This is a genomic window from Halalkalibacter sp. AB-rgal2, from assembly GCF_041821005.1.
In the GTDB taxonomy this organism is placed as follows: Bacteria; Bacillota; Bacilli; order Bacillales; family Bacillaceae_D; genus Halalkalibacter.
Window position 1 is genome coordinate 1 of the sequence record NZ_JBGUAV010000015.1, and the last position, 57,671, is coordinate 57,671.

The following is a 57,671-nucleotide window of genomic DNA, read 5'->3' on the forward strand; positions in this document are numbered from 1 at the left end:
CACCCCTATAAGAAAACGTACGTTCTATTAAATTGAATAACAAATGATGGTAATGGGCTAGGCGAACATAGAGAATTTCTTTCAGTCAAATAGAATCTTTGATTAATGGCTCGTCAGGCAATTATCAATCTCCTCCCCCTATCAATTAAGACCTTTCGTGATAAAATAGATTCATATTAAAAACTCATGAGAAAAGGAGTGATTTAGATGGACTTACGTTATCCTATTGGAACGTTTCAATTTGAAGGTGATCCTACAGCTGATGTATTAGAAAAATGGATACAGGAGATTGAAGACCTTCCATTTGAATTAAACGCAACCGTGAAAGATTTAGATGACAAGCAATTAAATACAATATACAGGCCTGGTGGATGGACTGTTCGCCAAGTCGTCCACCATATTGCTGACAGCCACCTTAATAGCTACATGCGGTTTAAGTTAGCCCTCACTGAGAACCATCCAACAATTGCATTATACGATGAAGGAAAATGGGCAGAGCTTCCTGATTCAGACTTAACAATCGACGTTTCCTTAAATCTGATCGAATCACTGCACCATCGATGGGGGTATTTGTTGCGATCACTGACACCGGAGGAGCTAGATAGAACTTTTCATCACCCTGAGACAGGCGCTGTGAAGCTGAGCAAAAATATCGGAATCTATGCTTGGCACGGACGTCATCATGTGGCACATATAACATCACTTCGTCAGCGCTTAGGTTGGTAGACTTAATCTAGGTAAGTCTACTGTGAGGAGAGAATCCAATCACTCTGAAACGAGTCAGTTCAAATAAAACTCCATTAATAGCAGAAAATTCTGATAATAAAATTCAAAAAGCTGAGGGGTGCTCTATTCCCTCAGCTTAAGAACAAAATCAATCCCGCGCATACAAATCTCTCGTATACACCTTTTCCTCGACTTCCTTCAACTCATCGGACAGACGATTCGCCACGATCACATCACAAACATCCTTAAATGCGTCAAAGTCACTGTACACCTTCGAATTATAAAATTCATCCTCAGGGAACGACGGCTCATACACGACAACGTCGACACCCTTCGCCTTAATGCGCTTCATGACGCCTTGAATGGCTGATTGTCTGAAGTTATCGGAATCCATCTTCATCGTCAGACGGTAAATGCCGACGACCTTTGGCTTACGATTTAGAATCATCTCAGCGACGTGATCCTTACGTGTCCGGTTCGCATCAACAATGGCTGCCATAATGTTATTCGGAACGTCCTCATAGTTCGCAAGCAGCTGCTTCGTATCCTTTGGTAAGCAGTAGCCGCCATAGCCGAACGAAGGATTGTTATAGTGCGTCCCAATTCTCGGATCAAGACCGACACCATCAATGATTTGCTGAGTATTCAGACCTCTTACTTCCGCATACGAATCGAGTTCATTAAAGAACGCGACACGCATCGCTAAGTATGTATTGGCAAAGAGCTTAATCGCCTCTGCTTCGGTTGAATCGGTAAAAAGAACATCAATATCCTCTTTAATCGCACCCTCAACTAATAGATTCGCGAACGTCTCAGCACGCTCAGAACGTTCACCAACGACAATACGAGAAGGATATAAGTTGTCATAAAGCGCCTTACCCTCACGTAGAAATTCAGGTGAGAAGATAATATTCTCTGTCTGAAACTTCTCTCTGACAGACTCTGTATAGCCAACAGGAACCGTTGATTTAATGACCATCACCGCATCCTGATTAACCGCCAACACGTTTTGAATAACCGTCTCGACCGTACTCGTATCGAAATAATTTTGATCCGGATCATAGTTCGTTGGCGTTGAGATCAAGACAAAGTCCGCACCTTGAATCGCTTCTTCATTGTTCGTCGTCGCCGTTAAGTTTAACTCCTTCGTCGCAAGAAAATCCTCAATCTCCTGATCAACAATCGGCGAATGACGGTTGTTAATCATATCAACCTTTTCTTGGACAATATCAAGTGCCACAACCTCATTATGCTGAGCAAGTAACACGGCATTTGAGAGACCCACGTATCCAGTACCAGCAATCGTAATTTTCATCTTCGTTTCCACTTCCTTCATCTATTTACTTGTTCACCGCTTCATTCTCTAACGTCTCAGCTAAATAACGTCTCACATCATCACGTAAATCCTCACGCTGTAAGGCAAAGTCCAACGTCGCCTTCAAGAAGCCAAACTTATCACCAACATCATAACGCACGCCAGCAAAGTGATAAGCAAGAACCGCTTGCTCTTCTGTTAACGTATTAATCGCATCCGTTAATTGAATCTCTCCACCTGCACCAGGTGGTAACGTTTCAAGAATATCAAAGATTTCAGGTCGTAGTACATAACGACCCATAATCGCATATTGAGAAGGCGCCTCCTCTGGCTTCGGCTTCTCAACTAACGATTGCGTATGAATGACACCTGACTCAACCTCCTGTCCCTTCGGAGCAATAATCCCGTATTTCGATACATCCTGCTTAGCAACAGGCTGAACCCCAACGACAGACGATTGATAACGATCAAACACCTCCATCAGCTGCTGCAGGCACGGCTTCTCCGATTGAACGATATCATCCCCTAGCAGCACAGCAAACGGCTCATCCCCGATAAATGACTTCGCACATGCAATCGCATGACCAAGGCCTAACGCTTCCTTTTGACGAATGTAATGGATATTCGCCATGTTTGAAATCGACGTCACTTCATCCAGTAAAGCCATCTTCCCTTTCTTCAACAACGTCTCTTCTAGCTCATACGATTTATCAAAATGATCCTCAATCGCCCGCTTGCTTCGGCCACTGACGATAATAATGTCCTCAATACCTGATGCGATCGCTTCTTCTACAATATACTGGATTGTCGGCTTATCGACAATCGGGAGCATTTCCTTCGGCTGTGCCTTCGTCGCTGGTAAAAAACGAGTACCTAATCCCGCAGCTGGAATAATCGCTTTACGAACTTTCATACCACACACTCCTATCTGTAATAATGCCCCTCTTCATAATAGGAGGGCACCAAAAAAGTTCATAAATCAAACTTCTTCAGTGCCCTTCATAATAGAAAAGGGGCTATTAGTTACTTCACATTATAATAGTCTTTGTACCATTCAACAAACTTCTTTAGACCTTCGTCAATAGTCGTAGATGGCTTGAAGCCTGTATCATTCTGAAGCTCATCAATATCTGCATACGTCGCCTTCACATCACCAGGCTGCATCGGCAGAAATTCCTTCTTCGCCTCAATTCCAAGATGCTTCTCTAACGTCTCAATGAAGTCCATGAGCTTCACAGGCTGATTGTTTCCAATGTTGTACACCTTATACGGCGCATAGCTAGAGCTCGCATTCGGCTCCTCACGATTCCAATTCGGATCAGCCTTTGGTGGCTTATCAAGCAAGCGCACAATCCCATCAACGATATCATCAATATACGTGAAATCACGCATCATCTCACCATTGTTAAATACCTTAATCGTCTTACCTTCGACAATGTCCTTCGTAAATGAGAAATACGCCATATCCGGACGCCCCCATGGACCATATACCGTGAAGAAGCGAAGTCCAGTCGTCGGGATGTTATACAAATGACTATACGTATGAGCCATCAGCTCATTCGACTTCTTCGTCGCCGCATACAAGCTAACAGGATGATTCACCTCATCAGAAGTCGAAAACGGCATCTTCACATTCGCCCCGTAGACAGAGCTAGAAGATGCATAGATTAAATGTTTCACCTTATGATGACGGCACGCTTCTAGTATATTCACAAAGCCTACGACATTCGAATCAACGTAAGCATGTGGGTTTTCAAGGCTGTAGCGTACACCGGCTTGAGCGGCGAGGTTGATGACGATGTCGATGTTTTCTTTTTCGAAACAATGATTTAGAGCTTCACGATCAGCTAAGTCTTCTTCGTAAAATGTGAAATTCTCATATTGATTTAGTTCTTTTAAACGGTCTTTTTTTAGTTGGACATCGTAGTAGTCGTTTAGGTTGTCATAGCCAATGACAGAAATACCGTTTTCTAACAAGCGTTTGGATAAGTGAGTGCCGACGAAACCGCCTGCACCTGTTACTAGTATTCTCATCTCTAATCTCCTATCCTTTTCATTAATCATCCACTCTAATTTTTAGTCGTTGTCTAAGTTTTCCTTCTTAAATTATTAATATTTAACAGTTTCGGTGACTATATATCAATTAAATTATTACTTGCCTTTTCAACATTTTAAGTAGTTTCAATGTTTACTAGTTCCAGATTTTATAACTTTCGCAGGTACTCCAGCAACAATTGAATTAGGTGGGACATCCTTTATCACAACACTATTCGCACCAATTATTGAGTTTTCTCCGATCTGTACAGACCCTAAAACCTTAGCTCCTGAAAATATAGTGACATTATCACAAATAATAGGATAATTCCCCTTTTTACTGTCACCTAAATTTTGTCCTCCTAACGTTACCTGTTGATATATAATTACACCTTCTCCTATTTTAACTCCATCTCCAATTACAACCCCACTCATATGTCTAAACTCTAAGTTTTTACCAATTTCCGCTTGTAAACTAATGTATGAACTAAAAGTAGTTGTAATTTTATTTCTTAAAATTTTAGCAAATCTTTTTTTCCCTTTATCATAATACATCTTTGATAACCTGTACAAAAAAATCGCTCTTAGAGATGGGTCTGAGTATAATGATATTAAGGCTTTGAAAATGTTTAATTTCTTCCCTTTAATCACTTCTTCATTTAAAACCTTTTTTAAACTCAAATTAAATTCCCCTTCGCTTATTTATAAATCTATTCATAATTGATTTTATTAAGTTTATATCGCTCTTATTTAGTATAAACATTTCCGAAAATCTAATTTGACTTTTATTTTTGTATGATAAACTAAACAATAATGCTCCCACACTATAGCTAATAGTAGAAGCTATTGCTGCACCATTAATATCATAGCGAGGAATTAGAAGTATATTCAATACAATATTAAGTACAAGCGCAATAACATAAACCCTTAAAGCAAATAATGGATAGCCTCTACCCGCTAAATCAGCGTTTAAAATTTTGAACAACACCATTGCTACTATTCCAGGTAATAAAATTCTTATAACAGATATTGATTCTATAAACTCAACACCATACAAAAATCTTATAAAATATGGTGAGAGAAACCAGAACAAGGCTGAACCTAATATTATTGGAATCCATGAAATTCTTAGTAGTTTAGTTGACCTATTAATTGCATCCAAATCCTTTTTGCTGTTAGCGCTTTTTGAAAATAAAACCATCCCCATTGCTGCAGGAATTTGCCATATTAATTCAGATAACGAAACACCTATTGAATAAATACCAACGTCTGCCGGTGTAGTCATTTTTTCTAGTAACAAGATATCTATCTTATAATTTAAGTTTAGAATGAATAATGCTACTGCATATACTAGTCCTTTACTAATCAATGATTGGGCTATTCCCTTTTGATACTGTATTTTAGGGACAAACTTTCTAATTATAAATATTGAATACATCAAAGTAACCAATGCTACTATTAGATGTATTGTTGCAGCACCATAAATTCCGTAATTTAACAAGACCACAAGAATTAATAGGAATATAAAATTTATAATAAAGTTTAATATGTTTTTTATATTAATCGCATTAATTTGCTGCAATCCTAAAAGCAACCCATTCATATATTTATTCAAAAGCATAAAAGGTATTGATAACAACGGAATACTAATTAGTATCCAACCATATTGCTGTATTGAACCTGTTAAATAATATGCTAAAGCAGCAACCATTGAAAGGCAGGAGGTAATTACCCAAACTACAAGAATTGATCCATAAACATTTGATGGAGTATATATTTTTTTTCCTACATAATATGCAGTGGCTTGCCTAATTCCTAAATCTGCTATACTAACTAATAAATTAGGTATAACAAAAATAGCCGTGACAATACCTTTTCCTTCTGGCCCTAAAAATCTTGCTAAGACTACTGAAATAATAAAGCTGCCAAGTAAAACAATAACTTTTGTACCAATTGAAGAAAAAATATGAAATATTGTACTATTTTTTTTCACTATTACACCTCTAATGGGCTGAATAATTTAGCCTTGCAAAGTAATATCTGCACCTAACAAATTCAATTTCAAATCAATATTTTCATATCCTCTATTTATCTGGGAAATATTACTTACTAAAGTCTCACCCTCAGCTACTAAACCTGCTAATACACAAGCTGCTCCACCACGAAGGTCCGTAGCTCTTACTTCAGCACCCTTTAAAGCTTTACCACCATTAATAATTGCTGTATTACCAAATGAATTAATATCAGCATTAAACTTCTTCAACTCTTCTACATACTGGAATCGATCAGTAAACCTAAGATCAGCTATTGTACTTGTTCCTTTCGCTGCTAATGCGAGAGTTGCAAATAATGGTTGCATATCTGAATTTATTCCAGGATACGGAGCAGTAAATAAATCAAATGTTTTCTTTTCTCCTTTACCAGATACATATAATGAAGTTCCCCACTCAAAAACTTGAACACCAGCTAAATTTAAATAGCGAACATCTTCTTTAATAAAGGAAGTATTAAAATTCGGAATGCAAATTTCCCCACCTGTAACACCAGCTGCGACTGCATACGTAACAGCTTCATCCCATCCTGGCATAACAGATACTTCGACGCCACCAGGGATTGTATCTTGTCCCTCAACAGTTACAACACGATTATTACAAGTTACTTTAACTCCCATTTCATTTAACAAATCCGCCAATTGAATAACTTCTGGTCGTGTATTCGCATTTAGAAGAGTTGTCTTCCCTTTAGAGATTGCTGCTGCAATCATTACATTTTCTGTCCCTGAAGTAGTAGGTAGATAAAACTCAATATCATTACCTATTAACCCTTGAGATGATAAAAATAGTCCTCGCTCATTTTCTTCTATTTTCGCCCCTAACTTTTCCATTCCTAAAATGTGAAGGTCATACTTACGATCCCCAATTTTACATCCACCTGGTAAAGGTAGCTCAATTTCTTCACTAAAAGAAGCTGTTAGACCTAACAAGAGCAATGAATACCTAATTTCACTTGCCCGTTGAGGAGCCACTTTCTTATTTGGAAAATCCCCCCTTTTACAAGAAATCTTCGTTCCTTCTACGGTAACTACTGCTCCTAAATCACTTAAGATTTCTATAAGGATATTGACATCTCTCAAACTAGTAGGTACATTCTTCAAAGTAGTAAACTCATTTCCTAAGCATGCTGCTACAATCATTGGAAGAGCTGCATTTTTAGCACCTGATAGCTGTACCTCACCAAACAATTTTTTATTTCCTTTTATAACAAATTTCTCACTTTGTTTTTGTTTATTATCAACCTTCAACATTTTATCTCCCTCTCATGCTTAGTATTTATAGTTTAATGTTTTCATTATATTTTTTATTGATTAAAAAACTAATTTTACATTGAGTGTCCTTTATAATCTTATACAATATATATACAGAACCTTTAACAGTCCATTTTGAAAATATCCTTTTATACGAACGTCTATTCACCAACACTGACAACCAGATATAGCCAAATCTATATTCAATAATACTCGAACATTTTATTGAATTATACAAATGGTTTTTATATAAATTAAATGTTTGATCAAGCATCCCCATAGAAATTTCACTTTTGTTTGGTGAATGAATAGCATACAGATAATTCTTCAGCTCTTTTTTAGATATAGAAATATTATTTTTCTTATTAAATTTATCCATAATAATGCTATGTCGTTCAATTTTGTTATTTTTACTACTGTTTGTAACACTACCTTCTGTAACTCTGTAGAATAAAAGAGGTCTTTTGATAATTGAAAAATTACAAGAATGTAATAAATCTAACCATTTCATATAATCCTGAGAAACATTAACAGTCTCATCATAAATAGCCTTTTCATTATTTTTAAACATAACAGTCGGGTGCATTAAAGGATTATAAGCTAACATAACTCCTTTAATCTTTTTATCAGTTAATTCTTTATGTTTCATATTAAATTTAACTTCGCCTGATTCTGAACATTCATGTAAATAAACGACTTGAGACGCCAAAATATCGATATTGTTGTTTTCTTGAAAATACTCATATTGTATTTTCAATCGATCTTTAAATGCGATATCATCCGCATCCATCCTGGCAATATATTCTCCTGACGCTAAATTAATTCCTCTATTTAACGCTTTTGTAACTCCTTGATTTTCTTCATTTCTTAATACAATTAACCTATTATCATTAAAGTATTTTACAATTTCCAAACTATTATCAGTAGAACAATCGTCAATTACTATAACCTCAATTTCCTTTAAACTTTGAGATAAAATACTATTAAGACAGGCTCCCACGTACCTTTCTGCATTATATAGTGGAATAACAACACTTACTTTTATACTGTCAGACATACTGTCCCCCTGTATTAGTTAATTTAGAGTTATAATTAACAAATATCATACTAAATAATATAAAAAAGAACATAAAATGTTCAAAACGCAAACTGAACAAATGCGTGGTAAACATACCAGATAATATTATAATGGTTAAAGTTGCATATATTAATGAGGAAAGACTGTTACCTAGCTTTTTATCTAAAATTGCCACTTTGTATACAGTAATTAAAGTCAGAAGTAGAAGTATTAATAAAACTACTAGTCCATAATCAACTAATAATTCGACATAAGTATTGTGGGCTGAGGCACCTACATTCCTCATATAATAATTTCTACCATGACCGAATAATATTTCTAGTAGGTTTGCTTGGTTAAAGATGTATAAGCCATCCCCCCATAGTTGGAAACGACTACTTTCATCTTCTCCTAATTTTATTACTCTTTCTACATAGACCTCTAAATTTAACCCTATAATATTATCCATTAGATTAAAACCTATAATTAAGAAAATTGAAATTGAAATTGAAAGCATTACAAATTTCCTGCTATTTTTGATGAATTTAATTATATTGAATTTATTTAAAGTCAAAAAATAAATTATTATTCCACATGAAGTCGATATTATAGCTCCCTTACTTCCAGTCATGATTAAAGAAACCGTTAATAATATTACTATTAGATAATATATTTTCCTTTTTGTTGACCTGTTCATATTAAAGATACAACTTACAATAGCTATGCCCAGCATATTCCCTAGAACATTAGGGTTACCTAACCACCCGTATAACCTATAATAATTAAATGGCTGATTTTGTTGAAAATCCCAATAGTCAAAATTCAACAAAACTAACCATGCAATTATTGAAGCTATTACCCCCGTGTACATAACAACAATTGATTGAAACTTTACCAGATCTAAAAATGTAAAATTACTATGATAATTAATAAAATATGACATAGCTAATATTAAAGTCATCGCAGTAAAAAATAATATAGGCATTCCCGTACCAAAGTTATCTGGAGACCTTAAAATACTAAAAAGAACAGATGAAAATAAAACTAGTACAAGAAATAGTGATATTAGATCAATCGTAAATTTATAGTTAAATTTATTGATTTCTTTAAAACCTTTCAACCATAATATTATTATACATAATGACATACAAATATATAGAAGACCTACTACAGATGTAGTTGTACTTAGATTATACCCAGGTCTATATGTCAAAAATAACAGAAATAAGAAACATAATAAAAAAATTAACTTATTCATTATTTACACCTTTCTTAAACTTATAAACTGTATAAATAATATTCAAGTAGCCTTTAGTAAGCTTCAGAAAAGCTAGTGGGAACCACATACTGCTTTTTCCATTTGTCTTTTTGGCTTTCGTATACAAGTTATCGATTGCCTGATCTAAGAACTTCGAATTATAATTATTATCAATATACTTTCTCATGTATTCTAAATCTGAAAAACTTTGAGTTTCTATACTAGCTTTAAGTTCATCAATTTTGTCTGATTCCTCAAAATTCCTTCCAGAAAAATTAAACTCTTTTAGCTTATTTATGTTATCTTTAGCTACTATTTTAAATTGGTTATTTTCATTTATTACTATACATACTCTTTTATAATAAATTGCTTCGATTATACCTCTTCCCTTACCCATGACTATATCTGACTGAGCTATATACTTTTTAGGGTTTGAGACATGTCCATGAACAAGCACTAGCTCTGTTCTATATTTCTCATTCAAATCTTTAGCCTTGCTTTTTATATCTACAAAATGTTCTCCATCACCTAAGATATTTAACTTTATATTTACCCCTTCTAAATATAACCTTTCAACTATATCTATACTTAAATTAACACTTTTAATTTTATCATTATCTAGTCTAGAAATAAGGGTTGCTATTTTAATAGAACTTGGTTTTATAATATTATCACTTTGCAACTCTTCAAATTTCATTCTATTTGTGATTACTTTAATATCAGTATCTAAAAAACCCTGCTCTATTAAATCTCTTTTATTTTCATCCGAAAATACTAATATTTCTTCACCTTTCATTAAATCACAAAAATATTCTGGTACTGTTTGTCCAGGAACAGTATATATAGTTTTAATATTTAGAACATCCGCAATAACTTTAGTAAAATATAAATTTTGTAAAGTTATAGCATGAATGATATCTGGTGAATATTTTAATATTTCTTTATAATATTTTAAGAAAATAAAATAATTCTTTATAAAGCTATTCATACTAAACATCGGAAAATCTATAATGTTTTTGATACCTGCTTCTCTATACTTATCTTCGTTTTGATAAAATTCACCTAAAACTAAATAATTGTGCCCTTTTTGTTCAGCTTTGGTGATATATTCTAATAAAGACAAGGGTGCCCCACCACTGAACCTTCTGTTTTTATATAATATTTTCACTTTGAGCCCACCTTATTATTCTTTTTTACATTTTAGGAACTCATTAAAGAATTGTGATCTTCTTATATCCAATATATCTTTTGTATATAATTTTGCATTCTTATAATTTTCCTCTGAGAGAGATTGTTCGTATTCCTGATTTATTATTATATTCTTAACCTTCTCATATAATAAGGTATAGTCACCAGGTGGATGAACACAACTCTTATCTATTAATTCAGGGATCCCACCAGCTGTAGATCCTACCACAGGGCATGCCCTACTCATCGCTTCAATGATAGCCCTTGGTAAACCCTCTTGATAACTTGGCTGTATATATATATCTACCTCGTCTAACCATTGAAAAACAGGCTCTCCTCCTGGAAGTACTCCACAAAACTCCACCGATTCTTCAACTTCAAGTTCTGTTGCAACCTTTAGCCATTCTGTGTTATCTCCATCACCAAGAATTCGGAATGTGAAATTATAGTTATTATTTTTTAATACCTGCATAGCTTTGAGTGCCGTGTCTAACCCTTTTATTTTATTCTTTAAGCTCCCTATCATTCCTATAACGAAATGTTGATTATTGTCTCTAGTTTTATTTAGTCTTTTCTCAAGAACTGACTTCTCTACTTCTTTAATTTCTACATTCGAAATATTAATAGATTTCCCATTTGTTGGATACCTAGTTTGAAGGAATGAGTTCGTTACGTAAATTGAGTATAATGACCTTTTTATATTATTCTGCATTTTCCAAAAGGCAATAGGTGCGTATAACTTGGCTTGAATACTTCCATAGTTCCATAGTGCATCCCAAACACAAGCTACTACTTCAATTACATAAGGTACGTTTAAACTTTTAGCTACTTGAATAGCAAGGTTTCCTATTTCACTTGGTAATCTTGCTATTAATGCGTCTGCTGTGCTTAATTCACTCTTTAATTTCTCAATTGCACTAGCTTTATTTTTAAATTGAGCTAGTGGACCACTTAAATTGGGGATGTTAACAAAACTAGTTTGTTCCAAATCAAAGTTATTGTAACTCTTCCCTTTATCTATTGTTTTAGAATCTAACCTTGCTGTGACTACGACTTCTTCAAAGTATTCTAAGTAGCGTAACCATACTTTATTATTAAAACTACCAGTAGTATATAAATTCCCTTCACTATCTTTTTTAAATATATGGTCATGCGCAAATACTACTTTCATATTCCGCTCGCTCCAAACTTCATTTTATTCTAAATTACTCAGCTAAATTTGAGTAAAGTGTATTATGTTTATTAACGTTATTATTTAAAGAATATTTTTCATTTACATACTTTAAATTGCTAATCTTTTGATCTTTCATTAAATTTTGATCTAAAAAGATCGTATAAATTCTTTCAACAAAATCATTTACACCCTTACAAACATAATCATCATCACCCACAACCTCTACTGAACCACCCGAATCAGTAGTCAAAACAACCGTTCCTCTACTCATCGCTTCAACTAATGTTCGTCCGAACGACTCTGTGTTATAGTTCGAGGTTAAAACAAAGAAATCAATATCGTAGTAGAACTTGTCCATTTCTTTTAGGTCAATATTGATCTTCCCTTCAAACCTTTCTCCAATCATTTCTTTCATCGCTCCAAACATTTTTTCAGTATCTAACCTTGATGCCTCATCTAAGCAACCTACAGCCATCTTAACTTGTAGCTTTTCTCCTAATTTTCCATTTAATCCTTTCGAAATTTCTACTGCTAATGGCCAATTCTTCCAATCGCAATAACGTCCAGCAAATCCAATTACTATCGTGTCATTACTTTCTTTTACTAATTTAGGATCATATATTTCAAATAATTCTCCGGCTGTATTCTCTATCACTTTAAATTCAACCTGTATACCTTTATTTTGAATGGCTTCTTTCCAATGCTTCATATTAAATGTCGTAGTTGTTACTAAAACATCAAGTTCTTTTATAAAAGAATAAAATATTCGCTTAAAAAAATTATTATATTTTGTAAATAACCCTCGTTCCGTATGCACAATTCGAATCCTTTTAGGAATTAACTTTAGCTTTTTTAAGAGAGCTACAATGAAAAAACTAACCTGTGCTTGTGTATGAATGACAGCAGGTCTTTTTTTATTAATATAATTTCTTACTTTTGCTATATAGAGCAAAAACGCTATTGGGTTTTTGATCAAATGTTTAATTCTCGTTTTTTTCGTAATAATATGATAGTCTACTCCATAAACTGGCTTACTTATTTGCCCTGGTTGTATCACACTTATATGGAATGAATCTTTTACTCCGTTAATAATGATTTTTGTGGATTCCTGTTCGCCACCAACAGTCTCAAGAGAATTATCACTCATAATCAATACGTCTATGTTCATCTCGGATGCTCCATTTACTTCTGTTTCTTCTATTGATTTTCTTAAATGATTTATTTGATAGTCACCTTTATCATAAAGACTCAATTCTTCACTATACACCAAATTCCCAAACACCTTATTCAATATCCCTACTCTATTAATAAAAGGCTTCAGTATAAAGTTAAATATAGAAACTAATCGCACTTTCTTCCCATGCACGTCCCCAATCAACCGAACCATTTCACTCGTTTTCACATATTCCTCATTTTGTGGAAAAAACAACCCTTCCTCTTCATTCTCAATCATTAAGCGAATGAACTCAGAAAGATTGTCCACATGAAGCATGCTGCGCTGGTTGTCAATATTCGGGAAGATCGGTAACAAGCGTGCTGCTTTTGCTAGCTTCGGATAGTTGCCTTTCGATCCTTTTCCATAGATCATCGGCGGGCGAATAATACCCACTTTGAAATCCTCACTCGAAAGTGGTTTAATCCCCTGTTCAGCTTGGAGCTTGCTGTTTCCGTAGAAATTACTTGGTGTTGGAATCGTATGTTCATCAATGACTCTCGCTTCACGGCTACTGTCACCATAAACGATAATACTGCTCATGAATATAAATTGCTTAACCCCATCGTTTTTCGCTTTATTCGCTACTTCAATCGTTAAGTCTCGATTAACTCGGTAGTATAGCTCCTCTTGCTTTGGATCAGAAGAAACATGAGCGATTCCTGCTAAATGCAAAACCGTATCGTAACGTGAGAAGTCCGTCTCTTTCCATGAGTCGTCTCTTACACTAATAGTGTCTATGGAATAATCATAGTCACCCTTTTCAATCCATTCCTGAAAGCTCTTGCCTACATAACTAGTGGAGCCTGTGATTAGCACCTTTTTCATTCTGAAGCTCTCTCCTTTTGCCTATGAGCTTCATTGTTTGGTCGTGCGCCTGTTCCACCTTCGACGACTCCATCGCTTTTGAAGACACTCACAATTGTACCGAAGAAGCATTTCACATCCATTTTCATCCCAATTTTCCCTACATACTCCCCATCAAGCTGGGCTTTCACATCAATCGGAAGCTCATCTCGACCGTTAATTTGTGCCCAGCCTGTTAATCCTGGAGGTACATCATTAGCACCGTACTTGTCTCGTTCTGCAATTAAATCATATTGGTTCCAAAGAGCAGGACGTGGACCGATAATGCTCATTTGGCCGACAAAGATGTTCCAAATTTGCGGAAGCTCATCTAAGGATGTTTTTCGTAGGAATTTCCCAACCTTTGTAATGTATTGATCTGGATTATCAAGCAGGTGGGTGGGCGTATCCTCTGGTGTATCAATTCTCATCGTACGGAATTTCAAAATGTGAAAGTACGCTTTGTGTATGCCTACACGCTTTTGTTTAAAGAGAACAGGCCCTTTTGTTTCGGCTTTGATCGCGATAATGAGAATAAGAAAGATCGGTGAAAGGAGAATCATTCCGATCAGTGACATGACGATATCTACTAGCCTCTTACATTTCATATACATGTGAAAACAACACGCTCCTACTTCTTAGTTAATTAGTACTTATTTCATCCGTTTATCAAATAACTACTGATCAACCAATCTCTGATTTCAATAAAATAAGTCAGCTACGTATTGTATTGTAACAACACGTTAAACTGACTTAAATCCTCATAATGTCCTATACTAATTCCTTTAACTCTCTTACCTTGAAATTCGCAATATCCAACAGCTCTTTCCGTAAGCAATCGCGCTCTTCGTCTTGGAATCGCTCCACCAAATCAAACGTCACATTAATATTCACAGGTGGCGTCTTTCCGCGATAAATCTTCGGATACACCTGCTCACTATGAACCTCATCGTCGCTTAATAGCTCCTCAAACATCTTCTCCCCAGGTCTCATACCTGTGAAGACGATTGGAATTTCATCCTCTGTGTAGCCTGATAGCTTAATTAAGTTGCGGGCGAGGTCGACGATTTTGACTGGCTCACCCATATCAAGGACAAACACCTCTCCACCCTCTGCTAATGCGCCTGCCTGTAAGACGAGACGAGACGCTTCTGGGATCGTCATGAAATAACGCACCATTTTCGGATCAGTAACGGTGACAGGCCCACCTGCTTGGATTTGCTCCTTGAAGAGTGGGATGACACTTCCACGGCTTCCTAATACATTTCCGAATCGGACCGCAACAAAGCGTGTGTTACTGACCATATCCATATGCTGAATGATCATTTCTGCAATTCGTTTTGTTGCGCCCATCACGCTCGTTGGATTGACCGCTTTGTCTGTAGAAATCATCACGAATGTGTTAACCTTCGCTGCACTTGCGGCTTCGGCAACATTGCGAGTCCCGATGACGTTGTTCTTCACCGCTTCCTCTGGGTTTCGTTCCATTAATGGAACATGCTTATGAGCAGCGGCATGGAAGACAACTCTGGGCTTTCTCGTCTTCATGATCGAGAAGATTTTCTCACGGTCTTGAATGTCGGCGATTTCTGTTGAAACATTCAGATGAGGAACATTTCTCTTCAGTTCCATTTCAATGGCATAGATGCTATTTTCACCGTGTCCGAGTAGCACTAGCTCTTCTGGTGAGAATTTGGCAATTTGGCGACAAACCTCTGAACCAATCGAACCACCCGCACCAGTCACGAGAATGGTATTGCCCTTAATATATTTCTCAATTCCGTCGATATCTAAATCGACAGGCTCACGACCGAGTAAATCCTCAACCTCGACGTCTCTGAACTGACTAACAGATACCTTACCGGACATAATATCCTCAATGCGCGGAAGAATTTGCGTCTTCGCCTTTGTCTTCGAGCACTCATTGAAGATATTGTTAATCTTTTCTCGTGAAAGAGAGGGAATGGCGATAATAATTTGTTCAATTCGCTCACGATTGACAACACGCTCGATTTCAGAAATTCCGCCGACGACAGGCAAGTCGAGAATTTCCAGATTTTGTTTCGCTAAATCATCATCAATGAACGCTACCGGACGTAGATCTGACTCCTGGCTTTGCTGGAGCTGCCTTGCGACCATCGTTCCACCTGCACCCGCACCAATGATAAGCGTCTTCTTCTTATCAATGTTCGGCTTAATATATTGATCTCGAAATAAGCGCCACGAGAAGCGCGAGCCACCGATAAGGAGGATATGCATCATCCATGTAATGGCGAGTGTACGTAAGGAGATCGCTTGAAAGAAGACGAGCTGCACGACACCTGTTAGAGCAATTGTAATCGTCACAGCCTTCGCAATACCTAGCAGCTCTGAAACACTAGCGTATTGCCAAACCTTCTTATATAGCTTGAAGTAATAGGCAAATAGATGATGACCGACTAACAACGTGATCGAGCTCACAAACAAGAACGACGTAAATGGATTTCCCGTCGGTGCCAAAATAAAGTTACTAATAAAAATCGCCGTTATGACGATGATCGAGTCGACGAACATGAGAAATGCCACCCGTTTTCGATATGTCATTCCTTTCACCTTTCTTTCCAAAATTAGATTGTATCCCACTAAAGCCATTATCATTAAAAGAGTTGTCTTATACATCATAAAGCCTTAAGTCAATATTCTTTTCCAAAGCAAAGAGGACTCACTTAAGGCTTTCTTAGTTATGGTCGTGTAGAGCCGTTACAGGTGCTTAAGCTTCCTTTGAAAGGTTGCTCTTTCAGACATGCATGTAACGATAGCAGCAGCCACCAACCGTGATTGCTGTGAATGTTATGCATTCTAACATATTAAATAAAAATGGGCATCTAACCCACCCTCACATCAAACCACTGACAACGTTTGTGTCTAAGGCTCTCACCCACAGCATGATCGAGTATCCCCATCGATATCGGCAAGGAGACATTGCCAAAGTATCATTATGCTTATCGCACACTAGAATATCCCTAACCATTTCTTACGTGTACGAATTCTCTCTGGTGGCTCCGCATAAACAAACTGACCTTCAATAAGTAGCTCAGCGTTCTCTTTTAATTGCATCACATATTCATAGCCAAATAGCTTCTCAGCCTCATTCAGTGCTTCGGTCATTCTAAACGTTCTCTCTGTAAGGTTATGTGCATCAGATGCAATAAAATGCGTTAAATTGAACTCCATTAGCTGTTCAGAGAATTTCTTAATATTCTTGCCAAAGTGCCCCGTCAAACTAGATGTCGTCACTTGTGTTAATGCTCCATCCTTCACAAATTCATAGAGCATGTCAGGCTTTTCGATAAACACTTTGTTACGCTCGGGATGAGCAATAATTGGAATATATTCTTGCATTCGCAATTCATAGAATAATTGTTTTGTATAACGTGGTACTTGACTCGACGGAAATTCAACTAGAAGATACTGCTGATGTCCACCATAGGTTAATAGATCACCTGTCTCAAAATGACCGATCATCTCTCCATGGATACGGATTTCTTGTGCTGGAAGGATATTGACTGGAATATCATGTTCCTTCAGAGCCTCATTCAACTCTTCAACCGCTTCTATTACCGAATGCCCAGCATTTGAGAAGGAAGGGTGATGATGATGCGGAGTTGCCACAATGGTCGTGATTCCTTCTTGTTGAGCCTGCTTCGCTAGTTCGATGCTTTCAGCGATCGTCTTTGCGCCGTCATCAACCCCAGGCAATATATGACAGTGAATATCAATCATCTTAACACCTTCTTTCTCTCAATTTTTTTAATTTCTCTTAAACATTTTGTAAAAAACAAATTAATCGTAACATAGAATGCGCCACTATCAAATTATTGGTTGGCGTAATAGTAATATTGTCCTTCGTTCACTTCTTTGTTGTTCAGAACAACGCCTAAAAGCCTTGCCTTCGCCTTCATTAACAGGTCTTTCGTCCTTGTTAATTGTTCCTTATCTGTCTTTCCGCTAGATGTGACAATAATCGTTCCGTTCACTTTACTTGCAATAATTTGCGGATCAGCAACAGCCATAACAGGTGGTGTATCTAAGAGCACGACATCAAACATTTCAGTTGCTTGGCGTAGCGTAATTTCCATCATTTTCGAATTTAACAATTCTGATGGGTTCGGCGGAATCGGCCCTGACGTGAGAATCGTTAAATTCTCAATCTTCGTCTGCTGACAGGCTTCGTCTAGCTCGTCCTGCTTCGTCAACACATTCGTCAGACCTCGACTATTAATCGTCTTGAACGTATAGTGCATCGTCGGCTTACGTAAGTCAGCGTCGATTAGTAACACTCTACTACCATTTTGAGCCATGACGATGGCTAAGTTAGCTGTTGTTGTTGACTTTCCTTCTCCAGGCCCTGATGATGTGACTGCAATCGTTCTCAGCTCTTCATCCACCGCAGAGAATTCAATGTTCGTGCGAATCGTTCGGTATTGCTCAGCAACTGGTGAGCGCTTATCCGTATCTGCGATTAAATTCCGTTCATTGTTCACTTTGTTCGGTCTATTCGTACGTGCCACTTGATCGTTCTCCTTTATCGACTAATTGATCTTACTTTTTTTCGACATCATGTTATCCATATTTGAAACAATTCCGAGAATCGGAAGCTCGGTCAAGTCTTCAACGTCTTTTTCCGTTTTGACAGTCGTATCTAAATATTCTAGTAAGAAGGCTACACCGACCGCTGCCATTAAGCCTACGACAAAGGCAATCGCCATATTTAACGTTGGATTCGGTGCGACAGGTGATGGTGAATCACCGACTTCAGCATGGGAAAGAATATGAACATTATCGACATTCATAATTTCAATAATTTCACGCTGAAACACTTCCGCTACCGTATTGGCAATAAGGGCGGCTTGTACTGGTTGTTCATGCTCAACTGAAATCCGCACGATTTGAGAATTGTTTTGCGGGTTTACACTAATCATACCTCTTAATTGACTGACCGATTCTGTTAAGCTTGCTTCTTCAATCACTTTATCTAAAATAATCGGCTCCCGAATAATTTCTGTATATGTGTTAATAATTTCAATATTTGTCCGGATTTCATTTTGACTTATTTGTTGATCACCGTTCGTTTGGTTCACGAGAATTTGTGTAGAGCTTTGAAAGATAGGGGTTAATAGTAAGTAGCTTGCTAAAGCGCTAACGACGACAGCGACGATCGGAATCAGGATGATCAGACGCAAATGCTTTTTGATCGTTAGCATAATATCCTTTAAACTAATTGTTTCTTCCATTTCGAATTTGAAACCTCCTACGATTAGTCACAATTGCTATGAGGATTATATCATAGATTGTCAATTTCTGTTCATGAAAATTTTGTTGAATCTTATTATTACTATAATTTATAATGAATGAGTAATCTAGCTACTTTTTTTGGAAAATGAGTCTAATACACTAGAGAAGGGCGTTTAAACGAATGACAAAGAAGAAAATATTGATTTCTATTGGGATCATATTTGGCGTATTATTTTTAGCAGTTGTGGCTTATGGCTTCTATTTGTACAAATCAGTGAGTGACACAGCGAGTGAAATTCATCAACCGATTGAACGGACGACAGAACGAAGAGAGAATGCTGTCGATATTGAGAATCAGGAGCCTTTGTCGTTTTTAATCACTGGTGTCGATTCGCGCGGTGAGACACATGCCGGGCGTTCTGATACGATTATCGTCATGACCGTCAATCCGAATCAGCGATCAATTAAGATGGTAAGCATCCCGCGTGATACACGTACCGAAATTATCGGACGTGGCACGATTGAGAAGATTAACCATGCCTATTCCTACGGTGGTGTCGAAATGTCGATGGACACAGTGGAGAACTTCTTGGACATTCCAGTTGATCATTATGTGAGCATTAATATGGAAGGATTCAAAGGTTTAGTCGATGCTGTTGGTGGGGTAACGGTCGATAATGATTTCTCTTTCACGCAAAGTGGACATACGTTCAATGAAGGTGAAATCTACCTCGATGGTGAACAAGCATTGGCGTACTCACGAATGAGATATGAAGATCCCCGTGGCGATTTCGGCCGAAATGATCGCCAGCGTCAAATTGTCGAGTCTATGATTCAAGAAGCAGCACATATTGGCTCGATTACAAGAGTTGGCGAAATCCTGAATGTGGTCGGTGGTTCAGTGCGCACCGATTTGTCGTTAGATGAAATGTGGAAGGTTCAATCGAACTATCGTGATGCTAGGCACACAGTCGAGCAGATGCAAATTTCAGGTAGTGGTACGACGATTGATGGCATTTATTATTTCCAAGTCCCTGATGAAGAAGTAGCACGTGTTAGTGGTGAACTACGAGAGCATTTGGAACTGGATTAAGGGTTGTGAAGAGAGCACTGGCTTATTGTGAAGCTGGTGTTCTTTTTTCGTCATTAATGTCGAAAGCTGGATGCTATTTGCTTAGCGCTTACATCATAGTTGTTATGAATGAGACTTCATACATTTGAACGGTTTTCGTTCGATTTAGACCTAGTTTCTTCCTATAATTAAGTTTCATAATGGGAATGACGTTTTTAGTATTGTTTAAGATAAGGGAGATTGTGTGTGGAGAGCGCTCGATTTGTCGAAAGAGGGAGGAACAGCATAGTGCAGGGATCTGCATCAGTTATGTGAGGAGAAAGCTTGCGGACAAAGTGTCCAGTGGGAATGGCTCCTCGTCCTTTTCATGTATTCGTTAGAGATCGTGCTGCAATCATGCTCGGGGTTGCTCGTGTTCTGGAGATACGCTTCGGCCTAGATGACTGATAGCTCCTCCAATCTGAGTCGGTAGCATCACGTTGTACTCACCCTGAAGTGAAGCATAGGATTTCATCTTATTTGATGGAACGTCATTCCGCTATTCCCTTCAATAGGACTTGTTTTCCGGCTCTTCCGGAACCTCATTCCGCTATTTGACCATGTGCGCTTCATTTTGCGCTTCTTTTGTCGTATTAGCGGAATGACGTTCCACTTCGTACGTATAATCGGCCTATTTCACCCACTTAACGGATTAAGGTTCCGCTTCTCCTGTGACCTTTCCTATTTACGTTGCACGGAGCTGCTGCAACAGGTCCAATCCTTTCTAAAAGGGGATTTCTTTCAAAAAAAGACATTGAAAACAGGTTCTTTTCAATGTCTTCCAACGTATCTTAGTGGAGGCGTTTCGCTCCAAGGTAACGCTGACTCCAATAGCTATTGTTTAAATTCGCAATCGTGACACCTGTCGATGATCCACTATGTACGAACTGATTGTTTCCAATATAGATTCCGTTATGAGATGGGCCACCTGTTGTATCGAAGAATACGATATCACCAACAGCTGGTTCTGAAACAGACTTACCGGCATTCCATTGCAAAGCTACCGTTCTTGGAATCGATACACCTTGCTTGTTGAATACATATTGAACGAATCCACTGCAATCAAAGCCATTCGTTGTTGTTCCGCCCCAAACGTATGGAACCCCAATTAAAGTCGCTGCATCTGCGACAACATTCGTGACAAAAGCTGAGGAATTCGATGATGAGTTGTTCCCATTAGACGCATTCGAATTAGAATTATTGTTCTTATTCGTCGAGACTTCCTTTAGCTTCGATAACGTTTGTGGACCGGCGATTCCGTCGACCTTCAAATTGTGTAGACGCTGGAAGCTACGTACTGACGTTGCAGTGATTTCACCATAATAGCCTGTTGGATCTTGGTTGAAAACTCCTACTGAGCGAAGCTGCGATTGTAGCTCTGTGACAGCTTGTCCTGTGCTTCCGACACGGTAAACTTTCGATGTGTCGAGCTTTGACGTTTCTTGAGGTAGTGACGGCTTGTATTCAGGCTCCTTCACTTCTGTTTTGTTCTCATTTAATAGCTTTCCAATCGTTTGTGGTCCAACGATCCCATCAACCTTAATATTCATATCACGCTGAAAATCTCTTACCGCTGCCTCTGTCACACGCCCAAAGTATCCTGTTACATCTGTGCGAAAATAACCTTGCTCCTTTAGAATCTTCTGTAGCTGCTCGACATGCTTCCCGCTTTGCCCTTGGCGGATGAGCGATGAATAATTCGCAAGTGATGACGATGCTGATTGCGTTGGACTTGATGATTGTGTATTTGTGTTCGATGACGTTGGTGGTGCTACTTCCCCGTCCATTAATTCTAGTAGCTTGTTTAACGTTTGCGGACCCGCAATACCATCCACTTGAAGGTTATGCTCCTTCTGGAATTTGCGTACCGCTTCATTTGTAATCGTGCCGTAGTAGCCGGTAGACTGGTCGTAGTTGAAGAACCCTTTCTTCTTCAACGCATCCTGTAAGTCCTTGACGTCCGGATCGGTCATACCTTTACGTAGCGTCTGATCACCTAAAGCAGCATCTGCAACCTGTGGCGTGGTGATCAAAAGTCCAGTCGCAAATGCGGAAGAAATGACAACTCGTTTCAATGTCTTATTCATTCTAGTATTTTCCTCCTTGTACACTACTAGTATATAAGTCTAATAATTTCATTTTATAGTTATCTTTCAATTCTTTCCATCATTATTTTTATTGTTGAAAACGATTACATAAACACTATTATAATAGAAGAAACTCGGTTTTTCGGTTATTAAGGTTTATTTTTCAGTTAAAAATGAGTCTAAAGTCGCGTGTCTATAAGTCTATTATTGTGATGTGATGGCTTATTTCCAAGCGTTCGTTATATAGTCTATAATACCCTAATATAGTTTTTGGTGTTCGTTATTGAGTCATTCGACTGATTCGATATATTGAACCTTGCGTTTAGAAGCTTCTAGGAGGCGATTGTAGGCTTTTTTGACTATTTTGTTAGGGAGAGTCGCGATAGCGAAATAATGAGCGTATGAGTTGATTGAGGGGGAGTGAGGAGGAAAGAGATTAGTGATAGGTGGGTATCTTTAAAAGTAGAGACCGAACAATCAGATATATGCGATATTTCATATGTTAACTATAGATTTTGACAGAATATGCTCTCACACCAAAGACCAATTAATTATCTCATTATCACAAATATAAGATTCATCAGCAAAAACGCCAGCGCAAGCAAATTTCCGCTTACGTTGGCGTTCACACAACTATTCTTTCGTACTTATATGCATTCGATGTGTCAGAATAAATCCACTGACAAGTATGAGAATACCGATAATTAAGAAATTGTAGAAGTTAGTTGCTGTCGCTGGTAGACTACCAACTTCTTCATATCCTTTTGAACCATCAGAAGATTCCTCTTCCTCATGACCTGGCTTTGGTTCTGGCTTTGGTTCTGGCTTCGGTTCTGGTAGCTCTTTATCAGGATCCGATATAGGAGGGTTAGCTCGATCTGATGATCCTTCATCTAAGTCTTTGTTATCACCTTCTGGAGGGTATGCGACTATAGGTGTAAACACCTCAATTTGATCTTGATAACGATCACCGTCGATTGTTATCCGTTCAATAGAAATCATATATTCTCGGCCACCTTGTAAGCCTGTGATTGTATAGGATGTTTCAGAGCCATCAAGCGTCGCAACGAGCTCGTTATTGACATAGATCATATAGTTAGCAGCTAAACCGTCTTCGTTCCATGGGGTTAGGTCAAATGTTGCCGTTGTTTCTGTGACTTCCGTCGGTTCAATAGCTGGAGCAAAGGGTGGATCTTTTATCACGTTCACACCACGACTTTCTAATTCGGCAAGCACCGTCGTGGCCGAATTAGAAAGCGGATTCCCACTAACATTTACGCTATACAACTCTTCTAATTCAAGTAAAAAATCAATATTTACGACAAGGTTCCTCGAAATTGAGAGTTCCCTCAACTCTTCAAAATAAGCGAGTATTGAAAGGTCTTCGATTGCATTATCATCAATTGTTAAATGGCTTAAATATTCTGAGAACTGTTCTAGCTGAGATACATCTTGCAGCCCGACATTCGTTAATGATAATTGCCGTAAATTCGATATCGATTTTAGCGCATCATAATCAACACTAGTTAAATGACGATTATTGATTGATACCTGCGTTAAAAATTGAAAATCACTAAACCAATCTAAATCAAGTGTTTCATTGCCATCGATGTACACATTATTTAGATTTATCGCAAATTGTAGCCCCTCTATACTTGTCACGGTAGCATCAATAAGAATGCTATAAATGACCTCCATATCGGGTGGGTACACGTCACGATAATGTAAATGAAGTTGGTCACGAATCATTTGCTCTAGTGAATCATCAGCAAATGATACTGGATCCCCAGTCGGTTCTGCTACCGTCGCAATCGTAAAAATAGCATCGCCCATACGTCGTTCTCCGTCAAAAAAAGCGGCAATCTCGATTTCATAGCTAGTCTCTGGTTCAAGGTCTTCAACAAAATAATAATAATAGCAACACTCTCGTGAAGGGTCTGCTTCGACACTCGTAAAAAGTTCCCCATCGAGATATATTTCATAATAGTCCACATCGAACAGGTCATCGGGATAACTCCACACAATGAGAGCCGCACGATCATATTGATATTGCGCATAAGCATACATTCGTTCAAGAACGTAATCATTCTCTATTTCATTCTCATCTTGAATTGCTAGTAATAAGCTCTGATCTTCAATATGTACCTGTTCCATTAAAGTGGTTGTGGTTGCCTCCCCCGTCGTGGACACAATGTTACCTTCACCATCAAGCTCTCGTACTTCTAACTCATATGCGGTATCAGACTCGAGCCCTAAAACCTCATATGTCTCAGGATTCTCTGACCAAGTCTCCCATTTTTCACCATTTATTATTAAAGAAAGTGTATGATTATTATCTAATGTATAAAGTGGTTCAAAATGGAGAGTCAAATAATCTATTCCTGCTTCATAAGAAAAATTAAGCCCAACTTCCTCCTCTTCTGCTACGGCCACATTCGATAATGACACCTGATAAAACGAAAATACCCATGTCCAAATTAATAACATTGCTAAGGTTTTTTTCATACGCATTTGAACTCCTCCTAATTTATTTCAACCATACTAAAAAAGTAAATATCTAACTAATTTAGTATCCTCAAATGTTACTCTTCCAATTATACTATTGAATGACAAAAGATTACACATTTAATAGTCATTTTTTAACTATATTTGGTCACTTTTATTAAAAAAGTAAGACTTTAGATTGGAATAGTCTCACTTCATTAAATTTACTAAACCACTTCTTCGAAACAAATCATTAGCCTTCTCATGATCATGGCATCAACCCTAATGGGATTCTTTGACCACAAGACGCAGTACGATGTGAACATTTTGAACACTCTATACTAGACTTTTTTTGTCAGAAGATTATGATAGTAAGATAGACATTTCATTCATTGGAGGTATGAACAAATGAAAACCTATACATTGAAAAATGGAACGGCATCTGCTGAGGTGATTCCTGAACGTGGTGGGATCGTAACGCACTTGCAGCTTGGAGGGCATGATTTGCTCTATTTGAATGAGGATACATTATACGATAAAGAGGCTAATGTACGTGGTGGGATACCGATTCTTTTTCCGATTAGCGGGCAGCTTGAGAATAAGCAATATGAGTGGGAAGGAAAGACATATACGTTGAACAACCATGGCTTTGCACGCAATTTACCATGGGAGGTTGTAACACAGGATGAGGATCAGCTCACGATTCGCTTAACGAGCACAGATGAGACGAAGGATGGATTTCCATTTGATTTCGAGCTAGAGTTTACGTATCACCTGAAAGAGGGTGGCTTTGTCATTGAGCAGACGTACACGAATTTATCTCGGGAGCCGATGCCGATGTATCCTGGCTTCCATCCGTATTTCCGTACAGAGGAGAAAGGAGTTGTCGTCGAAAGTGATGCGACGATTATGCTTGATTACAACGATCATGACTTGAAGCCATTTGATGGGATCGTTGATTTAAATGGGAAGAAGGAGGCGATCGCTCTCATTGATGCGGAGAAACCTCACGTCGTCTTTGCATTGCCTGAACTAGGGACGAAGGTACGTATTAGCTATGGCGAGGATTTCCCATATGTCGTGCTATGGACTGAGGAAGGGAAGGGATTTGTTTGCGTTGAGCCGTGGATGGCGAAGAATGGTGAGTTTCATCGTAAGGATGAACTTGTTTATGTGAAGAATGGAGATCCGTTGAAGACGTTTTGCCGAATTGAACTTGCGGATTAATAGAAGAGGCTTCCCATTCCAGGGAGCCTTTCTTCTGTTATTGAATCATATGCTCCACTTCAGCAAAACCAAATGAGATAAGGACATCTATTTCCTCTTGTGTGAATCGATCCTCTAGCTTTTCTTGAATGCGTTGGATAGACTTATCATTGATTCCTTCTTCGGCAATTTCATATATCTCCATCAGCTCTGTTATTGTTAAACGAGCGACTAATGATTCGATCGTCTCTCCTTGAGCCGTTGCGACAACTGCCTGTTCTTCAGATGGCACTGCTCTCGCCGTTACAGCCTTCTCACGCCAAGTCTTCTCCGTTATCTCTTTATTCAACAGCTGGCTCTCGCCCTTTTTTGGATGATGCTGAACGGTGTACGAGCTGTTCTTCTCATCGTACGATTGATAACCTAAGTAGCCAGCACCTATAAATAACAGGAGGACACACACAGCTCCCGCTCCGATCGCTTTCCACATCGATCTCAGCTCCTTTCTCTGTTCTAGCATCAGTGTAGCCAACCTACACCGATGTCATACGCAGCAAAGCGGTACAAGGACGTTGGGAGTATTGCGAAAGTTGTCGCATTTGCTCATGTGAGCGCTTACACTACTTTTGTGAGCGTTTTCAAACAGTTTTTGTGCATTCTCGCAGTCGATTTGCACACTCCGAATCAAAATGAGAGCGTTTTCACAATCATTTTCCTCTTCTCTCATGAAAAAACCTAAGCACATTCTCTCAAAAAACCTACATCACAAGCAGGAGGCATCCCCATTGGGGGCGAATAGTACCAATATGAAAGGAGTGATTCAATGATTGTAAAACCTTTGCGTGTGCCTCCGATCCTTTTTCAGCTGGATGCATTAAGACGACGGCTTCCTCCTAGTCATGAGCGGCAGTCGATGATTCGTGAGCAGTGGCGGTGGCGGGTTATAAGGGCGAGAGGTCGCTAGAGTATGAGCTGAGCTTCTTAGATCCGAAGCGGTATGACCTCTTTCATGACGTCCGGCTTGCGGTCGGGGACTATTTCGCCCAGTTTGATCTGCTTATTGTGTGCTCGTGCTTCATCGTTGTCGTGGAGGTGAAGAATATCGCCGGTCAGCTCTATTTTGATCGTGACTTCCACCAGCTCATTCGCACCTTCGAAGACGAAGTTGAAACGTTTCCCGATCCGATTTTGCAAAATGAACGGCAGGCCACACAGCTACAACGATGGCTCTCCTCCAACCGTTTTCCGGCTACTCCGATCCTTCCACTCGTGGTTATTAGCTCCCCTCATTCTCAAATCCAAACAAAAAAAGGCCACGAATCACTCTCTCACTATGTCATTCATAAGTCATTCCTCCCACAAATGATTCAACGTTATGAACGAATCTACCAGCAAACTTCTTATACTAATAAAAACCTCCGTCAACTAACCACTCTTCTGTTACAAAGGCACGAGGCTGCTGCTTACTCTCTCCTTTCCGATTGGGGTATTGCTCCAGCTGCTTTACAACGCGGTACTCATTGCCCATCATGTGATCACCTTCCTCTCATCCGCACTCGTGGAAAATGGCTTTGTGCTTCCTGTGGTGAGTTTTCACAAAGTGCCCACTTCCATACTCTTCGTGATTATGTTTGCCTCATTGATGGTCGACTGACGAATGAGGAGGCGCAGCATTTTTTACAAATAACTAGTAAGCACCTCGTTCGCTCATGGCTAAAAAGAATTGCTGTATCTGATGGAAAGAAGCGGCGCCAGTCGTACGAAATTTCACTTGATTCATTACCTACCTTACTACATATCTAGCCACATAATGTCCTCTTATTCGCTAGGGTTCTCCTTATTGTAAAATATTTCTTATGGTTAACTTGGTAATAAAATGTATAATTAGAGACAAGAGGGAGTGTGGGGACATGGATTACATACAACATATTCGTTCGATTGCCGGTTCTCAGCCGTTAATCTTAACAGCCGCTTCGATGATTGTAATCGATGATGAGGGACGTGTTTTGCTACAGCATCGAACGGATACGAATACGTGGGGCTTGCCTGGAGGATTTATGGAATTAGGTGAATCGATTGAAAAGGCAGCCAGGCGTGAACTAAAGGAAGAAACCGGGCTTACGGTTCATGGGATGGAGCTCTTTGATGTCTTTTCTGGTAAGGAATTTTATTTTCAATATCCTAATGGAGATGAAGTATATAACGTGATTGTTTCATTTGTGACAAAAGAGGTGAGTGGCGATATTTTGATTGATCACGAAAGCCATGACGTGCGTTATTTTTCGTTTGATGAGCTTCCTGAACAAATGATTCCAACAACACGAAAAATGATTGAGCGTTATAAAAGAGAGCAGGGGGATCGTGATGAAGAAGCTAAATAAATGGTGGATCATTGCTATTAGCTGGTGTCTCGTCATTGCCATGGCTACCCGTCGTCCTGGGCTAACGGGGGAATCGACGGAATCGTTTTTTGATTTTATCGTCTTTATTGATCCTGAAATTATGAATTATTTCTTTCGCAAAGGGGTTCATTTAGCCTCATTTGGGTTGTTGGCTATCTTCTTCTTCCTGGCATTAGATCGTATCCGTCGACGAAAAATACGTTATTATGGCGCATGGATTCTAGCGAGTGGCTATGGCGTGATTGATGAGGTCCACCAAAGCTTTCTGCCAGATCGAACGGCAAGTGTACTCGATGTCTTAATTAATTCGCTCGGTGCATGTCTTGCTCTAATGATTATACATTTATGCTACATCAGCAAGCTCGAAAAGGAACGCCGCATGCTACGCAGTCGGCAGTTGGAGATGTAAATAGATATATTTATTCGATAATGAATAGTATGACATTGGAAAGATGCTTATTCTAGAGGAATAGGCATCTTTTTTTATCGACACTTGTAACTCATGACTATTAAAAGCCTAGAGAAGAGTTTTCCAAGTGCGGAGAAAAAGTTAAAACGAACTTTTTTCACTACACTTGTTGATTCTCCGCTCTAGGCTCATTTTTACTCGATATATTGAATCACATGCTCGCTCATTTCGTCATGCGTACTGCCGTTTATCGGCGATGCTCCGACTTCACTTAGCTCTCGAACGCGAAATGAACCTTCTTCTCTCGTCACGACCGTCGGTTCAATGTGAGGTGAATGGACCTCCAGGGAAACGAGCTCGTCATCAAGCGTTACCTTTGTCACATCGATGGTTGCAATCCCACCAATGTCCGTATAATCAAAGTTCTGTCCTGATAGGAAGTTCCCTAATGAATAGAACACCGTCGTTTCATGGCCATCCTCTTGCTCGATTACTTCAATCGGCTGCAAAACGTGCGGGTGGTGACCAAAAATAATGTCAACACCAGCTTCGGCAAGGAGGTTCGCCTGTTGAAGCTGATCTTCATTTGGTTCCAAAATGTATTCAGCTCCCCAATGCATATGAACAATCAAAATATCGACCTCATCACGCAAGGCTGCAACATCTTGCTCCATTTGCTCATCGTCAATTAAAGCAACAACATAGTCATGGCCTTCAGGTACAGGAATGCCGTTCGTTCCGTACGTATAAGCAAGAATGCCGAGAGTAATACCATCGACATCGACAATACGATCTGTATCGCGATCGTCCTGATCACGATACGCACCGACATAGCCAAGACCAATTTCTTCATAATAATCGATCGAATTGTATACTAAATCAAGCCCACGATCTAACGTATGATTATTGGCAACAGACACCATATCAACACCAGCCAACTGTAAGTCACGAGCAATTTCTTGTGGGCTGTTGAACGTTGGATATGTTGATAGCCCTAGCTCTTCTCCCCCAGGTAGCGACTCTTGGTTAGCCATCATAAAATCAGGTGCCTCCATCAAATGTTTGACAGGTTCAAGCATTGGCATGAAGTCATAGCCATCCTCTACCTCCGCTGTTTCATATAGACGTTCATGTAAGAGAACATCACCGACAGCCCCGATCGAAATCGTCGTTTCCTCCTCAACCGGTGGCGGTGGTTCTGGCTCTTCCTCTTGTTCAACCTCCGTTTCCTCCGGTGGTGTTACAGGCTCTTCTACGGCTGGTGGCTCTGTTGCTTGCTGACAGCCGACTAGCACGAGCAGCATGAGCACAACTGCCATTTGAATCTTATTCATCTTGTTCACTCCAATTATGTATCCGATTTGAATCGTGTCTTATTGTATCATGTTTCATCGAACCTTCGCGAAAAAAAGTATGTTTTTGCCATTTTCTTACTAATACCTTCTCTCAATTATTCCGTTTCCTCTAGACGAAACGGGCGATTTCGAGTACGTGCTTCATTCGAAAGGAATCATTTGTTTAGGTGCGATAATCCCCTTTTTTCCGTACTGTAAACATACCGGGAATATAGATGAAGCGCGTTTCTAGAAGGATTAGTAATATGATTGAAAATAGGACATTTGCTGAAGTTGCCAAGCAGTACGAGCCTCTCATTAGAGGACAAATCAAAAAGCTGAACATCTATCGTAATCGTGAGGAATTCTATCAAGTTGGGCTAATTGGACTTTGGAAGGCGTATGAGCAATTCGATCAGGAAAAAGGGAGCTTTTCAACAATTGCTTTGTTCAAAGTGCGCGGTTGTTTGCTAGATTTTCTACGTAAGGAAGGTCGCTATAGCGACCACCATATTTACGGAATGGATATCGTGTTTGATTATATGGAGGATGAAGGCTGCCTGATCGCTGAGTGGCTTGACCACAACCTTGATGACTATCGCAAATTTTTAACTGATCGAGAAGCACAATGGCTGTACGACACGGTTATTCATGACAAAAAGCCCGCACAAATTGCCCACGAGCAAAAGGTTTCAACTAATACTGTAGCAACTTGGCGTAAAAAGGCAAAAGCCAAGCTCCAGGAAGCGATGAAAAAGGGCGAACTTAGAGGTCACTGAAAAAGTCCTTTCTAGTAACTCAAGGAAGAGTAATGGCTCCGCTCGTTGCGCGCCTTGCTATGAGAAACCCACTCATTGCAAGGCTTTCAAAATCGGGCAACGGCTACGCACATTACTTCAAAGCCACTGAAAAAGTTAAAACCAAACTTTTTCAGTGGCCTCCGAACTTAAGTTTCATTTGTGAACAGTTTATGCACAATTGGTGAACTAGTTAACCGTGGATAATGAATAAAGCCATCGTTATCCACAGTGTTATGCACATTATCCACCGATTTCTATGAGAAATCCACAAAAACAATCGTTTCTATCAAACAAACTTGATAACGACGCGTTCTGTTTTTGTGGATAACTTTTTAGGGTTTTGTTGATAACTTCCTCACCGTTTTGTCTAATAAGACCGACATTTCCTCTAATGTCTGACCCATTTCTGTTAGTTGAGTCGCCGTTGAAAGCTGCTCTTCTGTCGTTGCGGCGATTTCCTCCGTACCTGACTGTGCTTCATCAACAAGCTCCACTGTACCGAGCATAAGTTCATTCACTCGCTCTCCTCGGGAAACAAGCTCTGCCATCATCTTCTTCATTGCAGCCGTTTGCTCTTTAATATCATCGGTTGCATCATCAATTGATGTCATAACTTGTGTCGTTCCTTGCATTTTCTCAACAATGCCATTCATGTCGGCTTCATTTTCATGAATATCACGAACCATATTCTCCACTTCTTGCTGGATGGCTGTAATATGAAGGTGAATTTGTCCAATTGATGCTTGAGACTGTGTCGCCAAGTTACGAACCTCATCTGCAACCACCGCAAAGCCTTTCCCATGCTCTCCTGCACGCGCTGCTTCAATCGAGGCATTTAATGCTAGTAAGTTCGTTTGCTCAGAAATCGACGTAATCAGCTCAATGATTTCATTAATTTCACGCGACTTATCACTTAATCGTTTCACACTCTTTGCAGTATCTGTAAATTTTGTCTGTGTAAGTGTCGTCTTTTCCATCGAGGACTTAACCGCCTTCTGTCCTTCCTTAATAAGTGAAAGCACATCAGTTGCGGAATCATCGACTTGATCGACACGACTTGAAAAGCTCTTCATTTCCTTTGCAGTCTTATTCGTTTCCTCTACGACAACTTGGATATCCTTCACCATCGTTTCCGTCGTTTGTGAGAAATGCTCTGTTGTCGTTGCAATTTGTTCGGATGATTGCTGTGTTTCTAATAGAGCATGTCTCATCCCATTGGATTGCTTCGAAAGCTGATCACTTGATGAGCCTAACTCCTCTATGAGAAACTCCATTTGCTCTGCGGTCTCATTGAAAACCATCCCGAGCTGTTGGAATTCATCGCCCGTTCCAATGTTCACTCGTTTTTCATAGTCATTCCTTTTAAAGGCCTGTGCGATTTCTGTTAATTTGGCAAGCGGCTTCTTAATGAGAAAATGGATAATTAGTACACAGCCAACCGCACCAACAAGAACAGTGAAAAGGGACGTCACAACCGTTACCATTGTTGGATTGGCAATATGCGCATGCGCAAAACCTGTCACCGTCGTACTAATGCTCGTAATGATAAAAATAAGCACTACAAGCAATACCGTTACCTTTAATTGTAAATTCATTTTGAGTTTTTTACTTCCAGTTTTAATAACGAGCCCTCCTAATCTAATGAAATATTCCCATAAGTTGTAAAGTCCATCTATTTTAAAAGCTTATACCCAATATCGATTAATTTCTTCTAAATTCAACATCTTTAGGTATAAGCTTACATAATGTGACTTTATCACTAGTATACAAGACGTGTAACTAGTTGCATAGTAGAATTTTTTTAACGTGTGCTAGTCGGGTACTTGTCGTAGAAAAGATCAATCCCACAAAAAAAGATGTCCAAAGGCCTATTAACCTTTGGACACCTCCTGCTAACTAGGATGAAGATCCTCGTCATTCATCTCGTTTTGCTAGCCCTTGAAACAAGTACTCGACTTGTGTTCGGACAATTTCTTGACGTGTTTCCTTTTTTGTCTCTGGATAGAAATAAATCATTTTTAAGCTATGAATGAGCGTACTTGCTACTATCTCTGGATGAACAGGACCCACCTCGCCAGACTGCTGGCCTTCACGTATAACCTTCGCAAGCTCCCCGATAAACATCCCATGCTTTTCCAATAGCCATTTATGTAATTCATCAGGCATTTTGCCAAAATCATTTAATATGAAATCGCGAAATTTCACTTCCTGCTGAAAGAAGTTCAAGTTGCATAGAAACAGGCGCTCGATTTTTTCTCGGACGGTTCCTGGCTGCTCAATCGCATCAAGCAGCTGTTCAAGAAAATAACCAAACCCTTTCTGCACGACTTCAAAGAGGAGTGCCTCCTTGCTTGAGAAATACTCGTAGGTTGTTCCTTTACCTACACCGGCCACTTCGGCCACTTCCTGCATCGTCGCTCGCTCATAGCCATCTCTTAAGAAGACATGAAAGGCTGCCTTCAATATTTGCTCCCGCTTTGTTTCTTTATTCTTCAACTGGATCAACCTCCTGCTTTCGCTTACGTCTGAAGGAGAATGAACCCATTCGTTTTGATAGATTATCAAAGAAAATGTACATGACCGGAATTAAAATAAGCGTGAAAATCGTCGATGCCATTAAACCGAAAATAATGACAACAGCCATTGGTGTTTGTGCTTCAGCACCTTGACCAAGTCCCAGTGCAAGTGGCACCATCGCTAGAGCGGTCGTTAACGTCGTCATGAAGATCGGACGCAAACGCGACCTACCGGATTCAATAATCGCTTCGTGACGGTCGAATCCTTTTTCCCGCAAAATATTAATGTAGCTCACAAGTACAATCGCGTTGTTGACGACAATTCCAGCGAGCATAATGACCCCGACAAAGGCTGGTACACTTAACGGCTCATTCGTAATGAATAACCCTCCGAGAACTCCGACAAGCATCGTTGGTAGAGAGAACATGATGATAAAAGGGAACAGGAATGATTCAAATTGGATCGCCATTACCATATACACGAGGAAAATCGAGAGTAAGAATGCTAGGATGAGCTGCTCAAAGGCATCGATCATCTCTTGTGACTGTCCACCAATCGACATCGTGTAGCCATCTGGCTGGTTCATTCGTTCTAATTGTCGTTCGATTTGTGTTGTTGCCGTTCCAAGGTCTACACCGACGATGTCACTCGTCACTCTCACCTCTCGCTGCTGATTGCTGCGGTTTATTTCGGTTGGCCCTTGAATCTGACGTAATTCAGCAATATTTGATAGCGGAATTTCCGCACCTTGCTGATTATGGATCATCAACGTTTCGACATCTTGAATCGTTTGCCGTGACTCCTCTGGTAAAATGACACGCACATCAAATTCATTCCCCGCTTCACGATAACGTGTCGCCACCTGGCCATTATAGCCGAGCATGATTTCATTCATGACTTGCTGCTGCGTTAATCCGTATTGTGCCGCCATATCACGATCAACGACAATTTGTAGCTCTGGGCTTCCTTCATTAACCGTACTATCTACATTCGTAATACCTTCATTATCTTCAATCATCCACATGACCTGCTGGGCTAAATCTTCGAGAACGTCCAAGTCGGGTCCACTAATATCAATTTGAATCGGTGAACCGCCTCCGAGTCCAGCGTCAACAGTGGCAATTGTCGTTTCGGCACCTGGTAGGTCGTCCATTTCATCACTAAGCGATTGAACGAATTCCTCGGTCGTCATGCTTCGATCTGACGGCTGAACAAGTTGAATAATAAACTCAATTTCACTTGAGCCACCACCCATACCTTGTGAGCTACCGCCAATCATCGCATAGCTTGTATCAATGATCTCCTCATATGGCTGAAGCGTTTCATTGACGCGTTCTGCTATTTCATCAAGCTCCGCAAGCCTTGTCCCTGTCTGCGTCACAACATTCATTTGCACTTGTCCTTGGTCAGCTTCAGGGATAAAGGACATCCCGATAAACGGTGTTAACGCCAAGCTTGCCACAATCGCTAATCCGGTTAGCAAGACCGTCGTCTTACGCTTAACGAGTGCCCAATTTAAGACACGCTCGTACACATTGGTCCCTTTTTCAAACCAGCGATCAAAGCCTTTCTTCTCCTCAGGCTCATCGACCTTCACTTTTGATAGCAGCTTCGATGACAGCATGGGAATAAGTGTTAACGAGACGACGAGCGAGGCGAACAAGGCAAAGGCGACTGTATAAGCGAGCGGTCTGAAAATTTCAGATGCTAACCCTTCAACGAAGACAATGGGTAAGAATACAACCACGCTCGTTAATGTCGATGCGAGCACAGCTGATGCTAGCTCTGATCCACCTTCCTTTGCTGCTTCTTTCATCGAATAGCCTTGCTGGCGTTTACTAAAGATATTTTCCAATATGACAATCGAGCTGTCGACCATCATTCCGAGCCCGAGTGCGAGTCCACCCATCGAAAGGACATTTAACGTTTCTCCAGTAAAATACATGAGCGTAAACGTCGAAATGATCGCAATTGGAATCGAAATTCCGATAACGAGCGTCGTTCGGATACTGCGTAAAAATACGAGTAACACAATAATCGATAGTACCGCACCGATGAGCATATTGTTCACAACGCTTGAAATCGATTGGCGAATAAAGTCCGACGTATCAATAATCACATCAACTGAAAATTCGCTGTCCGCTAATTCATCTTGTACTTGCTCAATTGCGCGGTACATGTTGTCAGCTACTTCAACCGTATTTCCATCCGACTGCTTCATAATCGATAATACGACCGCTTCGGAGCCATTAACCTCCGAGCGTAGATCAGGTGTACGGAATGTATCTGTCACATTTGCGACATCATTCACTGTAATCGTTCCGCCAGATGGAAGCATAACTGGCGTATCTCCTATATCTTCAACAGTTGTGAAATCACCATTGATTCGTAGCTGTAAATCTTGCGTTCCCCTCGCTAGTGTCCCAGCCGAAACCGATTGATTTTCTGTGGATATTGCTTGGACAATTTGTGTACCATTTAAACCATAGGAAGCGAGCCGTGCTTGATCCATTTGCACTTGAATCTCTCGCGTTAATCCACCTTCAATTGAAACCGATGCGACACCGTCCACTCGCTCAAATGCTGGTTGAATATCACTTTCAGCGAGCTGCTGTAAAATGTCCGGTGAAGCACCAGACACCCCGACCCACATAACTGGAAGCTGCTGAGGATCAAAGCGTAGGATCGATGGACGTCCAGCATCCTCTGGCAAAACGCCAACGACCTGGTCGACCCGCTCTCTAATGGCGTTCATCGATTCATCAATGTTTCGTCCCCAGTCAAACTGTAGAATCACTAGTGATGATCCTGCTTGTGACATCGATTCAATCGCTTGTACCCCTTCAATAGAGCCAACTGCCGATTCGACCGGCCTCGTTACGAGCTGCTCCATTTCCTGTGGAGCTGCACCTTGATAGGAGGTAGCAATGACCGCAACAGGTACATCGATATTCGGGAATAAATCAATCGATAAATTTTTCAATGAGATCCCACCGAGGACGAGTGCCGCTAAGACGAGCATAATCACCCCGACAGGACGTTTGACTGACGTTTCAACTAACCTCATACTTACACCTCCTCGACGATACGAACGAAGTCGCCATCGTCAATGAGATGCTGACCTTTTACCACGACTTGATCTCCTACTTCGATTTCTCCACTAATCGCCGATTGCTCACTATCAAAGCGAATGACCTCTACTTCTACTTCGCGTGCTGTACCTTCTTCTACAACGAAGACAAATGCCCGTCCTTGACTTTCTAGAATCGCCTCTGTTGGAACAATTTGCTCATCCTCAACCAACACTTCCTCAACAAAGACTGAAGCGACCATTCCTTGGCGGATATCGGCTTCTGTATTTGTAAGCTCTATTTCAATTGGAAAGAGACGTGAATCATTAACAGATGGAGCAATGAACGTGACCTCACCTGTTTGCATATCACTGACGCTACTAATCTCCACCTCTAACTCCTGCTCAAGTGAGAAGTAGCTGAGCTGATCGGCTGTGACATTTAACGTAACGATAACCGAATCAAGTGAGATCAGCTGAGCAAACGGTGCTTGTGGGGAGACGATATCACCCTCACTCGCTTCAACCGCCAACACCTCTCCGTCTGCCGTTGCACGAATAATCGCATCATCTAATCGCTCCTGCGACCGTTCCACAGCTTGCTCGGCTTGCTCGACCATGCGTTTAGCCTCATCTACAGCTAGATCGGCTTCTGTGACAGATGAGCGCGCCATATCAACACCCGTTTCGGCCTGATCAACAGATGCTTCAATCGATGCTATACTTTGCTCTGCACTCATTTGCGCATTTCCACCCGATTGTGAGGCAAGCAACCCTTGCAGAAGCTGCTCCGCTTGCTCCACCTGCTCTTCGGTTGCGCCCCCCTCTTCTAATGATTCTCGCAGCTGATCAACCATCCGCTCCGTTTCAGCAATTTGTTCTTCTAACGCATGCTCTTGATCATTTTTCGCCTTATTAGCATCCTTTAATCCTTGCTCTGCTTGACGAAGCTGTGATTGTGCTTGGCTCACATTGGCCTCTGCCTGTGTCTTACCATTTTCTGCTCGGCGAAGCCCACTACGCGCCTGCTCTAATTGCGCCTCATCAGCTTCAAGCTGTAATCGTAAGTCGCGATCGTCCAAGCGGGCTAGCACATCGCCCTCTTCAACTTGATCCCCTTTTTCGACAAGCACTTCAACTACTTCACCTGCCACCTTAGGCATCACGACCTGTTGACCACCAGCTTGAACTTGTCCGATAAAACGGTTCTCGCCGACAATGTCCCCCTGTATCACTTCCTCTACCGCTACTGCTGTTTCCTCTGGCTCAGCTTCTGTCTCTACATCTGATCCGCAAGCTGCAAGAAACAGTACAAAAAAGCCTACTGTCCATGCTCGTAATGATTTCATCGTCACACTTCTCCACTCCTCTTTTTTCTTTCACAAACACCCCGACTGACCAGTCAGTTTTAATGCTACTTTGATTGTAATTTCTCGTCCTATTAACGTCAAGAAGATTCCCTTCATTTCTAACGAAGGTTTAATGTGAAGGGCATACTTGTTCCGGTAGTGAAAGCACCCTCTTTTTTGGTTGAAATGCAAAAATTACGTTTCAGAGCACTTCATTTAATCGAGTAAGCGCTCATACGACACAATTCGACACCCCCTTCTCTCACCACATGAAAAAGGGAACCCCGCTTATCGGAGTTCCCCTTCTTCCTTAATTGTCCTCGTCCTCTGCTAATTCATCACCAGTCTCATCGTCTTCTAAATCAACGTCGATTTGTTCCTCAGGATCATCCATATCTGCATCTGGATCTGTTTCGAGTGGCTCATCCATCGGCGACTCTTCATCTGGCGTTTGAGCTGGATCATCAATACCATTACCATCTTCCATAATTGGATCTTCTGGCGCTGGTTCTTCTTCAGCTGGTGCACATGCTGTAATTAACCCCACTGTCAAAACAGCAATTGTGATTGATTTTAACCATTTTTTCATCATATTGTGATACCTCCATGTTGGAAATTGTCTAGCTGTGTTGTAGTATTCACCTGCATTATCCACTATATTCATATTTGTACAAATTAATATGAATTCTCACCATCAGAAAATCGGTGCGCAAGGATGCTGAAATCGTTTGATTTTTAACTTCTCGCTGTTCTTTAAATAATGTGTGAAACCCCTTGATACGAATGGGTTTGTCTTATCAAGCGCGCAAAAAAGTCAAATCAAAGCCACTGAAAAGGAGTGTGTCCTTATTCAGTGGCTCATCATAGTCGCTCTTTCATTTCCCTATACTCTCATTAATGCCTCACATTGAGCGGACGGGACAGGCTTACTGAAATAATAGCCTTGGGCGTGCTTACACCCTTCGTCCTTTAATAATTGAAGCTGCTCCTCCGTTTCAACCCCTTCGCATATCACACTAACACCCAATGTTTTGGCCATACCGATGATCAACCTGACAATCGCATTTTTCGTTTGCGATGGTTCACCACGTACAAAGGATTGGTCGATTTTCAACGTATCAATCGGGAATAGGCTTAGCTGACTCAAGGAGGAGTAGCCAGTTCCAAAGTCATCTAATGAAACGTGAATACCCACTCCCTTTAAAACCCTTAACTTCTCACGAATATCGTCAACTTGTAGAGCAGCCGTATTTTCCGTTATTTCTAAGCACAAATAATCAGGCTCTAAATTGGAAAGCATTAGTGCCTTCTCGACTCGTTTGATAAAGTCAGGCTGTTTAAAAAAGGCTTTTGACACATTCACAGACACAACAAGCTCGCGGCCTGCGTCATGCCATTTCTTCCCTTGACTACAAGCTTGATTTAAGACCCATTCATCAATATGAGCAAGAATCCCCATCTCTTCCGCAATCGGTAGAAATACACCCGGAGCCATCACTCCGTGTGTAGGATGATTCCAGCGAACGAGCGCTTCGACTCCATATGGCTCTGATGTTTCTACATCAACCTGAAGCTGGTAAAAGACCTCGAGTTCATCGCTTTTCAACGCTTCAAATAATCCCTGTTCAAGAGCAAGCTCCTGTCCGACACGATCATTCATTGTCGTTCTATAATAAACATAATGATTGCGCCCTTCCATTTTTGCATGGAATAGAGCACTATCGGCATTTTGCAATAAAGTCGTCACGTCTCCTCCATTCTCAGGAAACGAGCTGACCCCCATACTAATCGTCACGATAAAGGAATGATTACCGATGGCAAAAGGCCTTTCGAAGGCACGGAAGATCTGTTCAATCATCTCTAGTGTTTTAGTATGAGTATAGTTCTTTAATAATATGATAAATTCATCACCGCTCACACGACTCACAATGCTCTCACCCACAATATGGCGTAAGCGTTGCGCTACTTGCAAGATAAGCTGATCACCCATTTCATAGCCATAATTTTTGTTGATCTTTTCAAAACGATCTAAGTCAAAGAAAAGGATGTCTAATCGACCGGATTCATGTTCTTCTTGCCTGATCGCACTTTCCGCAAGCACCATCAACATATGACGGTTAGGTAACTTCGTTAACTGATCATAGTTTGACAAATAGGTAAGCTTCTCTTCTTTCGCTTTCTTCTCTGAAATATCGCGCATTATACCAATATAATAACAAATTCCTGACTGCTGCTCGACCTTCGTAATCGACAACGCCGACCAAAAAGATTCTCCTTCGTGTCGCAAAAATCTAATGTCACCTGACCAACCTTCTCCAGTCATGACCGACTGAAATAGGCGTTCTACTGTTTGTCCATCATCAATCAAAACGTCACGAATAGGCTGATTTAAAACGTCATTGCAGGAAAAATGAGTCATTTGCTCAAACGCTGGATTCACAGCGATAATGCGCATATGATTATCGATTAACAGTACACCATCATTCATACAATGAACGAGCGTTTCTATATTCTTATCATTTTCGACAAAACGAGTAAAAGCTTGATTCATGAGTGGGCCTCTCCTTCATCATGACGTGAAATGAATCGTACTTTTCCGGCTATTGAATAGCAAAGGTCATATCAAGCTCCGCTGCCACTTCACCATCTACTGAAGCCACTGCATGTCCTTTTCCGATTGGGCCCTTCATACGAGTAATTTCAACCTCTAGTCTTAGTTGATCTCCCGGCTTCACTTGTTTCTTAAAGCGACACTTATCAATCCCGGCAAACATCGCTAATTTCCCTCTATTGGCTTCGACCTTCAAAATAGCAACTGCCCCAACTTGAGCAAGAGCTTCTACAATAAGCACTCCTGGCATAACAGGGTATTCTGGAAAATGTCCATTAAAAAACTCCTCATTTGCCGTTACATTTTTAATTCCTACAGCCTTCTGTCCCTCTTCTAATTCAACAATACGATCAATTAATAAAAAAGGATAACGATGTGGAATGATTTCTTTAATTTCTTCAACTGTAAGCAATAACCTCATCCCTTTCCAAGATGTTTTTTTCATATTATACCATAATTTTCATTTCCAATGCGAATCATTCAGGTCTATGAGAAACAGAAAAAGCCGAGGAAGCTACCTTCCTCGGATCATGTCCATTAGATAATACCATAAATCTGGCTTTAAAATTTCAGCTGGGTTGTCCCCGTCTCCGACAATACCAAAGCCAACCATCAGTCCAACGAGAAAGCTACCACCAATGAGCACGATCGAAAGAAAAATTCGTAGCCAAATTGGGATCATCCGCAAGCGCAGGCGTTTACGACGATATCTCTGTTTTGAGTGTTCATCATCATTTGTTTCGACCTGTTGTGCTGACTCATCGATCGCTTGAGAGCTTGTATTCTGTTCAACAGGTTCCTGTTGAACGATCGGCTCTTCCTTATTCGCTTCTTTCACGTTTTTAGTTGCCTTCTTTTCAGTCATCGTATACTCCCCAAATCTAAATCACGCTTATCTTCGGATTCCGTTTATTAGACCAGCCATATCATCTGCAATTGAAATCGACTGTCCGTTAAATTGAAAATGACGCTGTGCTTGAATGAGTTCATTCATCTCATTAGACAAATCCACATTTGAACCTTCCAATACCCCTTGCTGAACGAGTTGTGGTGTGATAGCGGCTGCTTCAATCACGTCAGCCTCATCAAATCCTAACTCACCCAAATTCGGAACAGCGTAACGATTATCACCAGTCGCAGTTAGGAGTTGTGGCTTTAACACACGAGTAAGTCCAATTTGGCCGACATCTTGCTGAGCACCATCCTCTAATGTTGCGACAAGCATTCCGTTACCCGCTAGTTCAAGAGATTGGAAGTTCTCAGGAACATTCATCCGTTCCCCTGTTGCACTAAGAACAAAGCTTCCATCAGATGTGACAATCGACCATTCACCGGGATTATCGACATTTTCCGTTAAGTAAAAAGCTCCATCACGAGTAAGCTGCTCTGTCACCTCTCCGCCGACAACCGCTTCAATTTGAAAAAAGACATCGCGCTCTGTCAAAGCAAAATCAAGCTCGCGCTCTGTTGTGAGTAGTGATCCTTGCTCTAAGCGTAGAGCTGTTTGTGCCAATCGTGCACCTGATCCAACTCTAATTCCATCAGGAGTTAGACGTCCTTCCTCCATTTGAAGGTTTGTCTGATTGTACACTTGTTGGAAAAGTAAATCAGAAAAGGTTGCTTCTCGACGTTTAAATCCATTTGTATTCACATTCGCCACGTTATTGGAGATCGTATCAATTTTTTTCTGTAATTGTCCCATCGTCACAGCGCCTGCAATCATTGATGTATTCATCCTCTAACCCCCTTATCCAATCCGTCCAACTTCATTCACTGCCTTTTCTAGGCTTTGGTCGTAAGCCTGCAAGACACGTTGATTCGCTTCAAATGCACGATAAGCTGTCATCATTTCCGTCATCGTTTGTCCTGCATCGACATTCGAGCGTTCCGTAAAGCCTTGCTGCAGCTGATACGCTATCTCATCATCGCCTACAACAGAAGGAAGCTCTCCCTCTTCTGTAAAGCGTAGTAGTCCATCGCCTTCCTTCACTAAAAGCATCGGGTCCTCTGCTACAACGACATTAATCTGTCCAACCTGATCTCCGGCTTCATTTGTGACGATTCCATTTGGTGTCACAATAAAGTTCTCGTTATCCACTTGAATTCGTTCACCATCGACATCAAGAACATAACGACCTTGCGCTGTTGTGAGAAAGCCTTCGCCATCAACTGTAAAATGACCGTTGCGACTATATCGAATCTCATCCTCATTATGTTCAATCGTATAAAATAAAGACATTTCACGTCCATCTTCATTCTCAGGTAGAACACCTTGTAATAACGCGATATCCGTCGCGTTCCCTGACTCGACTAAATCACCTTGCTTAAAATTAGGCATTCGTTCTTGGAGATACACGCCTGTCGTTAGCTCCCCGATCGGATATGAGCGTCTGCCCGGCATCGCTTGAGTATCGACTGCATGTAAGAGCATATTAGGAAATGAGCGTAATGATGCCTGATCTGCTTTAAAGCCTGGTGTATTTGCATTTGCCAAATTATTTGACAACATTTCTTGTCGATTTTGTTGAGCCACCATTCCAGCAGCCGCTCCATATAGTCCGCGAAGCATTGACATTCTCCCCCATTCTTTCTTATAAATGTATGTATTAAATCTGAATTTTTTTTGTTGACATACGATCTAAATTTTCTAAGATCATTCCAGTCCCTTTCGCTACACAATGCATAGGTTCATCAGCAACGAGAACAGGTACTTTTAACTGATCTGATAGAAGTTGGTCCATTCCGTGCAATAAAGCTCCTCCACCTGTTAAGATAACACCACGATCAATGATATCCGCCGAAAGCTCTGGTGGCGTTTGCTCAAGTACTTGCTTAGAAGCTTGTACAATATAATAAACAGATTCACGCAACGCTCCCTCTATCTCATTTGAGTTTATCGTAATTGTGCGCGGAAGTCCACTAACCATATCGCGTCCACGTATATCAATTTCTTCCTGTCGTGCACCTGGAAATACAGTAGCCACTTGTACTTTGATATTTTCAGCTGTACGTTCACCAATAAGTAGTTTGTATTTCTTCTTAATGAACGCAAGAATATCCATATCAAATCGATCACCTGCGATTTTGATAGAAGAGGCGGTGACGATATCTCCCATTGATAGAACTGCGACATCCGTTGTTCCACCGCCTATATCTACAACCATATTTCCACTTGGCTGAAAAATATCCATCCCTGCGCCAATCGCTGCGACCTTAGGCTCTTCTTCTAAATACACGTTTTTCCCGCCGCTCTTCTCAGCTGCTTCTCGGATTGCTTTCTGTTCAACTGATGTAATATTGGTTGGGCAGCAAATTAAAATGCGTGGTTTTGAAAAGAAGCTCTTGACGTTAATCTTAGCTAGAAAATGCTTAAGCATTGATTCTGTCATTTCAAAGTTAGCTATGACCCCATCTTTCATTGGGCGAAGTGCCACAATATTTCCTGGTGTACGTCCAACCATACGGAAAGCCTCTTCACCAACTGCAAGAACTCGTTTCGTTGTCGTATCAACTGCTACAACTGATGGTTCATTTAAAACAATTCCATTTCCTTTCACGTGTATTAACACATTTGCTGTACCTAAGTCTATCCCAATATCTCGACCAAACATTATTTTCGTTCCTCCCTATTCCGAACATAGAAATCGTATGTTTACTAATACGATGTACCTAATTGTTAATTTTATCATATAAATGTCGAAACGGGTGGAATTTTTTCAAAAATTAGTTAGGAGTTTGTACAGCAGATGGTTGATTGTCTTTTTCGGACTTTCGATACTTCACTTTCGTCGCCTCTCCGCCTCGCAGGTGGCGAATAGACTTGTGATACTCCAAAATTTCCTTCACTTCATTAGCTAGTTCTGGGTTGATTTCTGGTAAACGCTCTGTGAGGTCTTTGTGTACGGTACTTTTCGAGACTCCAAATTCTTTTGCGATTGTTCGAACTGTCTTTTTGGACTCGACCACATACCTACCTATCTTGATGGTTCGCTCTTTGATGTAATCGTGCACACGACTCGCCTCCCTAATTCAATCTTGGTGATTGGTACAGTTTATTAGCGAGGTAAAGGAGATATACCACCTTATTATAAGGACAGGCGCGAGTTTTCTAATAGGGGGGTTGTCTAAGGCTAACCATCAAGGGATAGCAACTTTCCAGATAGTCTGGAACCTCATTCCGCTATTTCACTCATAGAGCCTTTTTCGAGGAGTTTTCCTGAACCTCATTCCGCTATTTGACCGTTTGTGCGTCGCTTGGCACTTCTTTTGGCATAATAGCGGAATGGCGTTCCACTTCGCATGCTGAAACGGCGTGTTTCGCCCCATTAACGGAATGACGTTCCGTTTCATCATTACATCCACTCTAGACCGTTGTGAAAAGAGAGGACATGCGTTACTATAATTTTATATGTTCTTTCTCCATATTGACCTATCCACGATTTTACTCCACTAAAAGGATGTGCTTCCCTTGTCAAATTTTGATCAAGCTTTACACACGTGGCTCGAAAATCAAATAGCCGAAGAGAACAATCACAGAAGACGAGAATTCCTCATTAAAGGACTAGGCCATGGTACGATTAGATTTCTTCAAGACATTTGGTTCCCTACTTTTGGAAACTTTAATCATCTATATCCTGAATGGGAGGTGCGGGATTTCAACAATGGGTACCGTTACCTTGATCTCGCGTACAGACCTAGTCATCAAGCGAAAGGAGCGATTGAAATTCAAGGATATGGTCCCCACGCAAGAGACCTCGATGTAAGACGTTTTAAAGATCTGTGCTGGCGCCATTCATTATTAGCTCTCGATGGCTGGACACTTTTACCCATCGCTTACCTTTCCATTACGGATGAACCTCAACGCTGTCAACAACTGATCCTTGCTTTTATCGGTAAGTTCACTTCAATTGATGTTTCCCCACAATTATCTCGGCTTGAATCTGAAGTTGTCCGTTTTTCTCAACGCATCCTTCGTCCTCTTACTCCTCTAGAAGTTGCTCAGCACCTTCATATCAGTGATCGATATGCACGAATCATTTTGCATAAGCTAGTAGACAAACAAATACTAGCAGTTGCTAGTGGGAACCAGCGCGCTCGCACTTATGTACTCAAATGATAAGTCTTAACGGAACCTCATTCCTCTATTTCACCCATAGAGCCTTTTTTGAAGGCCTTTCCTGAACCTCATTACGCTATTTGATCGTTTGTGCGGCGCTTAGCTCTTCTTTTGGCATAATAGCGGAATAGCGTTCCACTTCGCATGCTGAAACGGCGTGTTTCGCCCCATTAGCGGAATGACGTTCCGTTTGGTATTCCAACACCACAAAAAAGTGTGACAAAAGGAATCATGTCCCTTTTATCACACTTTACACGTTGTATTAAGAATGAAGCTCATGAGATTCAGCTGATTCATCATTTGAATCTGATTCATCTTGATCATCTTCCGCTGGATCCTGTTCTTCTTCTTCTGCTTCTTTTTCATCTTCCTCTTGTTCCTTCGCAATATCCTCAATGGCATCAATTGGTTGATCAAACACATTGTTCGGATTAATCGCCATTTGATCTTGACGAATTTCAAAGTGTACATGGATACCAGCGTCTTTGTTATACACATTTCGACCAGCTGTTCCTAACACATCTCCCTGCTCGACTGTATCACCTTGCTCGACGTCTATATTCTCTAGACTGTGGTAATGTGTCACAACATCATCCTCATGTGAGATTTCGACAATGTAGCCAAGTAGTTCATCTTTTTCAGCACGAACAACCGTACCTGATAAAGCGGCAATGACATCGAAGCTCTCGCCATCAACATGAGCAAAATCCATTCCTTTATTTGGATAGTACTCATTATTATAATAGACAAGTGCTTCTTGTTGCTCCTCAGCCGTCGCATGAACGTCATAGAAGTAACCGACAATGTTCATTTCATGTTCATTTTCAAATGGCATCTGTACGCGCTCTGACATCGATGTAACCGGAAGGGCTTCTTCACCATATGGATTCTCATTTTGACTTACGCCATCAGCATCCATTCCGGTTTCAGGTGCGACTGTATCATCATTATTTTGTAGCATAAATACAGCGCTTAATACTAGAGCAGCAGCAGCTAAATAAAGTGCAGGAATAACCCAACGTTTACGTAAAATACTTCGAATATTCATTTTTGTTTCCTCATTATTAGAAGATCGATTGTTATCTTCTCTCATTTCTCATCACCTCAGCAACCATTGTGATCAGAATGAAGGATTTCTATACATATTTTTCGAAAAAATATTTTTTGTGCTTAGTATTTGAGAGTTTACATAGAATTATACATCTCATTTTGATTACTTTTTGCTTTGATATGAAAAAAGGTTTGTCCAAAAAAGAAGGACAAACCGGTAGGGAGGGGTATGCGTAACCGTTTCCCATTTTAAGAAACCTGATACGGTTTGGTCTTCTCGTATCAGGCGCGCATCGTGTAAAGCCATTGCTATTTTGTACAAAGGCACTGAAAAAGTCGATTTTACTTTTTCAGTGGCCTCGTTCTATCCTTCTTCAATCGTCTCATCATAAGGTCTCTCTTATTCCGCCTTTGCCGTTAGCTCTTGAACATACGGATCAACCATTTCAATCGTTACGCCTTGATAATAATGATTGACGATCTCCTCATAATCGCTTCCTTCCTTTGCCATGCCGTCAGCACCATACTGGCTCATCCCGACACCGTGTCCCCAACCGCGTGTTTGTACGACGATGTGGTTTCCTTCGCGACGCCATTGAAAATCAGAGGAATCGAGTCCGAGCTCCTCTCTTACGTATCTGCCTGATAATTCAGTACCGTTAATATTTACTTTCGCCACTCTACTTCCTTTTGTTCGTTCGGATATAACGCCAACTGATTGATCTTCAGGTAACGTAACTCCTAACCTCTGCTCAAATTCCTCCACCGTAAAAGTCGTTTCGGCTGTAAACCGTGGTGAACGTTGATCCCAAGGGCTTTCAACGCTTCTTAAATAAGGGATCTCATTTTCCCAATAGTCTTCTGAGTTTTCCGTATAGCCGTTACTAGTCGAAAAGAACATCGCATCAATTGGCTCGTCATCATACGTAAGCACCTGACCTTGCGTCGAGAGGACCGCCTCTTCAATTCGTTTCATGAAGTGTTCATACTCACTCCCCCACGCTTCTCTAAGCTCCTCTTCATCTTTATACACTTGATGCATAATCGTATCTGTAACCATAGCACCTTCAGGTAAATCAACATCTTGAGGTGCAAGCATATGTCTGACCATATAGGTTCTAGCTGTTAGAGCCTGTGCCTTCAGTGCCTCCATTTCAAAGGTTGCATTCATTTCAGAAGCGACAACTCCCATTACATAAATTTCGAGTGGTAACGTATCAATCACTTCTTGCTGACTGCGAAATACGGCAATGGAAACATCTTCTGACGGGTCATAATCCCATCCACTTTCTTTGTCTGTAGGGGCTGATTGCATCACATTGACATCTGGTGTTGGTGATACAACCACAACGAGCATCGTTGGTATGACGAGGATAACTGTGCAGAGAATAAGTGCTACAATGAGAATTCGTTTCATATTTAGTCCCCCAATGTGAAATTGTTCTAGGACAGTATATGAGGACGAAGCGTTAATTAGAAGCATCATTTATTAGAAAATTAAAAGGACACCAATAAAGTAAAAAAACTTTTTCAGTGCCCTCTTCTTTGTATGTAAGGCCCCGCTAGTTGGAGCCATTTCATTTAAACTAGGTTTGTATTTAACTGTAAGGACGATGGCGTTTCAACAGCTTCCGTTTCGGTTTCTACGACTTCAGTCACACGTTCAACATCAGCACCAAGGGCAATAAGCTTATCAGTTAAATCAACATATCCACGGTCAATGTGTTTAAGCTCCGTTACACGTGTCACTCCGTCAGCTACGAGTCCTGCTAACACAAGTGCCGCTCCAGCACGTAAATCAGTTGAGGCTACCTCTGCACCTTGTAGCTTACTTGGACCTGTCATAATCGCAGATCGACCTTCAATCTTAATATTCGCATTCATCCGACGGAATTCTTCGACATGCATAAAGCGATTTTCAAACACGGTTTCCGTAATGACGCCCGTACCGTTCGCTTGTAATAATAATGCCATCATTTGCGCTTGCATATCCGTTGGAAATCCAGGATGTGGCATTGTTTTAATATCAACTGGCTTTAGTTTCTTTGGACCAACAACTCGCAAGCCCTTTTCTTCTTCTGTAATTTTAACGCCCATTTCTTTCATCTTGGCAATTAGTGGACGTAGATGCTCTGATACAGCACCTTCAATTAGGATATTTCCACTTGTAATGGCGGCTGCTACCATAAAGGTACCTGCTTCAATACGATCCGGAATCACCGTGTGCTCGCAAGCAACCAATTCATCGACACCTTCAATACGGATTTCACCTGTACCTGCTCCGCGAACTTTTGCTCCCATTGCATTTAAGTAGTTCGCCAGGCAAACAATTTCAGGCTCTTCTGCTGCATTTTCGATTAATGTCACACCATTAGCTAATACAGCAGCCATCATAATGTTTTCAGTTGCTCCGACACTTGGGAAATCTAAATAAATGTTGGCACCTTGTAGTCTTCTATCAATCGATGCTTCAATAAAGCCATTTCCGATTTCAACTGTTGCTCCCATTGCTTCAAAGCCTTTAAGATGTTGATCAATCGGTCTTGATCCAATTGCACAACCACCTGGAAGGGCGATTCGCGCCTTCCCAACTCGTGCAAGTAACGGTCCCATTACTAGGAAAGATGCTCTCATTTTGCGAACATATTCAAAAGGCGCCTCTGTCTTTAATGTTTTTTCGGCATTTACGGAAAACACACCTTTATTATATTGAACATCTATATTTAAATTACTTAAAACTTCCTTCATCGTATATACATCTGCCAATTTTGGCGCATCATATATGTGGCTCGTGCCGCGGCCTGCTAAGATCGATGCAGCAATGACTGGTAAAACAGCATTCTTCGCTCCCTCTACCTTCACTGTACCGCGTAGCTCATTGCCACCCCGGACAATAATTTTTTCCAACGTATTCCCCTCCGCGTCTCTAAATTATAGTCTCTTCTCTATCATCAATATTCAGTCGTAATAATAGGCGTGCCAATTGTCACTCTTGTCCTAGCGCCCATTCCTTCTACATCACGAAGGGCGATTTGGACATTCATGTGCTCATTACCTGTCATAAGACCAGAACCCCATTCTGGCTGATACGCAGAGAGAGAGATAAACTGTTCCTCAACTAATTCTTCTACTGCTTGTGCATCTAAATGTTCTAACCATTCATACGCTTGTGTTTGTATATTCGTTGTGTTCGTTCGTTCCTTTTCTTTAATTGCGCGCAATTGAACATAGGCTTCCCCTTCATCTAAGCCCAATTCGGTAATGCGTTGCTCGACTATTTCATTTAAATCATATTCAGTAATCAGATCATTTGCTTGTATTTGGTACGATATGATACGATTACGTTCGTTGCTTTCGGGCGATATAGGATGCATATTAATGCGGATAGCTTCCTTTACAGGTCGTTTATCATCTTCATATGTATACAAAGCACTCCAATCCGTCCCTGTCATATCAAGATCTTGTCGAACCCAATTTTTATTTGATTGAAATAATTGTTCCAAGTCATGCATAAAATCATCCTCTGATGTAAAAGGTAACAATCGTTGGTCCCTCACCCGAATGTGCCACTCTTCCACCTCAAGATCGACGTCATGTACAAATTGATAAAACTGAGTTAACGGTTCTTGATAGTCAAGTACATCCTCTTGTGCACCGTACACATGAACATACCCTGCCGCAAATAAAAGTAAACCTGCTATAATTATTAGTCGCCATAAAGCCATTTGTTCTCCTCCCCAAGAAAACATGATTTAGTATCATTTTTACCAGGAGAGTGCGTTCAATACATGGAAGTTGTAGTCATCTCTCGACAAATTGCTTATTCCCATATGTATCGGAGCATTTGTGAAGAGTACATATAATCTAAAAAGAATTGACTAACTAACTGAGCAATGGCAATCGTGACGATTATCATAAGAACCTTCGCTCTTGGTCCTTCGGGATCTTTGACAAACAAATCAAATCGAAAAGATTGTAATGCCCACCATGTAACGGCTATAAAGAACACATTAATGACGATGGCTAACATTGCTTGTTGACCAAATCCTTCAAGCATAGAAACGACCCCTTTTCTTTGATCTTATCTCTATCCCATTTATTTTAGGTTACTTGTCAACATGACACAACCTTCTCCATCTTAACGGAAACAAAAAAAAAAATCTATAGGTATATAAATCTAATTAAACTTGGCTACACACAGGTAAAACGCTTACATATCAATGGTTCAAGCGACTTTTTATCTAATTAGACAAAAATAAAACTTGTATGGTTTCTTGACATTCTATTCACATTTTACAAAATTTTAAATTAATTTATTTACAGAAGATTAATGAGAAGGTTTCAGCAGATAGAAAGAAACATCCAGATTCCAAACAAAAAAAAGGCGCCACTCACGGCGCCTTTATTCTTACTTATTTGAAGCGACATCCAAACGGTTACTTGCTCGGCGTAGGGCGAGCTCAGCACGTTTGAAATCAATTTCATCTTTTTTGTTTGTTTCAATCCGTTGCTCGGCACGCTTCTTAGCTTCCTGTGCACGATCAACATCAATCCCTGAAGGCAACTCAGCTGCCTCTGCCAAAATCGTGACCTGATCGGGGCGAACTTCAACAAATCCACCACTCACAGCTACTTTTTCTACAGTGGTGCCTTTTTTCAAGCGCACTGCTCCAACTGTTAATGGAGCAACCAACGGGATGTGACGTGGTAAAATGCCAAGCTCGCCTTCAATCGTGCGAACACTTACCATATCTACATCTCCGTCATACACTTTGCCATCAGGAGTAACAACACTAACATTAATTTGCATGTGGAACCCTCCTTACTAGCATTGAGCGGAGTACATCAAAGGGCTCTGAAAAAGATGATTCATACTTTTTCAGCGGCCTCATACGCCCCCTCTTTTAGTGTTACGCCATTTCCTTCGCTTTTTCAACAACTTCCTCAATACGACCAACAAGACGGAATGCATCCTCTGGAAGATCATCATACTTGCCAGACATGATCTCTTTAAAGCCTTTGATCGTTTCTTTAACTGGTACGTATGAACCTTGCTGTCCTGTGAACTGCTCGGCTACGTGGAAGTTTTGCGACAAGAAGAATTGAACACGACGTGCACGGTGTACAATAAGCTTATCTTCCTCAGAAAGCTCATCCATACCGAGAATCGCAATGATATCTTGTAATTCTTTATACTTTTGTAATGTTGATTGCACTTGACGAGCTATCTCATAGTGCTCTTCTCCAACAATTTCAGGAGAAAGCGCACGTGATGTAGACGCTAATGGATCAACGGCTGGGTAAATACCCATTTCTGATAATTTACGCTCTAGGTTTGTCGTTGCATCTAAGTGAGCAAACGTCGTCGCTGGAGCTGGATCTGTATAGTCATCGGCTGGTACATAAATGGCTTGGATCGATGTAACAGAACCGACTTTCGTTGATGTAATACGCTCTTGAAGCTGACCCATCTCCGTTGCAAGTGTTGGTTGGTAACCAACGGCAGAAGGCATACGACCTAAAAGAGCCGACACTTCCGAACCTGCTTGAGTGAAACGGAAAATGTTATCAACGAACAATAATACATCTTGTCCATCTTGATCACGGAAATGCTCAGCCATTGTCAAACCAGATAGTGCAACACGCATACGTGCACCTGGTGGCTCATTCATTTGGCCGAACACCATCGCCGTTTTATTAATAACACCAGAATCCGTCATTTCATGGTAAAGGTCGTTCCCTTCACGAGTACGCTCCCCTACACCTGCGAATACGGAAATCCCCCCGTGCTCTTGGGCAATGTTATTAATTAACTCTTGGATTAAAACCGTCTTACCAACCCCGGCTCCTCCAAATAAACCGATCTTACCACCTTTAATGTATGGAGCAAGAAGATCAACAACTTTAATTCCTGTTTCAAGAATTTCTGTTTTTGTCGATAACTCCTCAAATTGTGGTGCTTCACGGTGAATCGGATCACGTTTTACATCAGCAGCGATTGGCTCATCTAAATCAATCGCCTCACCTAATACATTAAATACACGTCCTAATGTCGCTTCACCAACTGGTACGGAAATCGGAGCGCCCGTATCAACTGCAGCTGTACCACGAACAAGTCCGTCTGTTGAATCCATGGCAACAGTACGTACGGTATTATCACCAAGATGAATCGCAACTTCTAACGTTACGCTTACATCAACCGCATTTATATCCGAACCTTTTTGCTCAACACGTAAAGCATTATATATTTCAGGTAACTGCCCGTCGTCAAATTTCACGTCGACAACCGGACCCATTACTTGAGTAATGCGACCACTATTCATAGTTTTTTCCATCCCTTCTAATAGCTACTACGCTATGTTTTTCGGATATCCTTATGTTCTTATGTTTCTTGTTTGTTTTGGTGCAATGCCCTTTATGCTTTTTGCGGATAGAGGGAGCCCTTCTAATGGCTATTACACCATGTTTTTGATATCCTTTTGTTCTTGTGTTTCTTGTTTGTTTTGGTGCAATCCCTTTATGCTTTTTTTGCGGATAGAGGGAGCCCTTCTAATGGCTATTACACCATGTTTTTCGGATATCCTTATGTTCTTGTGTTTCTCTTTGATTGCTTGGTTTTATTCTAACGCGGCAGCTCCACCGACGATCTCGGTGATCTCTTGTGTGATTGCTGCTTGGCGTGCTCGGTTATAGATTAACGTTAAATCATCGATGAGAGCCGTTGCATTGTCAGTTGCAGAGCTCATTGCTGTCATACGGGCACCAAATTCACTCGCTTTGGCATCAAGCAAAGCACCGAAAATGAGGCTTTCTGCATATTGTGGCAATAGCTGCTCTAAAATGACTTGCTCAGATGGCTCATATTCGTAAGCCGCGTTACCTGATTGATTGTCCTCAGCTAGATCCGTTAATGGCAACAGCTTCGTTTCTGTTACTTCTTGTGTGATGGGGCTAACAAAATGGTTATACCAAATGTATAGCTCATCAAACAAGCCATCAGCAAACATGTCGACCGTTGTCTTCGCCAAGCTTTTAATTTCATTAAACTCAGGCTGATCTGATAAACCGACAATCTCTTGAATAATCGGTAAGTTACGCTTTTTGAATAAGTCGCGACCGATACGTCCCATTACGACAATACCGTACTCATCAGGTGATTTATGACGTTCACTTATCTTTTGGAGAAGGGCACGTGTTAAAGAAGCATTGTAACCACCCGCTAACCCACGGTCAGACGTAATAATAATATAGCCAGTCTTCTTCACAGGACGCTCCTCAAGCATCGGATGAGATATCTCTGTTTCGGAAGAAGCAATACTCGCAACAACCTCACGAATCTTTTCCGTATATGGTAGGAACGCTTGAGCATTATGCTGGGCACGGTTTAGCTTCGCAGCTGAAACCATCTGCATCGCCTTCGTAATTTGCTTCGTCTTTTTTGTTGACGTAATACGCCCTTTTATATCTCTCATTGAAGCCATTTCACTCACCACCTTTTTGAAAAATCAAGTGTTTCGATTACTTGCTCGCTGAAAATGTCTTTTTAAACTCCTCTATCGCTGCGTTAAACTCACCAGCTTCAGGAAGATTTCCAGTCGTACGAATGCTATCAAGGAGCTCTTTTTTGTTATGGTCAAAGTATGTAAATAGCTCTGACTCAAAACGTAGAACATCTTCTACTGGAATATCATCTAGGAATCCGTTAATAAGCGCATAAATAATCGTTACTTGCTTCTCAACAGGAAGTGGCTCATGTAAATTTTGCTTTAACACTTCAACTGTACGTTGACCACGGTTAAGCTTTGCTTGAGTCGCACTGTCAAGATCTGAACCGAATTGAGCAAATGCTTCTAGTTCACGATACGCCGCTAAATCTAGACGTAGCGTACCTGCAACCTTTTTCATCGCTTTAATTTGAGCAGAGCCCCCAACACGCGATACCGATAAACCGGCATTAACCGCAGGACGAACCCCAGAATAGAATAAGTCTGATTGTAAGAAAATTTGTCCGTCAGTAATTGAAATAACGTTTGTCGGAATGTATGCAGATACGTCACCAGCTTGCGTTTCAATGAAAGGAAGAGCTGTGATTGAGCCACCACCCTTTGCATCACTTAGCTTCGCTGCACGTTCTAGCAAACGTGAATGTAAGTAGAATACATCCCCTGGGAATGCCTCACGACCTGGAGGACGACGTAACAATAGGGAAAGCTCACGATAAGCAGAAGCTTGCTTTGTTAAATCATCATAGATCACAAGAACATGCTTACCGTTATACATGAATTCTTCACCCATCGAAACACCTGTATAAGGTGCTAGGTATAACATCGGCGCTGGATCAGATGCACCAGCAGATACAACGATTGTGTAATCTAGTGCGCCCTTTTGACGAAGTGTTTCAACAACACCTGCTACCGTTGATTCCTTTTGACCAATTGCAACGTAAATACAAATCATATCTTCGTTTTTCTGGTTAATAATCGTATCAATTGCAATCGCTGTTTTACCTGTTTGACGGTCACCGATAATTAACTCACGTTGACCACGACCGATCGGAACCATTGAGTCGATTGATTTAATACCTGTTTGAAGTGGCTCATGTACTGATTTACGGTCCATAACTCCAGGTGCTTTACTTTCAATCGGACGAGTCTTAGACGTTTCAATTGGCCCAAGTCCATCAACTGGTTGACCTAATGGATTCACGACACGACCAAGAAGTTCTTCCCCAACAGGCACTTCCATAATACGTCCTGTACGTTTGACCTCATCACCTTCACGAATGTCTGTGTAAGGCCCAAGGATAATAATCCCGATATTATTCTCCTCAAGGTTCTGAGCCATCCCCATAACCCCGTTTGAGAACTCAAGAAGCTCACCAGCCATAGCATTTTCAAGACCATGAGCAAGTGCGATACCGTCACCGACACGGATTACTGTACCGACATCTTGTACTTGAACATCAGACTGAAACTGTTCAATCTGCTGTTTTATAAGAGAGCTAATTTCCTCTGGTTTGATGCTCATTTCATTCACCCCTATCTTCTACTAGCGTGTTCCGGCAATTAGTTGACGCTGCATGCGGTCAAGCTGCGCCTTTACACTACCGTCATAAATGCGATCGCCAATTCGGATCTTTAAACCTCCGATTAGCTCTTGATCTACCACATTTTTCACTTCAAGTTGTTTCTTCCCTGCTTTTTTTGCAAAAAGCTCGGCAATTTGCTGCTCGTCTTCCTTCGCTAAAGGCTTAGCTGAATAGACAAGTGCTTCTGCTTTATCCTGTGCTTCTAATGCAAGCTTCTTAAATGTTTGAATTAATGGAACGAGAATGTCCGTACGTTTACGGTCGACTAAGAGGTAAATCAGATGAAGGCTCGGTTCACTTAGCGCTTGTCCGAAGCTTTCCTTAATAAATGCTTGCTTTTTTTCTGTCTTTACCTTCGGATGACTAACAAACTGGACAAATTCAGGAGTTGATTCGATTACGACTTTCACTAATTGAAGCTCGGCATTCAATTCGTTTAGTACGTTCTTTTCTTGAGCCACTTTAAAAAGGGCTTCCGCATAACGATTGGCTACTGTGAGATTGCTCATAGCTTCTCGCCTACTTCTTTCAGATATTCTGAAACCAGCTTCTCCTGCTCATTTGCATCCAATTCTTTCGTAATGACCTTCTGAGCAATTAAGACAGAAAGACCTGCTACTTCTTCACGTAATGATGCAACTGCCTGCTCTTTCTCACGTTGGATTTCAGCTAAAGCCGCATCCTTTAAACGCTCGGCATTTTCTCTTGCTTGAGCAATAATATCTTGCCCTTGCTGTTCACTAAGCTTCTTCGCATTTTGAATAATTTCATGTGCTTCTTCTTTTGCTTTCTCAAGCTCTTTCGTTTGATTCGCAATGAGCTCTTCCGCTTCTTTACGAGTCTTCTCTGCTGAGTCGAGATTATCATTTACAATTTGTTCACGCTTTTCCATTACACCAAGTAAAGGCTTTAACGCAAACTTCTTCAATAAAAATAGTAACGCTAGAAACGCAAATAGTTGGTATAATATCGATCCCCAAGGTATTGTCAATTGGATTCACTCCTTTCATGGATGTGAAGAATACTTCCATTCAATGTATAAGTAATTCATTCATTAGCTTCTTTGTAAGTCGTACAAAAGGAATGGCGAAGGTTCTAAATGAACACTATCGCCATTTCCCATAATAAAGCTTGCTTCTTATGCAAGCTCAAGAATTAGTAGATGAATAATAATAGGAAAGAGATAACGATCGCAATGATCGGAACCGCCTCAGCAAGAGGTACACCGATGAACATAAGAGTTTGTAATGTACCACGTAGTTCTGGTTGACGAGTTGTTCCCTCGATCGTTGCCTTTACGATAATACTTACTGCGAACGCTCCACCGATCGCCGCTAAACCTGCTACAATTGCAATTGCTAATGCTGTCATAATTATAAGTCCTCCTTAAGGATAAGTTTATTTTTTAAATTATTTAAACGCTCATGTATTGAAATGAGCAGTGTTTAATGATCTTCAACTTTGTGGGCCATATAAACCATCGCAAGCATGGCAAAGATAAACGCCTGCAACGACCCGATAAACATTCCAAATGCCTGCCACACCATCGTTGGTAGAAACGCGGCAAAGGTCCAGAAGCCCCATGTCGTACCTAGACCAATTAATAGAACCATTAAAATCTCCTTCGCATAAACGTTACCAAACAAAC

Annotated in this window: 53 protein-coding genes (1 of these 53 running past the window's edge); 8 read left to right on the plus strand and 45 right to left on the minus strand. The window is 40.6% G+C overall.

All coding sequences use genetic code 11. The annotated features are described in order from the left end of the window. Nucleotides 1-207 precede the first annotated feature (207 nt). Nucleotides 208-726, plus strand: a complete 519-nt coding sequence (locus ACERJO_RS12640; protein ID WP_373647710.1) for a YfiT family bacillithiol transferase — start codon at nt 208-210, stop codon at nt 724-726. A 148-nt stretch (nt 727-874) separates the two neighbouring features. Here the strand turns inward: ACERJO_RS12640 and ACERJO_RS12645 are convergent, their stop codons facing one another. From ACERJO_RS12645 to ACERJO_RS12720, 16 genes are all read right to left on the minus strand, one after another. Continuing rightward, on the minus strand, nt 875-2,041 hold the full coding sequence (locus ACERJO_RS12645) for a nucleotide sugar dehydrogenase (RefSeq protein ID WP_373647711.1): 1,167 nt from the start codon (nt 2,039-2,041) through the stop codon (nt 875-877). 25 nt (nt 2,042-2,066) lie between these two features. After that, entirely contained in the window at nt 2,067-2,954 is an 888-nt protein-coding gene (galU, locus tag ACERJO_RS12650; protein ID WP_247102317.1) for a UTP--glucose-1-phosphate uridylyltransferase GalU, read from the minus strand. Between the two features lie 110 nt (nt 2,955-3,064). After that, nucleotides 3,065-4,075, minus strand: a complete 1,011-nt coding sequence (locus ACERJO_RS12655; RefSeq protein WP_373647712.1) for an NAD-dependent epimerase — start codon at nt 4,073-4,075, stop codon at nt 3,065-3,067. 147 nt (nt 4,076-4,222) lie between these two features. Then, complete coding sequence (gene epsC, locus ACERJO_RS12660) at nt 4,223-4,756, minus strand: serine O-acetyltransferase EpsC (RefSeq protein WP_373647713.1); 534 nt, start codon at nt 4,754-4,756, stop codon at nt 4,223-4,225. 1 nt (nt 4,757) lies between these two features. Continuing rightward, the gene (locus tag ACERJO_RS12665) at nt 4,758-6,068 is read right to left on the minus strand and encodes a flippase (protein WP_373647714.1); all 1,311 of its coding nucleotides are present in this window, start codon (nt 6,066-6,068) and stop codon (nt 4,758-4,760) included. Nucleotides 6,069-6,095: 27 nt separating this feature from the next. Continuing rightward, complete coding sequence (locus ACERJO_RS12670; protein ID WP_373647715.1) at nt 6,096-7,379, minus strand: UDP-N-acetylglucosamine 1-carboxyvinyltransferase; 1,284 nt, start codon at nt 7,377-7,379, stop codon at nt 6,096-6,098. 25 nt (nt 7,380-7,404) lie between these two features. After that, complete coding sequence (locus ACERJO_RS12675) at nt 7,405-8,436, minus strand: glycosyltransferase family 2 protein (RefSeq protein ID WP_373647717.1); 1,032 nt, start codon at nt 8,434-8,436, stop codon at nt 7,405-7,407. Then, entirely contained in the window at nt 8,429-9,694 is a 1,266-nt protein-coding gene (locus tag ACERJO_RS12680; protein ID WP_373647718.1) for an O-antigen ligase family protein, read from the minus strand. The genes ACERJO_RS12675 and ACERJO_RS12680 overlap by 8 nt, the downstream gene beginning before the upstream one ends. Then, a complete protein-coding gene (locus tag ACERJO_RS12685; RefSeq protein ID WP_373647719.1) occupies nt 9,687-10,862 on the minus strand; it encodes a glycosyltransferase family protein in 1,176 nt (391 codons plus the stop codon). The genes ACERJO_RS12680 and ACERJO_RS12685 overlap by 8 nt, the downstream gene beginning before the upstream one ends. A gap of 15 nt (nt 10,863-10,877) precedes the next feature. Further along, complete coding sequence (locus ACERJO_RS12690; protein ID WP_373647720.1) at nt 10,878-12,053, minus strand: glycosyltransferase; 1,176 nt, start codon at nt 12,051-12,053, stop codon at nt 10,878-10,880. A gap of 34 nt (nt 12,054-12,087) precedes the next feature. Then, nucleotides 12,088-14,097: an NAD-dependent epimerase/dehydratase family protein gene (locus tag ACERJO_RS12695; protein ID WP_373647721.1), complete on the minus strand. Its 2,010-nt coding sequence runs from the start codon at nt 14,095-14,097 to the stop codon at nt 12,088-12,090. Continuing rightward, a complete protein-coding gene (locus ACERJO_RS12700; protein ID WP_373647723.1) occupies nt 14,094-14,729 on the minus strand; it encodes a sugar transferase in 636 nt (211 codons plus the stop codon). The genes ACERJO_RS12695 and ACERJO_RS12700 overlap by 4 nt, the downstream gene beginning before the upstream one ends. A gap of 157 nt (nt 14,730-14,886) precedes the next feature. After that, complete coding sequence (locus tag ACERJO_RS12705) at nt 14,887-16,698, minus strand: polysaccharide biosynthesis protein (protein WP_373647724.1); 1,812 nt, start codon at nt 16,696-16,698, stop codon at nt 14,887-14,889. Between the two features lie 408 nt (nt 16,699-17,106). Further along, nucleotides 17,107-17,877 carry a tyrosine-protein phosphatase gene (locus ACERJO_RS12710; RefSeq protein ID WP_247102267.1) on the minus strand — a complete coding sequence of 257 codons (771 nt, stop codon included), beginning with the start codon at nt 17,875-17,877 and terminating at the stop codon, nt 17,107-17,109. Nucleotides 17,878-17,969: 92 nt separating this feature from the next. Continuing rightward, nucleotides 17,970-18,665, minus strand: a complete 696-nt coding sequence (locus ACERJO_RS12715) for a CpsD/CapB family tyrosine-protein kinase (protein ID WP_308446057.1) — start codon at nt 18,663-18,665, stop codon at nt 17,970-17,972. Between the two features lie 21 nt (nt 18,666-18,686). After that, nucleotides 18,687-19,388: a YveK family protein gene (locus tag ACERJO_RS12720; protein ID WP_247102264.1), complete on the minus strand. Its 702-nt coding sequence runs from the start codon at nt 19,386-19,388 to the stop codon at nt 18,687-18,689. Between the two features lie 182 nt (nt 19,389-19,570). On the opposite strand from ACERJO_RS12720, the gene ACERJO_RS12725 reads away from it, so the two are divergent. After that, on the plus strand, nt 19,571-20,482 hold the full coding sequence (locus tag ACERJO_RS12725) for an LCP family glycopolymer transferase (RefSeq protein ID WP_247102244.1): 912 nt from the start codon (nt 19,571-19,573) through the stop codon (nt 20,480-20,482). 809 nt (nt 20,483-21,291) lie between these two features. Here the strand turns inward: ACERJO_RS12725 and ACERJO_RS12730 are convergent. Together ACERJO_RS12730 and ACERJO_RS12735 are read right to left on the minus strand one after the other, a co-directional pair. Next, nucleotides 21,292-22,587, minus strand: a complete 1,296-nt coding sequence (locus tag ACERJO_RS12730; RefSeq protein ID WP_373647725.1) for a C40 family peptidase — start codon at nt 22,585-22,587, stop codon at nt 21,292-21,294. A 633-nt stretch (nt 22,588-23,220) separates the two neighbouring features. Then, nucleotides 23,221-25,098, minus strand: coding sequence for a hypothetical protein (locus ACERJO_RS12735; protein WP_373647726.1), 1,878 nt, complete (start codon nt 25,096-25,098; stop codon nt 23,221-23,223). A 381-nt stretch (nt 25,099-25,479) separates the two neighbouring features. Between ACERJO_RS12735 and ACERJO_RS12740 the strand changes: the two genes are divergently transcribed. After that, on the plus strand, nt 25,480-26,298 hold the full coding sequence (locus ACERJO_RS12740; RefSeq protein WP_373647727.1) for an aldose epimerase family protein: 819 nt from the start codon (nt 25,480-25,482) through the stop codon (nt 26,296-26,298). 37 nt (nt 26,299-26,335) lie between these two features. Here ACERJO_RS12740 and ACERJO_RS12745 read toward each other — a convergent pair whose 3' ends face one another. Next, complete coding sequence (locus ACERJO_RS12745; protein WP_373647728.1) at nt 26,336-26,767, minus strand: hypothetical protein; 432 nt, start codon at nt 26,765-26,767, stop codon at nt 26,336-26,338. A gap of 443 nt (nt 26,768-27,210) precedes the next feature. On the opposite strand from ACERJO_RS12745, the gene ACERJO_RS12750 reads away from it, so the two are divergent. From ACERJO_RS12750 to ACERJO_RS12760, 3 genes are all read left to right on the plus strand, one after another. Then, nucleotides 27,211-28,080 carry an NERD domain-containing protein gene (locus ACERJO_RS12750; RefSeq protein WP_373647729.1) on the plus strand — a complete coding sequence of 290 codons (870 nt, stop codon included), beginning with the start codon at nt 27,211-27,213 and terminating at the stop codon, nt 28,078-28,080. A 107-nt stretch (nt 28,081-28,187) separates the two neighbouring features. After that, the gene (locus ACERJO_RS12755; protein WP_373647730.1) at nt 28,188-28,658 is read left to right on the plus strand and encodes an NUDIX hydrolase; all 471 of its coding nucleotides are present in this window, start codon (nt 28,188-28,190) and stop codon (nt 28,656-28,658) included. Then, nucleotides 28,642-29,088 (plus strand): VanZ family protein, encoded by a 447-nt coding sequence (locus tag ACERJO_RS12760; RefSeq protein ID WP_247102230.1) that lies wholly within the window; start codon nt 28,642-28,644, stop codon nt 29,086-29,088. Before ACERJO_RS12755 ends, ACERJO_RS12760 begins: the two co-directional genes overlap by 17 nt. Nucleotides 29,089-29,282: 194 nt before the next feature. On the opposite strand, the gene ACERJO_RS12765 is transcribed toward ACERJO_RS12760, so the two are convergent. Then, nucleotides 29,283-30,422 carry a CapA family protein gene (locus ACERJO_RS12765; protein ID WP_373647731.1) on the minus strand — a complete coding sequence of 380 codons (1,140 nt, stop codon included), beginning with the start codon at nt 30,420-30,422 and terminating at the stop codon, nt 29,283-29,285. Between the two features lie 266 nt (nt 30,423-30,688). On the opposite strand from ACERJO_RS12765, the gene ACERJO_RS12770 reads away from it, so the two are divergent. After that, on the plus strand, nt 30,689-31,201 hold the full coding sequence (locus ACERJO_RS12770) for a sigma-70 family RNA polymerase sigma factor (protein WP_373647733.1): 513 nt from the start codon (nt 30,689-30,691) through the stop codon (nt 31,199-31,201). Nucleotides 31,202-31,554: 353 nt separating this feature from the next. On the opposite strand, the gene ACERJO_RS12775 is transcribed toward ACERJO_RS12770, so the two are convergent. From ACERJO_RS12775 to spoIIID, 12 genes are all read right to left on the minus strand, one after another. Next, the gene (locus ACERJO_RS12775) at nt 31,555-32,817 is read right to left on the minus strand and encodes a methyl-accepting chemotaxis protein (RefSeq protein WP_373647734.1); all 1,263 of its coding nucleotides are present in this window, start codon (nt 32,815-32,817) and stop codon (nt 31,555-31,557) included. A 319-nt stretch (nt 32,818-33,136) separates the two neighbouring features. Continuing rightward, the gene (locus ACERJO_RS12780; RefSeq protein ID WP_373647735.1) at nt 33,137-33,718 is read right to left on the minus strand and encodes a TetR/AcrR family transcriptional regulator; all 582 of its coding nucleotides are present in this window, start codon (nt 33,716-33,718) and stop codon (nt 33,137-33,139) included. Then, complete coding sequence (locus ACERJO_RS12785) at nt 33,708-36,806, minus strand: efflux RND transporter permease subunit (protein ID WP_373647736.1); 3,099 nt, start codon at nt 36,804-36,806, stop codon at nt 33,708-33,710. The genes ACERJO_RS12780 and ACERJO_RS12785 overlap by 11 nt, the downstream gene beginning before the upstream one ends. 2 nt (nt 36,807-36,808) lie before the next feature. Then, on the minus strand, nt 36,809-38,158 hold the full coding sequence (locus ACERJO_RS12790) for an efflux RND transporter periplasmic adaptor subunit (RefSeq protein ID WP_373647737.1): 1,350 nt from the start codon (nt 38,156-38,158) through the stop codon (nt 36,809-36,811). A 310-nt stretch (nt 38,159-38,468) separates the two neighbouring features. Continuing rightward, entirely contained in the window at nt 38,469-38,750 is a 282-nt protein-coding gene (locus tag ACERJO_RS12795; RefSeq protein WP_373647738.1) for a hypothetical protein, read from the minus strand. Nucleotides 38,751-39,041: 291 nt separating this feature from the next. Further along, entirely contained in the window at nt 39,042-40,709 is a 1,668-nt protein-coding gene (locus tag ACERJO_RS12800; RefSeq protein WP_373647739.1) for a putative bifunctional diguanylate cyclase/phosphodiesterase, read from the minus strand. Nucleotides 40,710-40,758: 49 nt separating this feature from the next. Next, on the minus strand, nt 40,759-41,181 hold the full coding sequence (gene fabZ, locus ACERJO_RS12805; RefSeq protein WP_035344752.1) for a 3-hydroxyacyl-ACP dehydratase FabZ: 423 nt from the start codon (nt 41,179-41,181) through the stop codon (nt 40,759-40,761). Nucleotides 41,182-41,283: 102 nt separating this feature from the next. Continuing rightward, nucleotides 41,284-41,634, minus strand: a complete 351-nt coding sequence (locus tag ACERJO_RS12810; RefSeq protein ID WP_247102190.1) for a DNA-directed RNA polymerase subunit beta — start codon at nt 41,632-41,634, stop codon at nt 41,284-41,286. Between the two features lie 27 nt (nt 41,635-41,661). Further along, nucleotides 41,662-42,504, minus strand: coding sequence for a flagellar hook-basal body protein (locus ACERJO_RS12815; protein ID WP_373647740.1), 843 nt, complete (start codon nt 42,502-42,504; stop codon nt 41,662-41,664). 12 nt (nt 42,505-42,516) lie between these two features. Further along, the gene (locus ACERJO_RS12820; RefSeq protein ID WP_373647742.1) at nt 42,517-43,338 is read right to left on the minus strand and encodes a flagellar hook-basal body protein; all 822 of its coding nucleotides are present in this window, start codon (nt 43,336-43,338) and stop codon (nt 42,517-42,519) included. A 37-nt stretch (nt 43,339-43,375) separates the two neighbouring features. Further along, nucleotides 43,376-44,380, minus strand: a complete 1,005-nt coding sequence (gene mreB / locus ACERJO_RS12825; RefSeq protein WP_373647743.1) for a rod shape-determining protein — start codon at nt 44,378-44,380, stop codon at nt 43,376-43,378. 112 nt (nt 44,381-44,492) lie between these two features. Next, a complete protein-coding gene (gene spoIIID / locus ACERJO_RS12830) occupies nt 44,493-44,780 on the minus strand; it encodes a sporulation transcriptional regulator SpoIIID (protein ID WP_035344741.1) in 288 nt (95 codons plus the stop codon). A 457-nt stretch (nt 44,781-45,237) separates the two neighbouring features. Here spoIIID and ACERJO_RS12835 point away from each other — a divergent pair, with 457 nt between their 5' ends. Continuing rightward, nucleotides 45,238-45,885 carry a transcriptional regulator gene (locus ACERJO_RS12835; protein WP_373647744.1) on the plus strand — a complete coding sequence of 216 codons (648 nt, stop codon included), beginning with the start codon at nt 45,238-45,240 and terminating at the stop codon, nt 45,883-45,885. 262 nt (nt 45,886-46,147) lie between these two features. Here the strand turns inward: ACERJO_RS12835 and spoIIQ are convergent, their stop codons facing one another. The 13 genes from spoIIQ to atpB all read right to left on the minus strand — a co-directional run. Continuing rightward, nucleotides 46,148-46,978 carry a stage II sporulation protein SpoIIQ gene (gene spoIIQ, locus ACERJO_RS12840; protein ID WP_373647745.1) on the minus strand — a complete coding sequence of 277 codons (831 nt, stop codon included), beginning with the start codon at nt 46,976-46,978 and terminating at the stop codon, nt 46,148-46,150. Nucleotides 46,979-47,335: 357 nt separating this feature from the next. Beyond that, the gene (spoIID, locus tag ACERJO_RS12845) at nt 47,336-48,352 is read right to left on the minus strand and encodes a stage II sporulation protein D (protein WP_247102173.1); all 1,017 of its coding nucleotides are present in this window, start codon (nt 48,350-48,352) and stop codon (nt 47,336-47,338) included. Nucleotides 48,353-48,516: 164 nt separating this feature from the next. Beyond that, on the minus strand, nt 48,517-49,842 hold the full coding sequence (gene murA / locus ACERJO_RS12850; protein WP_373647746.1) for a UDP-N-acetylglucosamine 1-carboxyvinyltransferase: 1,326 nt from the start codon (nt 49,840-49,842) through the stop codon (nt 48,517-48,519). A gap of 44 nt (nt 49,843-49,886) precedes the next feature. Beyond that, complete coding sequence (locus ACERJO_RS12855; protein ID WP_373647747.1) at nt 49,887-50,660, minus strand: YwmB family TATA-box binding protein; 774 nt, start codon at nt 50,658-50,660, stop codon at nt 49,887-49,889. Nucleotides 50,661-50,755: 95 nt separating this feature from the next. Beyond that, nucleotides 50,756-50,992 carry a DUF1146 family protein gene (locus ACERJO_RS12860; RefSeq protein WP_247102145.1) on the minus strand — a complete coding sequence of 79 codons (237 nt, stop codon included), beginning with the start codon at nt 50,990-50,992 and terminating at the stop codon, nt 50,756-50,758. Between the two features lie 351 nt (nt 50,993-51,343). Then, complete coding sequence (locus ACERJO_RS12865; protein WP_247102143.1) at nt 51,344-51,745, minus strand: F0F1 ATP synthase subunit epsilon; 402 nt, start codon at nt 51,743-51,745, stop codon at nt 51,344-51,346. Between the two features lie 100 nt (nt 51,746-51,845). Beyond that, the gene (atpD, locus tag ACERJO_RS12870) at nt 51,846-53,258 is read right to left on the minus strand and encodes a F0F1 ATP synthase subunit beta (RefSeq protein ID WP_247103080.1); all 1,413 of its coding nucleotides are present in this window, start codon (nt 53,256-53,258) and stop codon (nt 51,846-51,848) included. Nucleotides 53,259-53,552: 294 nt separating this feature from the next. Beyond that, nucleotides 53,553-54,416, minus strand: a complete 864-nt coding sequence (atpG, locus tag ACERJO_RS12875) for an ATP synthase F1 subunit gamma (RefSeq protein WP_247102141.1) — start codon at nt 54,414-54,416, stop codon at nt 53,553-53,555. A gap of 37 nt (nt 54,417-54,453) precedes the next feature. After that, nucleotides 54,454-55,962 (minus strand): F0F1 ATP synthase subunit alpha, encoded by a 1,509-nt coding sequence (atpA, locus tag ACERJO_RS12880; RefSeq protein WP_373647748.1) that lies wholly within the window; start codon nt 55,960-55,962, stop codon nt 54,454-54,456. 21 nt (nt 55,963-55,983) lie between these two features. Further along, entirely contained in the window at nt 55,984-56,532 is a 549-nt protein-coding gene (locus ACERJO_RS12885) for a F0F1 ATP synthase subunit delta (RefSeq protein ID WP_247102129.1), read from the minus strand. Then, a complete protein-coding gene (atpF, locus tag ACERJO_RS12890) occupies nt 56,529-57,014 on the minus strand; it encodes a F0F1 ATP synthase subunit B (protein ID WP_252120605.1) in 486 nt (161 codons plus the stop codon). Before atpF ends, ACERJO_RS12885 begins: the two co-directional genes overlap by 4 nt. Before the next feature lie 164 nt (nt 57,015-57,178). Beyond that, complete coding sequence (gene atpE, locus ACERJO_RS12895) at nt 57,179-57,394, minus strand: F0F1 ATP synthase subunit C (protein ID WP_035344710.1); 216 nt, start codon at nt 57,392-57,394, stop codon at nt 57,179-57,181. Between the two features lie 74 nt (nt 57,395-57,468). After that, nucleotides 57,469-57,671, minus strand: the 3' portion of a protein-coding gene (gene atpB, locus ACERJO_RS12900; protein ID WP_247102115.1) for a F0F1 ATP synthase subunit A. The gene runs 511 nt beyond the window's last position; the window shows 203 of its 714 coding nt (coding positions 512-714); the start codon falls outside the window, past its right edge — the gene reads right to left on this strand; the stop codon is at nt 57,469-57,471.

Coding starts and splice junctions, on each gene's coding strand:
- ACERJO_RS12820 (WP_373647742.1), bottom strand. CDS start 43,338: ATGCTTCGCGGACTATATGGAGCGGCTGCTGGAATGGTGGCTCAACAA.
- ACERJO_RS12655 (WP_373647712.1), bottom strand. CDS start 4,075: ATGAGAATACTAGTAACAGGTGCAGGCGGTTTCGTCGGCACTCACTTA.
- galU (WP_247102317.1), bottom strand. CDS start 2,954: ATGAAAGTTCGTAAAGCGATTATTCCAGCTGCGGGATTAGGTACTCGT.
- ACERJO_RS12785 (WP_373647736.1), bottom strand. CDS start 36,806: ATGAGGTTAGTTGAAACGTCAGTCAAACGTCCTGTCGGGGTGATTATG.
- ACERJO_RS12755 (WP_373647730.1), top strand. CDS start 28,188: ATGGATTACATACAACATATTCGTTCGATTGCCGGTTCTCAGCCGTTA.
- ACERJO_RS12735 (WP_373647726.1), bottom strand. CDS start 25,098: ATGCGTATGAAAAAAACCTTAGCAATGTTATTAATTTGGACATGGGTA.
- ACERJO_RS12680 (WP_373647718.1), bottom strand. CDS start 9,694: ATGAATAAGTTAATTTTTTTATTATGTTTCTTATTTCTGTTATTTTTG.
- ACERJO_RS12790 (WP_373647737.1), bottom strand. CDS start 38,158: ATGAAATCATTACGAGCATGGACAGTAGGCTTTTTTGTACTGTTTCTT.
- ACERJO_RS12865 (WP_247102143.1), bottom strand. CDS start 51,745: ATGCAAATTAATGTTAGTGTTGTTACTCCTGATGGCAAAGTGTATGAC.
- ACERJO_RS12700 (WP_373647723.1), bottom strand. CDS start 14,729: ATGTATATGAAATGTAAGAGGCTAGTAGATATCGTCATGTCACTGATC.
- ACERJO_RS12730 (WP_373647725.1), bottom strand. CDS start 22,587: ATGAATAAGACATTGAAACGAGTTGTCATTTCTTCCGCATTTGCGACT.
- atpE (WP_035344710.1), bottom strand. CDS start 57,394: ATGACAGCATTAGCAATTGCAATTGTAGCAGGTTTAGCGGCGATCGGT.
- ACERJO_RS12690 (WP_373647720.1), bottom strand. CDS start 12,053: ATGAAAGTAGTATTTGCGCATGACCATATATTTAAAAAAGATAGTGAA.
- spoIID (WP_247102173.1), bottom strand. CDS start 48,352: ATGAAACGAATTCTCATTGTAGCACTTATTCTCTGCACAGTTATCCTC.
- ACERJO_RS12800 (WP_373647739.1), bottom strand. CDS start 40,709: ATGAATCAAGCTTTTACTCGTTTTGTCGAAAATGATAAGAATATAGAA.
- ACERJO_RS12760 (WP_247102230.1), top strand. CDS start 28,642: ATGAAGAAGCTAAATAAATGGTGGATCATTGCTATTAGCTGGTGTCTC.
- ACERJO_RS12670 (WP_373647715.1), bottom strand. CDS start 7,379: ATGTTGAAGGTTGATAATAAACAAAAACAAAGTGAGAAATTTGTTATA.
- ACERJO_RS12810 (WP_247102190.1), bottom strand. CDS start 41,634: ATGACTGAAAAGAAGGCAACTAAAAACGTGAAAGAAGCGAATAAGGAA.
- ACERJO_RS12855 (WP_373647747.1), bottom strand. CDS start 50,660: ATGGCTTTATGGCGACTAATAATTATAGCAGGTTTACTTTTATTTGCG.
- ACERJO_RS12775 (WP_373647734.1), bottom strand. CDS start 32,817: ATGAATTTACAATTAAAGGTAACGGTATTGCTTGTAGTGCTTATTTTT.
- mreB (WP_373647743.1), bottom strand. CDS start 44,380: ATGTTTGGTCGAGATATTGGGATAGACTTAGGTACAGCAAATGTGTTA.
- ACERJO_RS12640 (WP_373647710.1), top strand. CDS start 208: ATGGACTTACGTTATCCTATTGGAACGTTTCAATTTGAAGGTGATCCT.
- ACERJO_RS12705 (WP_373647724.1), bottom strand. CDS start 16,698: ATGACATATCGAAAACGGGTGGCATTTCTCATGTTCGTCGACTCGATC.
- atpA (WP_373647748.1), bottom strand. CDS start 55,962: ATGAGCATCAAACCAGAGGAAATTAGCTCTCTTATAAAACAGCAGATT.
- ACERJO_RS12885 (WP_247102129.1), bottom strand. CDS start 56,532: ATGAGCAATCTCACAGTAGCCAATCGTTATGCGGAAGCCCTTTTTAAA.
- ACERJO_RS12815 (WP_373647740.1), bottom strand. CDS start 42,504: ATGAATACATCAATGATTGCAGGCGCTGTGACGATGGGACAATTACAG.
- ACERJO_RS12675 (WP_373647717.1), bottom strand. CDS start 8,436: ATGTCTGACAGTATAAAAGTAAGTGTTGTTATTCCACTATATAATGCA.
- spoIIQ (WP_373647745.1), bottom strand. CDS start 46,978: ATGAGAGAAGATAACAATCGATCTTCTAATAATGAGGAAACAAAAATG.
- ACERJO_RS12695 (WP_373647721.1), bottom strand. CDS start 14,097: ATGAAAAAGGTGCTAATCACAGGCTCCACTAGTTATGTAGGCAAGAGC.
- ACERJO_RS12710 (WP_247102267.1), bottom strand. CDS start 17,877: ATGATTGATATTCACTGTCATATATTGCCTGGGGTTGATGACGGCGCA.
- ACERJO_RS12740 (WP_373647727.1), top strand. CDS start 25,480: ATGAAAACCTATACATTGAAAAATGGAACGGCATCTGCTGAGGTGATT.
- ACERJO_RS12645 (WP_373647711.1), bottom strand. CDS start 2,041: ATGAAAATTACGATTGCTGGTACTGGATACGTGGGTCTCTCAAATGCC.
- ACERJO_RS12795 (WP_373647738.1), bottom strand. CDS start 38,750: ATGATGAAAAAATGGTTAAAATCAATCACAATTGCTGTTTTGACAGTG.
- ACERJO_RS12745 (WP_373647728.1), bottom strand. CDS start 26,767: ATGTGGAAAGCGATCGGAGCGGGAGCTGTGTGTGTCCTCCTGTTATTT.
- atpD (WP_247103080.1), bottom strand. CDS start 53,258: ATGAATAGTGGTCGCATTACTCAAGTAATGGGTCCGGTTGTCGACGTG.
- ACERJO_RS12770 (WP_373647733.1), top strand. CDS start 30,689: ATGATTGAAAATAGGACATTTGCTGAAGTTGCCAAGCAGTACGAGCCT.
- ACERJO_RS12765 (WP_373647731.1), bottom strand. CDS start 30,422: ATGAATAAGATTCAAATGGCAGTTGTGCTCATGCTGCTCGTGCTAGTC.
- ACERJO_RS12725 (WP_247102244.1), top strand. CDS start 19,571: ATGACAAAGAAGAAAATATTGATTTCTATTGGGATCATATTTGGCGTA.
- ACERJO_RS12720 (WP_247102264.1), bottom strand. CDS start 19,388: ATGGAAGAAACAATTAGTTTAAAGGATATTATGCTAACGATCAAAAAG.
- atpG (WP_247102141.1), bottom strand. CDS start 54,416: ATGGCTTCAATGAGAGATATAAAAGGGCGTATTACGTCAACAAAAAAG.
- ACERJO_RS12860 (WP_247102145.1), bottom strand. CDS start 50,992: ATGCTTGAAGGATTTGGTCAACAAGCAATGTTAGCCATCGTCATTAAT.